The sequence below is a fragment of the Vibrio atlanticus genome (genome assembly GCF_024347315.1).
In the GTDB taxonomy this organism is placed as follows: domain Bacteria; phylum Pseudomonadota; class Gammaproteobacteria; order Enterobacterales; family Vibrionaceae; genus Vibrio; species Vibrio atlanticus.
In genome coordinates this window covers 2,191,519-2,249,189 of the sequence record NZ_AP025460.1, presented here as the reverse complement: position 1 = coordinate 2,249,189, position 57,671 = coordinate 2,191,519, and the positions used below count along the sequence as shown (strand labels likewise).

Annotated in this window: 50 protein-coding genes and 1 other annotated feature (1 of these 51 running past the window's edge); of the genes, 27 read left to right on the top strand and 23 right to left on the bottom strand. The window is 44.7% G+C overall.

Annotated features, from left to right (window positions below; all coding sequences use genetic code 11):
• Positions 1 to 2,181: the 3' portion of a trimethylamine-N-oxide reductase TorA gene (gene torA, locus OCV30_RS09985; protein WP_065678783.1), read on the top strand. The gene continues 282 nt to the left of window position 1, outside the view; only the last 2,181 of its 2,463 coding nucleotides appear in the window; its start codon lies beyond the left edge, outside the window; it ends in the stop codon at positions 2,179 to 2,181.
• A 311-nt stretch (positions 2,182 to 2,492) separates the two neighbouring features.
• Here the strand turns inward: torA and OCV30_RS09980 are convergent, their stop codons facing one another.
• Positions 2,493 to 3,707, bottom strand: a complete 1,215-nt coding sequence (locus OCV30_RS09980; protein WP_065678782.1) for a putative manganese transporter — start codon at positions 3,705 to 3,707, stop codon at positions 2,493 to 2,495.
• Between the two features lie 201 nt (positions 3,708 to 3,908).
• Between OCV30_RS09980 and OCV30_RS09975 the strand changes: the two genes are divergently transcribed.
• Both OCV30_RS09975 and OCV30_RS09970 read left to right on the top strand, forming a co-directional pair.
• Positions 3,909 to 4,814, top strand: coding sequence for a manganese-dependent inorganic pyrophosphatase (locus OCV30_RS09975; protein WP_009848785.1), 906 nt, complete (start codon positions 3,909 to 3,911; stop codon positions 4,812 to 4,814).
• Positions 4,815 to 4,963: 149 nt separating this feature from the next.
• A complete protein-coding gene (locus OCV30_RS09970) occupies positions 4,964 to 5,353 on the top strand; it encodes a DUF2750 domain-containing protein (RefSeq protein ID WP_065678781.1) in 390 nt (129 codons plus the stop codon).
• Between the two features lie 92 nt (positions 5,354 to 5,445).
• Here the strand turns inward: OCV30_RS09970 and OCV30_RS09965 are convergent, their stop codons facing one another.
• The 7 genes from OCV30_RS09965 to pspF all read right to left on the bottom strand — a co-directional run bounded on the left by OCV30_RS09965 (position 5,446) and on the right by pspF (position 12,625).
• On the bottom strand, positions 5,446 to 6,225 hold the full coding sequence (locus tag OCV30_RS09965) for a DUF2927 domain-containing protein (RefSeq protein WP_065678780.1): 780 nt from the start codon (positions 6,223 to 6,225) through the stop codon (positions 5,446 to 5,448).
• Between the two features lie 36 nt (positions 6,226 to 6,261).
• Entirely contained in the window at positions 6,262 to 7,044 is a 783-nt protein-coding gene (locus OCV30_RS09960) for a peptide ABC transporter ATP-binding protein (RefSeq protein WP_009848782.1), read from the bottom strand.
• On the bottom strand, positions 7,041 to 8,042 hold the full coding sequence (locus OCV30_RS09955; RefSeq protein WP_065678779.1) for a peptide ABC transporter ATP-binding protein: 1,002 nt from the start codon (positions 8,040 to 8,042) through the stop codon (positions 7,041 to 7,043). The genes OCV30_RS09960 and OCV30_RS09955 overlap by 4 nt, the downstream gene beginning before the upstream one ends.
• Complete coding sequence (gene sapC, locus OCV30_RS09950; RefSeq protein ID WP_009848780.1) at positions 8,042 to 8,929, bottom strand: putrescine export ABC transporter permease SapC; 888 nt, start codon at positions 8,927 to 8,929, stop codon at positions 8,042 to 8,044. The genes OCV30_RS09955 and sapC overlap by 1 nt, the downstream gene beginning before the upstream one ends.
• Positions 8,916 to 9,878, bottom strand: coding sequence for an ABC transporter permease (locus OCV30_RS09945; RefSeq protein WP_009848779.1), 963 nt, complete (start codon positions 9,876 to 9,878; stop codon positions 8,916 to 8,918). The genes sapC and OCV30_RS09945 overlap by 14 nt, the downstream gene beginning before the upstream one ends.
• A complete protein-coding gene (gene sapA, locus OCV30_RS09940; protein WP_065678778.1) occupies positions 9,878 to 11,500 on the bottom strand; it encodes an ABC transporter substrate-binding protein SapA in 1,623 nt (540 codons plus the stop codon). Before sapA ends, OCV30_RS09945 begins: the two co-directional genes overlap by 1 nt.
• 102 nt (positions 11,501 to 11,602) lie before the next feature.
• The gene (gene pspF, locus OCV30_RS09935; RefSeq protein WP_065678777.1) at positions 11,603 to 12,625 is read right to left on the bottom strand and encodes a phage shock protein operon transcriptional activator; all 1,023 of its coding nucleotides are present in this window, start codon (positions 12,623 to 12,625) and stop codon (positions 11,603 to 11,605) included.
• Between the two features lie 315 nt (positions 12,626 to 12,940).
• Here pspF and pspA point away from each other — a divergent pair, with 315 nt between their 5' ends.
• From pspA to OCV30_RS09885, 10 genes are all read left to right on the top strand, one after another.
• On the top strand, positions 12,941 to 13,612 hold the full coding sequence (pspA, locus tag OCV30_RS09930) for a phage shock protein PspA (protein ID WP_009848776.1): 672 nt from the start codon (positions 12,941 to 12,943) through the stop codon (positions 13,610 to 13,612).
• 15 nt (positions 13,613 to 13,627) lie between these two features.
• Positions 13,628 to 13,861, top strand: coding sequence for an envelope stress response membrane protein PspB (pspB, locus tag OCV30_RS09925; protein ID WP_009848775.1), 234 nt, complete (start codon positions 13,628 to 13,630; stop codon positions 13,859 to 13,861).
• Entirely contained in the window at positions 13,854 to 14,240 is a 387-nt protein-coding gene (gene pspC / locus OCV30_RS09920; RefSeq protein WP_029405178.1) for an envelope stress response membrane protein PspC, read from the top strand. Before pspB ends, pspC begins: the two co-directional genes overlap by 8 nt.
• 157 nt (positions 14,241 to 14,397) lie before the next feature.
• On the top strand, positions 14,398 to 15,432 hold the full coding sequence (locus OCV30_RS09915; RefSeq protein WP_065678776.1) for an efflux RND transporter periplasmic adaptor subunit: 1,035 nt from the start codon (positions 14,398 to 14,400) through the stop codon (positions 15,430 to 15,432).
• A gap of 1 nt (position 15,433) precedes the next feature.
• The gene (locus OCV30_RS09910; protein WP_065678775.1) at positions 15,434 to 16,519 is read left to right on the top strand and encodes an efflux RND transporter periplasmic adaptor subunit; all 1,086 of its coding nucleotides are present in this window, start codon (positions 15,434 to 15,436) and stop codon (positions 16,517 to 16,519) included.
• Positions 16,512 to 19,622: an efflux RND transporter permease subunit gene (locus tag OCV30_RS09905; RefSeq protein ID WP_065678774.1), complete on the top strand. Its 3,111-nt coding sequence runs from the start codon at positions 16,512 to 16,514 to the stop codon at positions 19,620 to 19,622. Before OCV30_RS09910 ends, OCV30_RS09905 begins: the two co-directional genes overlap by 8 nt.
• Before the next feature lie 78 nt (positions 19,623 to 19,700).
• Positions 19,701 to 20,267, top strand: coding sequence for a DNA-3-methyladenine glycosylase I (locus OCV30_RS09900; protein WP_009848770.1), 567 nt, complete (start codon positions 19,701 to 19,703; stop codon positions 20,265 to 20,267).
• A gap of 109 nt (positions 20,268 to 20,376) precedes the next feature.
• The gene (locus OCV30_RS09895) at positions 20,377 to 21,399 is read left to right on the top strand and encodes a winged helix-turn-helix domain-containing protein (RefSeq protein WP_017100082.1); all 1,023 of its coding nucleotides are present in this window, start codon (positions 20,377 to 20,379) and stop codon (positions 21,397 to 21,399) included.
• The gene (locus tag OCV30_RS09890) at positions 21,390 to 21,863 is read left to right on the top strand and encodes a hypothetical protein (RefSeq protein ID WP_083994592.1); all 474 of its coding nucleotides are present in this window, start codon (positions 21,390 to 21,392) and stop codon (positions 21,861 to 21,863) included. The genes OCV30_RS09895 and OCV30_RS09890 overlap by 10 nt, the downstream gene beginning before the upstream one ends.
• Before the next feature lie 156 nt (positions 21,864 to 22,019).
• On the top strand, positions 22,020 to 23,396 hold the full coding sequence (locus OCV30_RS09885; RefSeq protein ID WP_261879029.1) for an IS4 family transposase: 1,377 nt from the start codon (positions 22,020 to 22,022) through the stop codon (positions 23,394 to 23,396).
• A gap of 65 nt (positions 23,397 to 23,461) precedes the next feature.
• Here the strand turns inward: OCV30_RS09885 and OCV30_RS09880 are convergent, their stop codons facing one another.
• A complete protein-coding gene (locus OCV30_RS09880; RefSeq protein WP_017104078.1) occupies positions 23,462 to 24,646 on the bottom strand; it encodes a cystathionine beta-lyase in 1,185 nt (394 codons plus the stop codon).
• Between the two features lie 183 nt (positions 24,647 to 24,829).
• A complete protein-coding gene (gene cls / locus OCV30_RS09875) occupies positions 24,830 to 26,284 on the bottom strand; it encodes a cardiolipin synthase (RefSeq protein WP_012604351.1) in 1,455 nt (484 codons plus the stop codon).
• A gap of 367 nt (positions 26,285 to 26,651) precedes the next feature.
• Here cls and OCV30_RS09870 point away from each other — a divergent pair, with 367 nt between their 5' ends.
• From OCV30_RS09870 to OCV30_RS09855, 4 genes are all read left to right on the top strand, one after another.
• Complete coding sequence (locus OCV30_RS09870) at positions 26,652 to 28,085, top strand: sodium-dependent transporter (RefSeq protein WP_012604350.1); 1,434 nt, start codon at positions 26,652 to 26,654, stop codon at positions 28,083 to 28,085.
• A 189-nt stretch (positions 28,086 to 28,274) separates the two neighbouring features.
• Positions 28,275 to 29,891, top strand: coding sequence for a methyl-accepting chemotaxis protein (locus tag OCV30_RS09865; protein WP_065680237.1), 1,617 nt, complete (start codon positions 28,275 to 28,277; stop codon positions 29,889 to 29,891).
• A gap of 191 nt (positions 29,892 to 30,082) precedes the next feature.
• On the top strand, positions 30,083 to 30,781 hold the full coding sequence (locus OCV30_RS09860; RefSeq protein ID WP_065680238.1) for a TIGR01621 family pseudouridine synthase: 699 nt from the start codon (positions 30,083 to 30,085) through the stop codon (positions 30,779 to 30,781).
• A gap of 8 nt (positions 30,782 to 30,789) precedes the next feature.
• Positions 30,790 to 31,743 carry a class I SAM-dependent methyltransferase gene (locus tag OCV30_RS09855; RefSeq protein ID WP_065680239.1) on the top strand — a complete coding sequence of 318 codons (954 nt, stop codon included), beginning with the start codon at positions 30,790 to 30,792 and terminating at the stop codon, positions 31,741 to 31,743.
• 62 nt (positions 31,744 to 31,805) lie between these two features.
• On the opposite strand, the gene OCV30_RS09850 is transcribed toward OCV30_RS09855, so the two are convergent.
• Complete coding sequence (locus OCV30_RS09850) at positions 31,806 to 33,143, bottom strand: IS4 family transposase (protein WP_065680110.1); 1,338 nt, start codon at positions 33,141 to 33,143, stop codon at positions 31,806 to 31,808.
• Positions 33,144 to 33,280: 137 nt separating this feature from the next.
• Positions 33,281 to 34,600, bottom strand: coding sequence for a dicarboxylate/amino acid:cation symporter (locus tag OCV30_RS09845; RefSeq protein WP_012604345.1), 1,320 nt, complete (start codon positions 34,598 to 34,600; stop codon positions 33,281 to 33,283).
• Between the two features lie 410 nt (positions 34,601 to 35,010).
• Here OCV30_RS09845 and OCV30_RS09840 point away from each other — a divergent pair, with 410 nt between their 5' ends.
• From OCV30_RS09840 to OCV30_RS09830, 3 genes are all read left to right on the top strand, one after another.
• On the top strand, positions 35,011 to 36,417 hold the full coding sequence (locus OCV30_RS09840) for an NfeD family protein (RefSeq protein WP_065680082.1): 1,407 nt from the start codon (positions 35,011 to 35,013) through the stop codon (positions 36,415 to 36,417).
• 82 nt (positions 36,418 to 36,499) lie between these two features.
• Positions 36,500 to 37,297: a slipin family protein gene (locus tag OCV30_RS09835; RefSeq protein ID WP_065680081.1), complete on the top strand. Its 798-nt coding sequence runs from the start codon at positions 36,500 to 36,502 to the stop codon at positions 37,295 to 37,297.
• Positions 37,298 to 37,442: 145 nt separating this feature from the next.
• Positions 37,443 to 38,819, top strand: a complete 1,377-nt coding sequence (locus OCV30_RS09830; RefSeq protein ID WP_102305277.1) for an IS4 family transposase — start codon at positions 37,443 to 37,445, stop codon at positions 38,817 to 38,819.
• Between the two features lie 108 nt (positions 38,820 to 38,927).
• Here the strand turns inward: OCV30_RS09830 and trpA are convergent, their stop codons facing one another.
• From trpA to trpL2, 7 genes are all read right to left on the bottom strand, one after another.
• Positions 38,928 to 39,734, bottom strand: coding sequence for a tryptophan synthase subunit alpha (gene trpA / locus OCV30_RS09825; RefSeq protein WP_004729802.1), 807 nt, complete (start codon positions 39,732 to 39,734; stop codon positions 38,928 to 38,930).
• Positions 39,734 to 40,924, bottom strand: coding sequence for a tryptophan synthase subunit beta (trpB, locus tag OCV30_RS09820; RefSeq protein ID WP_010438034.1), 1,191 nt, complete (start codon positions 40,922 to 40,924; stop codon positions 39,734 to 39,736). Before trpB ends, trpA begins: the two co-directional genes overlap by 1 nt.
• A gap of 131 nt (positions 40,925 to 41,055) precedes the next feature.
• Positions 41,056 to 42,519 (bottom strand): bifunctional indole-3-glycerol-phosphate synthase TrpC/phosphoribosylanthranilate isomerase TrpF, encoded by a 1,464-nt coding sequence (gene trpCF / locus OCV30_RS09815; RefSeq protein ID WP_065680473.1) that lies wholly within the window; start codon positions 42,517 to 42,519, stop codon positions 41,056 to 41,058.
• Between the two features lie 25 nt (positions 42,520 to 42,544).
• Complete coding sequence (gene trpD, locus OCV30_RS09810; RefSeq protein WP_065680472.1) at positions 42,545 to 43,540, bottom strand: anthranilate phosphoribosyltransferase; 996 nt, start codon at positions 43,538 to 43,540, stop codon at positions 42,545 to 42,547.
• A 9-nt stretch (positions 43,541 to 43,549) separates the two neighbouring features.
• A complete protein-coding gene (locus tag OCV30_RS09805; RefSeq protein ID WP_065680471.1) occupies positions 43,550 to 44,194 on the bottom strand; it encodes an aminodeoxychorismate/anthranilate synthase component II in 645 nt (214 codons plus the stop codon).
• Positions 44,195 to 44,196: 2 nt separating this feature from the next.
• On the bottom strand, positions 44,197 to 45,786 hold the full coding sequence (locus OCV30_RS09800) for an anthranilate synthase component 1 (protein WP_065680470.1): 1,590 nt from the start codon (positions 45,784 to 45,786) through the stop codon (positions 44,197 to 44,199).
• Positions 45,787 to 45,911: 125 nt separating this feature from the next.
• Positions 45,912 to 46,026: a sequence feature (Trp leader region), on the bottom strand.
• Positions 45,973 to 46,098 (bottom strand): tryptophan operon leader peptide, encoded by a 126-nt coding sequence (gene trpL2, locus OCV30_RS09795; RefSeq protein ID WP_009848753.1) that lies wholly within the window; start codon positions 46,096 to 46,098, stop codon positions 45,973 to 45,975. It overlaps the preceding feature by 54 nt.
• 120 nt (positions 46,099 to 46,218) lie before the next feature.
• Between trpL2 and rnm the strand changes: the two genes are divergently transcribed.
• The 3 genes from rnm (at position 46,219) to rluB (ending at position 48,944) form a co-directional block, all read left to right on the top strand.
• Positions 46,219 to 47,073, top strand: coding sequence for an RNase RNM (rnm, locus tag OCV30_RS09790; RefSeq protein WP_065680469.1), 855 nt, complete (start codon positions 46,219 to 46,221; stop codon positions 47,071 to 47,073).
• A 62-nt stretch (positions 47,074 to 47,135) separates the two neighbouring features.
• A complete protein-coding gene (locus OCV30_RS09785) occupies positions 47,136 to 47,756 on the top strand; it encodes an L-threonylcarbamoyladenylate synthase (protein ID WP_009848751.1) in 621 nt (206 codons plus the stop codon).
• Between the two features lie 159 nt (positions 47,757 to 47,915).
• A complete protein-coding gene (rluB, locus tag OCV30_RS09780; protein ID WP_017104066.1) occupies positions 47,916 to 48,944 on the top strand; it encodes a 23S rRNA pseudouridine(2605) synthase RluB in 1,029 nt (342 codons plus the stop codon).
• Positions 48,945 to 49,104: 160 nt separating this feature from the next.
• Here rluB and OCV30_RS09775 read toward each other — a convergent pair whose 3' ends face one another.
• From OCV30_RS09775 to efpL, 3 genes are all read right to left on the bottom strand, one after another.
• On the bottom strand, positions 49,105 to 49,596 hold the full coding sequence (locus tag OCV30_RS09775; protein ID WP_004729783.1) for an RNA methyltransferase: 492 nt from the start codon (positions 49,594 to 49,596) through the stop codon (positions 49,105 to 49,107).
• Positions 49,597 to 49,685: 89 nt separating this feature from the next.
• Positions 49,686 to 50,015 (bottom strand): HI1450 family dsDNA-mimic protein, encoded by a 330-nt coding sequence (locus OCV30_RS09770; protein WP_065680468.1) that lies wholly within the window; start codon positions 50,013 to 50,015, stop codon positions 49,686 to 49,688.
• 10 nt (positions 50,016 to 50,025) lie between these two features.
• The gene (gene efpL, locus OCV30_RS09765; protein WP_009848748.1) at positions 50,026 to 50,595 is read right to left on the bottom strand and encodes an elongation factor P-like protein EfpL; all 570 of its coding nucleotides are present in this window, start codon (positions 50,593 to 50,595) and stop codon (positions 50,026 to 50,028) included.
• 137 nt (positions 50,596 to 50,732) lie between these two features.
• Between efpL and OCV30_RS09760 the strand changes: the two genes are divergently transcribed.
• On the top strand, positions 50,733 to 51,500 hold the full coding sequence (locus OCV30_RS09760; protein WP_065680467.1) for a nucleotidyltransferase family protein: 768 nt from the start codon (positions 50,733 to 50,735) through the stop codon (positions 51,498 to 51,500).
• A 133-nt stretch (positions 51,501 to 51,633) separates the two neighbouring features.
• On the opposite strand, the gene OCV30_RS09755 is transcribed toward OCV30_RS09760, so the two are convergent.
• Positions 51,634 to 53,997: a DNA polymerase II gene (locus OCV30_RS09755; protein WP_065680466.1), complete on the bottom strand. Its 2,364-nt coding sequence runs from the start codon at positions 53,995 to 53,997 to the stop codon at positions 51,634 to 51,636.
• Between the two features lie 426 nt (positions 53,998 to 54,423).
• Here OCV30_RS09755 and uvrY point away from each other — a divergent pair, with 426 nt between their 5' ends.
• From uvrY to pgsA, 3 genes are read left to right on the top strand one after another with little or no spacing between them, the layout of a single operon-like run.
• A complete protein-coding gene (gene uvrY / locus OCV30_RS09750) occupies positions 54,424 to 55,068 on the top strand; it encodes a UvrY/SirA/GacA family response regulator transcription factor (protein ID WP_004729778.1) in 645 nt (214 codons plus the stop codon).
• 15 nt (positions 55,069 to 55,083) lie between these two features.
• Positions 55,084 to 56,916: an excinuclease ABC subunit UvrC gene (gene uvrC / locus OCV30_RS09745; protein ID WP_141678316.1), complete on the top strand. Its 1,833-nt coding sequence runs from the start codon at positions 55,084 to 55,086 to the stop codon at positions 56,914 to 56,916.
• Positions 56,917 to 56,962: 46 nt separating this feature from the next.
• Positions 56,963 to 57,520 carry a CDP-diacylglycerol--glycerol-3-phosphate 3-phosphatidyltransferase gene (pgsA, locus tag OCV30_RS09740; RefSeq protein WP_012604331.1) on the top strand — a complete coding sequence of 186 codons (558 nt, stop codon included), beginning with the start codon at positions 56,963 to 56,965 and terminating at the stop codon, positions 57,518 to 57,520.
• Positions 57,521 to 57,671 lie beyond the last annotated feature (151 nt).

Here is a 57,671-nt window from a genome sequence, read left to right as displayed (position 1 = left end):
CTAGATTGGTTGAAGAAGCATAAATACAGCGCTGACACGCGTGGTAACAACCGCTTTATTCGTGTGACTTGGGATGAGGCACTAGACCTTGTTTACCGCGAACTAGAGCGCGTACAGAAAGATTACGGTCCATGGGCGCTTCACACAGGTCAAACTGGTTGGAGACAAACAGGTCAGTTCCACAGCTGTACTAACCACATGCAACGTGCAATGGCACTTCACGGTTACTCTGTGAAGAAAATCGGTGACTACTCAACAGGTGCTGGTCAAACGATCATGCCTTACGTGCTAGGTTCGACAGAAGTTTACGCACAAGGTACATCTTGGGAACTTATCCTAGAAAACAGTGACAACATTGTTCTTTGGGGTAACGATCCAGTTAAAAACCTGCAAGTAGGTTGGACATGTGAGACTCACGAGTCATTTGCATACCTAGAACAGCTGAAAGAGAAAGTTGCTAAGAAAGAGATCAACGTTGTTTCTGTTGACCCTGTTCAAAACAAAACAGGCCGTTACCTAGAAAACGAGCAGATGTACATCAATCCACAAACTGATGTGGCGTTCATGCTTGGTGTTGCTCACGTTCTTTACAACGAAGGCCTATACGACAAGAAGTTCATCGAAACTTACTGTCTAGGTTTTGAAGACTTCATCAAGTACGTTCAAGGTGAAACGAAAGATAAAGTTGAGAAGACACCAGAGTGGGCTTCGGCTATCTGTGGCGCAAGCGCGGACTCTATCCGTGAATTCGCTAAGATGCTGGTTAATGGTCGTACGCAGATTCTTGTCGGTTGGAGTATCCAACGTCAACAACACGGTGAGCAGCCTTACTGGATGTGTGCCGTTATCGCAGCAATGGTTGGTCAAATCGGTTTACCTGGCGGTGGTATCTCTTACGGTCACCATTACTCTGGTATCGGTGTTTCTTCAACTGGCTTCGCTGCTCCGGGTTCATTCCCGTTGAACATCGACCAAGGTCAATCGCCTAAGCACACTAACACTGATTACAACGGTTACAGCCGTGTAATCCCTGTTGCTCGTTGGGTAGATAGCTTGCTAGAGCCAGGTAAGAAGATCAAAGCGAACGGTTCAACGGTTACACTACCGGATATCAAGATGATGGTATTCAGTGGTAATAACCCGTGGCACCACCACCAAGATCGCAACAAGATGCGTAAAGCATTCAAGAGCCTACAAACTGTAGTGGCTGTTGATTTCGCTTGGACTGCAACTTGTCGTCACTCTGATATCGTGCTTCCTGCATGTACTCAGTGGGAACGTAACGATATTGATGGTTACGGCGCGTACTCTGGTCGTGGTTTGATCGCGATGCACAAACTAGTCGATCCTCTGTTCCAGTCTAAAACTGACTTCGAGATTATGTCTAGCCTAACTAAGCGTTGGGGGCGTTACGACGATTACACGCGTGGTATGGACGAAATGCAGTGGGTTAAATCTCTGTATGACGAATGTCGTGCATCAAACGAAGGCAGCTTCGAAATGCCTGAGTTTGCTGAGTTCTGGGAGAAAGGTTTCCTAGACTTCGGTAAAGGTAAGCCATGGACTCGTCACGCTTCATTCCGTGAAGATCCAGAGATCAACGCACTAGGTACGCCTTCTGGTTTCATCGAAATCACAAGCCGTACTGTTGGCAACATGGGTTACGAGCACTGTCAAGAACACCCTATGTGGTTTGAGAAATCTGAACGTTCACACGGTGGTCCAGGCTCTGACAAACATCCGTACTGGCTACAATCTTGTCACCCAGACAAGCGTCTTCACTCTCAGATGTGTGAATCTGAAGAGTGGCGTGCGACTTACGCGGTACAAGGCCGTGAGCCAATCTACATCAACCCAATCGATGCTAAGAAGAAAGGCATCAAAGATGGCGACGTAGTACGTGTGTTCAATGACCGTGGTCAACTACTAGCAGGTGCTGTTCTAATGGATAGCTACGCACCTGGTGTTGTTCGTATCGAAGAAGGCGCTTGGTACGGCCCGATCAACGAGAAAGTGGGGGCGCTAGATACATACGGCGATCCAAACACACTAACTCAAGACATCGGTACGTCTGAACTTGCTCAAGCAACGTCAGCAAACACATGTTTGGTTAACTTCGAGAAGTTCCAAGGCAAACTGCCTCCAGTAACTTCATTCGGTGGTCCAATCGAAGTTTCTTAAGTCTTGTACTTAAGAACCAAGATTAAAGCTTGAATTAAAGCCCCTGTAAGCACTCTTACAGGGGCTTTTTGTTTTTCTAACCTGTGTGTGGGATTTGTAATTAAGTATTGTCATAGCGCCAACAGGGGGCGTTTTTGAGACGGGCTATAACGACGTGCCGTTTGGATAGGCTGTAGAACTATGAACTATGAACAATGAAGCAGGAAGGGAGTGTAAAAAGAATCTGTTGTAAGGACTTAGGCAGACGGAAACAAAAAGGCCGATACAAAGTATCGACCTAATAGAGACCTATGGAATTGAATCAGCTTGAGTTAAATTTCGAACATAAACCAATAACCGTATGCACAGATTAATGCGGGTATGCCTGAATATAATGTGGCTACAAGAGCCGCTTTTGGTGCCATTGCGATAGCAGGGAATAAAGCATCACCATCATTTGAAATTGCGTTACCGACCTGAGCTGAAAGTGGCAGTGCACCCGAAAGGTAAAGGCTAGTGACCAACAATTGCGGACCACACCCCGGCAGTAAACCCATCAACACACCCGCCAGGGGGAGCATCATACCCCAGCTTGAGAATAGCGTCGCAAAATCGACATTTGCAAGCACAGAGCCAAACTCGAAGAAAAGAAAAGCGACCACCACCCATGCAGTGACAAAGTTTGTATCTTGAGCTGTTTTTTGTAGTGGATGAGAACCTATACATTTTTCATCTTCACTTACGGCCGATTTGTAATCCTCAATTTCACGAGTAAGCCCCCACAAAAACATCGAGCTAATCAGCAAAATAGTGCCCGTCCATTCCATAGACATGTCAGGCAGTGTGAGCAACTGGTTTACATCGATTTGAAAAGAGCCAAGCAGGGCAACAGCGGCTCCCGGAATAATAAGCACGGACCATAGGTAACCCTGAAGGTTTATCGCTTTTTTAGAGACAGGGCTTTGATCTTGAGGTTGTGAGGCACAGCTGTTTTCCGCTTCATTTCTCTCTGCCTGTTTCGGGCGTAAAAAGTCGTCTGCGTGAAACAAGTTTATGATTCGTCCTGAGGCGGTACCCACGATTACACCCATCGCCATCATGGCTAAACCTGTTTTGGGTTCGCTAGCAATTAACAGGAAGGCCGCGTCACCCATGGTTGAGACGAGTACAGCCACAACCGCACCAAATCCGAGTTTGCCTGAAATAAATTGTGTGGTGACCACAATCGCTCCCCCACAGCCTGGCAATGCCCCCATTAGCGCGGCGAATACAACTTGGTTTGAACGAGATTGATGGACGAGCTTATTGAAGACGTTATCTTTGTTGATGTATAGACTTAACCAGTGGTAAATCGCTAGGGTTAGCGCAACGTAACATGACACTGCCCAGAAGGCGTCAGACAAGGTAGTGACCGTCAATTCTCGCGTAGCAGGAGCTGCAACTAACGCCGCAAGTGAAATAGGTAAAAGCAGGCGCTTAAAAGACAGTGAAAACTGAGTTGTTTTCGCAGCGCTGCTGCTTGGCAAAAAAGAGATTAGTCGATCCATAAGTGTCACTCAAAATTTGTGTATTAAGATAATCATATACGAATGATAATAATTATCAATTGCATTCGTTGTTTTTTTATCTTTTGTTACCATTGGCCAAACCCAGGAAACATGACCAATCTAAAAAAATGAGGTAAAGTATGCCTAATAAAGAGAGACTCTAAAGGTAGAGTCATAATTGTTAGTGTAATAGGAAGAAACATGATTTTAGTTGTTGGTCACAAAAACCCTGATAGTGACAGTATTTGTAGTGCGTTAGTTGCAACTGAGCTTCTTAAAGCTCGTGGCGAGGAAGCGACACCAATTCGCCAAGGCGAGATCAACCGCGAAACTCAACACATTCTAGAAGTCGCTGGTGCTGAAAAGCCAGAACTTCGTACTTCTGTTGCTGGTGAGAAAATCTGGCTAGTAGACTACTCAGATCTTGCACAAGCACCAGACGATGTAGCTGATGCTGAGATCGTAGGTATTGTCGATCACCACCGTCTAGGTGACGTGATGACAGTTAACCCTATGGAAGCTTGGATCTGGCCTGTTGGCTGTACAAATACAGTACTTTTCAACATGTTTAAGATTGAAGGTCACGCTATCTCTCAACAAATCGCTAAACTGATGATGTCTGCAATTCTTTCAGACACAGTTGGTTTTGCTTCTCCAACATGTACTCAAAAAGACAAAGACGCGGTTGCTGAGCTTGCTGAAATCGCTGGCGTAACAGACGTTGATGCATTTATCAAAGCGCTTCTAATTGCTAAGACAAACATCGAAGGCCTATCTGCTGCACAGTTAGTAGAAAAAGACCTTAAAGGCTACCCATTCAACGGTCGTGATGTTGTTGTTGGTCAAGTTGAGCTTGCGACTCTTGAGCAAGTAGACGGCATGATCGAAGCTCTAGAAGCTGATCTTGAAGCGCGTTGTGAGAAAGATGGTCTAGCGTTCGCGGCAGTAATGCTAACTGACATCACTACTGCGCAAACTCGTCTTCTTTACAAAGGTGAGTGGGCTGATAAGCTGGTTAAATTCGAGAAAGACGGTGTATTGATGATGGAAAATACATTGAGCCGTAAGAAGCAAGGTTGGCCTTGGCTTCAAGGCGAGCTTGTTTAACCAAGTCGCTTAATTATAAACGCCTGCTAATTTAGCAGGCGTTTTTCTTTGAAGTAGGCTTTCTTCTTCATCGATAGTGTTTGAAGTTAAAAACACTCGGCATAAAATAGCTTTAAGAACATAGTTACTGACTAAAGTAGGAAATTGAGATGACTACACAGCTAGACGATAAAAAAATCGCTGAAATCAATAAGTATACGGGTGAGCAACGCCTGAAGTACTGTGTGAAAGAAATCGTAGCGAACCGTGAAGTATGGATCTTAACCGATGAACACGGTTGTGTAATGCTGAACACAGAAGATGAAGACTGTGTTCCTGTATGGCCAAACCAAGAGTTTGCGGAGTCTTGGGCGACGGGTGATTGGTCGGAGTGTAAAGCGGAGTCTATCTCATTAAACAAATGGCATAGCCGTTGGACTAACGGTCTAGAAGACGACGAGCTTGCCGTTGTTGTGTTCCCGAACGAACAGGAAGAAGGTGTTATCTTGTTCCCAGATGAGTTCGACTTCGAGCTGAAGAAGCAGGCTGCTAAAAGCTAATTCTTCGTCAAATTGTAAGCCAGCGTTGTCTTACCTCGGGCAACGCTGTTGTTCTATTCTTCCCTTCTAAGCTACTTTCCAACGTATTTTCGTCAATACCCAATAAGTTGATACAAAGGCGCCTGCTGTGCTGCTTTAGAAGCTTGCTGAAGTACACCTGTTTTGCTGTATCTTTTCAGTATTTTTCGCACAACTGGTTTTGCCTGTTCTTTTGTCATTCCCACTTTCAATTGAGGTTCATACAGTAGCTTTAGCAGCACTACATCTAAGGGGGATAACAAGTCTTCTGGCGTGTGATCATTGAAAATAGAAGGGTAGGCTTTATCTGAATCATTCGGCAGGCCTAGAACCTGTGTGATCTCTTCCACGATACATGCGACCAGCTTTCCTCTTGCTCTCGCTTGATCTACTGGGATCACAATTCCTGCATATACAATCTCCCCTTTGGAATTAGTTCGATAACCTGCAGTACAGATAGCGCTGTTTAGATGCTGTGTCGATTTCAGTTTGAGTACAGTTTTGGCTTCAGCTATCCACTGACTCTGCCTTGTGTATATCCATTTAACGTTTGCATCCGATTCTCGTGTGACGATTTTAATCGGATGTTGGGTGACTTGCGATAGGTGCTGGACGTGCAATTCGGTGAGTTCTTGATGAAGCTCTTCGTCGCCGACTCGGTGATCGATCCATATCTTAATAGGTTGTTTCCATTTAGCGAGGAGCTTGTCGCCTTGTGAATATTCGTGTTGAAGTGCGACGTGATAAAAGGCAGTTTCAACGAAGGTTCTATCTAGCCATGTGAGTGGTGTGCTTGCTGCATTAAAGGGCAGCAGCGCCAACAAGAGGGAAAGCATTGAAGCTCTTGGTAACATATCTTTCCCCTTTGCGGAATATAGCGCGATCACCGATTAATGGCTTGGTGCTTTATAGAAGTGGCTCTCAACTAACCTTTGTGTGATTTGGTGAGTTGGGTTAGTCAGTACTTCATGTGTTTCGCCACTTTCAACCACATTGCCTTCGTGCATGACGATGATCTTATCTGTGATGTGTTTAACAATGCCGATGTGTTGGGAAACATAAACGAACGATACGCCCATCTCTTCTTGAAGTTCTAGGAACAGATTGATGATTTGCGAACGCATCGCCATATCCAAACCATTCAACGCTTCATCAGCAACAATGATGGAAGGCTGAAGTATCAATGCGCGAGCCAAACAAACCCTCTGCTTCTGGCCTGCAGCAAGCATCTGAGGATAGAAGTAAGCATGTTCTGGTAGAAGCCCAACACGTAATAATGTGTCCTTTACGCGGCGCATGCGGGCTTCTGGTGGCATGTTGGTATTTCGCTTCAATGGTCCTTCAAGGATTCGACCAATCTGGATGCGTGGGTTTAGCGAGGTGTTCGGATCTTGGAAGATCATTCGAATCAGTTTACAGCGAGTTGAGTAGTCTTTGTGTTCTAGCTTTTCACCGTTCACTCGGATCTCACCTGCTGTTGGTTCCACCATACCCGCTAGCATTCTAGCTAATGTCGATTTCCCCGACCCATTCTGACCGATAAAACCAATAGTCTGTCCCGCTTCAAGGGAAAAGCTGACTGGCTTCACTGCCTGATGAATCTTTTTACGGAAAAGACCAGAGCGAGTCGTAAAGTCTTTAGATAAATCACTGACCTCTAATAATGCACTCATGATTTCTTTTTCTTCTCCATATTTAGAGGGAAATGACAGTTAAATTTGTGGGTCTTTATACGTTTAGTATACGGGATCTCGACACACTGTCTTTGCGCGTATGGACAACGTGGTCCAAGTCGACAACCAATCGGAAGGTGCTGCAGCGGCGGAATTGACCCGGGTAAAGATTGCAGTTTTTCTTTATGGGGAATCCAGTCGTTAAAATCGGGCATCGCTTTTAGCAGTGCAACGGTGTAAGGATGCTTTGGTACATCCAACAGTTTTGTCGTATCTGCAGACTCAACGGACTGACCGCAGTACATCACGGTTATTCGTGTCGCCCACTGAGTGATGGTCGTTAAATCGTGCCCAATAAGGAGAATTGTCGTGTTATGAAGTTGATTCATTCGGCTCAATAAGCGCAATATTTGAGACTGCGTAATCGGGTCTAAATCGTTGGTTGGCTCATCGGCAATTAGCACTTTTGGCTTGGCAGCGATCGCCATGGCGATCATGACTTTTTGACACTCACCATCGGTCAACTCATAAGAATAGCTGTCCATTAGGTGAGAGTGATTTTTGATCCCCACTTTATGCAGTAACGCTATTGCTTGCTTTTTTCGCCACTTAAACCGTTGCCACCATCGACCTTCAAATGAACGCGAAGGAATCGCCTCTATTAGCTGGCGTCCCACTTTTTCGGAAGGGTCAAGACATGTCGATGGTTCTTGGAAGATCATCGCGATATCGCGAGCGATCACACGGCGTCGTTCTTTGGGCGTCAGTTGTAGCAGGTCGATATTGCCAAGGCGCATTCGGTCGGCAGACACTTTCCAGTTTTCTTTGCAAACACCAACGATCGCTTTTGCAACCAAGCTCTTACCAGAACCTGATTCACCTACTAAGCCACGAATTTCTCCCTCATTGAGGGTAATACTCATTCGATCTACTGCTTTAACCATCCCTTGAGGGGTCTCAATCTCGATGGTTAGATGTCGAATATCAAGTAATGGCATTATTCGATTCCTGCATTTAGCGCTTGGCGAACACCTTCACCGACAAGGTTAATCACGATCACTGTAAACATAATGGCTAAGCCGGGTAGAGTTACTGTCCATGGCGCAAGGTAAATCAGCTCTACAGAGTCACCCAAAATTGAGCCCCATTCGGTACTGGGTGCTTGAGCGCCAAGCCCTAAGAAACCCAAGGCCGTGATATCAAGAATGGCGACTGACAATGCCAGTGTAATTTCAAGTGCCACCACAGTAAGAATATTAGGAAGGATTGAATTCCATAACAGGTAGAAGTCATTCGCACCATCAAGGCGAGAAGCCAAAATATAGTCTTTTTCTACTTCTGCATGCACGGCAATGTATACCGAACGAATAAAGCGTGGAATCAATGCCAAACATAAGGCTAGCAAGATATTAAACTCGCCAAAGCCAAGAAATGCCACGAAGATAATCGCGAGTAGCAGCGACGGAATAGACATTACCGTGTCAAGCAGGTGGTTTAGCGTGCTTGATAGCAACCCACGAGTCATACCTGCAAGTACGCCAATCAGACAACCGATGACTGCCGCGATAAAGGTAATCACGACTGCGGCACCAAATGTCAGCTGAGAGCCAATAATCAGACGGGATAGAATATCTCGCCCTAAATCATCAGTACCTAGAAAATACTCAACTGTTCCAGCAGGATCCCAAGAAGGAGGTGTTAGTAGGTGCCCCGTCTGCTCTTGAGCATCATGCGGTGCTAGCCATGGTGAAGTGATGGTGATCAGAATGATCAAGACCAAACACCATAGTCCAAACATTGCGAGATTATTGCCACGGAAGCTGCGCCAGAAACGCTCGAATTGGGTTGGAATTTGTTCTTCTTGGTAGACGTTATTTGTTAGCATACCATTCCTTCCTTACCAGAGGGTTGACCATCGCGCCCAGTAGATCAGACAGTATATTCGCGGTCAAAACCAAGGTTGCTACCACAATTACACCAGCTTGAATTGAAACGTAATCTTGATTGGATAATGCATCCAGTAACCAGCGGCCAATGCCTGGCCAGTTAAAGATAGACTCGGTGATGATAGCGAGCGTTAACATACTGGAGAGTTGAACGCCGACCTTAGGAATAATCGGTGGTATTGCATTTCTTAATACGTGTTGAGTAACGATCTCTCTTGTTGAAAGACCTTTGATTCGTGCGGCACGGATGTAGTTTTGAGCCATCACTTCAGCCACTGACGCTCTCATTAGTCGGATAACCTGGGTAGTTGGAGCGAGCGCCAAAACAAGACAAGGTAACGCCATATGGTCTATTACGCTCTGTAGGGCGTGTGCTCGATAGTTACCTTCGGCAAAGAACGCATCAATCATCGCAAAGCCAGTCACGTGTTCAATTTCGTAAAGTAGATCGTATCGCCCTCCAACAGGGAACATCTCGAAGTGCAGTGAAAACACCATGATCATTAGCAATGCGACCCAAAATATAGGTGCTGAGTACCCTGCCATTGAAGTAAACGATATGGTGGTATCAACAAACTTACCTTGTCTCATACCGGCAATTGTGCCAAAAGGGATGCCGATAAACAGTGCGAGTAAAAAAGCAAAGAAGCACAATTCTAACGTCGCAGGGAATACCACGACAAGCTCTTCGATGATAGGAACACCGTGTTTGCTCAGGCCGAAATTCAGCGTCGATAATTCGGTGACGTAGCTAAGCCAGCCTGGCCAAAAATCTTGAATTGCCCAAGGTGAGGTTTGGTCTAATCGAAGTAGAGCAAAGCCCACTAAAGTCAGAATTCCAAGTGTAATAATGAATAAGTTTACACGTCTTAATGTATACCAAAACATCAGTTCACCTCCCTTCTGACTTGATCAAAAGGTTGAGCATTAAAAGGACTGCGTTTAAAACCTGTTAGCGAACGATCGTGCACACGGAATTGCACGCCATGAGCGAGAGGTATCACAGGAACTTCTTCATTAAGAATGTTTTGGGCTTGTCGATACAAGTTCACGCGATGCCTTTGTTGATTAATCTCTAATGCCAAGTCGAGAAGGAAATCAAAGTCTGAGTTGCACCACATAGAGACGTTTAATCCCGCGCGTTCCGAATTACATGATAGAAGTGGACGTAAGAAGTTGTCTGGGTCGCCCGTACTGCCAATCCAACCTGTGAGTAACAAATCTGTTGAGGAAATTGAAGACAGTTGTGTTCGGTCAAATCGGTCGTCGGTATAGAGTTTCAATTCAATACCAATATCAGCCAAGTTTGCTTGGATCAGCTCTGCCGTTTTTCTTGGACTTGGATTGTATGCGCGTGGCTCTAGTGGCACCCACATTGAAAGCTCTAACCCTGGTTCTACACCGGCCTCTCTAAGAAGTGCGATCGCGTAGTTTCGATCATAGCGAACTTGAACGCTGTCTTTTTGATAAGCCCAAGAAGTAGGGGGAAGTAACGTGTAGGCTTTTGTACCTGTACCGTAGTACACAGAATCAAGAATGTTCTGACGGTTAATAGCCAAGTTCAATGCTTTACGTACTCGTGAGTCACGCAATGCAGGGTGTTCTGTGTTTAGCGCGATGAAAGAGACATTTACTGCAGGTGTGGCAGAAATCTTCAACTCTTCATGAGCTTGAATAATAGGGATCTGGCTAGAAATCGGTGAGTTCAACACGTCACACTCACTGCGGAGAAGCTTGGCAAGTGTGCCTGTACCACGTTGTGAAGTATCAAATACAACTTGGTCCATTTGTACTTCACCCTTCCAGTAATGCTTGTTCTTTTTCAAGCGTACAAGATCATTAATTTGATATTCATCCAAGTAGAAAGGGCCTGTGCCTACGGGCTTGGAGTCTATTTCATTTTTTTCATCTGTGGTAATCAGCTTGTTGGCATATTCTTTGGAGTGAATGACCGCATAGCTGGTGGCGATATTGTTAAGAAATGAATTATCTGGGCGACTTAACTGGAACTTCACCGTTAGGTTATCCACCGCCGTGATTTCAACTATCAGGTTTTGAAAGTCTATGCCAGCGAACCATGGATATAAACCGCCACCCACATAATGAAATGGATTTGAACTATCAATGATACGTTCAAAACTAAAGACCACATCCTGTGCATTCATGGTGCGGGTTGGGGTAAACCAATCTGTGGTTTGAAACGCAACATTTGGGCGCAGCTTGAAAGTGTACTCTGTACCTGATTTATCGACAGACCAGCTTGTTGCCAAGTTCTGTTTTGGTCGGTAAGTCATAGGATCAAGAGTGAGCAGGGTATCGAAAATTTGAGGGCTCAGCGATTCTGAGGTAATGCCACTATCAACCAATTGTGGATTGAAGGTACTAGGATTACCTTGGCCGCAATAAATGAAGCCTTTTTCACGGATTTGCTCGTGAGTGACACTTTCACCACATCCAGCTAAAAAGCCAAGCGTGCAGATGCTAAGTGATAGTCTTATTAGTGCTTTCATAAAAAGAAATACTTTTCGAAACGAGGCGTTAGAGGAGCCTCAAGATCCCGACAATTTAACATTTTATTTATTCGGCTCCAAATAATAATCAAGTGTGGACAGCTATTTATCGTTCGCTTGTCCTACAATCGCGTACTTCCTCACCATTCCACGTAATTGGTTGTAGGTTAACCCAAGTAATTCTGCTGCTTGTTTCTGGTTGTACTTGCTCTGTTTTAGAGCTTGATTGAGTAATTTAATGTCTTGCTGTTCTTGCCATGCTTTGTAATCAAGCGGCAAAGAAAATGAGTGCTCTAATGGAGTATGGCTGTTGGACGGATCATTGCCAGTTTCGTGCGTGGAATCTTGATCTATTTTCCATGTTGGCTTAAAGGGGTTAAATACCAAAGATTCAATAGGATATGGATCTTTACCGTGCTGGTAGATAGCTCGTTCAACGACGTTTTTGAGTTCTCTCACATTTCCCGGCCAAGAATAATCCAATAGTGCCTCAACAGCAGATGGCGCAAAACCGACAAACAGCTCCAATTCTAATTCTCGACACATCTTAATGGCGTAGTATTCTGCTAGCAGCGTGATGTCTTCTTTTCGTTCGCGAAGAGGTGGGATAGTAATGACATCAAACGCCAGTCTATCTAGCAAATCGGGTCTGAATTCGCCTTTTAACGCCATGTCTGGTAAGTCAGCATTGGTCGCACACACCAGTCTTACATTGGCACTTAGCGCCTTTTGTCCGCCGACACGCTCATATTGCCCGTATTCAATAACACGCAATAGCTTCTCTTGAACGGCAAGGGGGGTGGTCGCTAGTTCATCTAAGAACAGAGTGCCACCTTCAGCCCTTTCAAAACGACCTTGATGACGACCTTTTGAACCGGTAAAAGAACCTGATTCATGACCAAATAACTCTGAATCAATCAACCCTTCGCTAAGGGTTGAGCAGTTCAGTGAGATCAATGGCTGGTCCCAGCGCCTTGAAAGGTAATGCAGCCTTTGAGCGATTAATTCTTTACCTGTACCACGCTCCCCGATGATCAGAATCGGTCTTTCGATTGGTGCGAGTTGAGACACTTTATCCAAAACAGAGAGAAAACTAGGGGATTCACCAATGAGATTCTGCTGCATAATGGGTCCTTGTATGGTCTGATTTCCAATGGGCATGATATAGAGAGCTTTATTTACATCACTTGATGTAAATAGCATTAGTCACAAAGCTGTAGTGGTGAAAAATACCAATACTTGGCTAAATTCATCATAGCATGGTTCGGGTTAATCACCATTTTATTGTAAGTGTTTGATAAACAATGGCTTAAAAGTTGGCACGCTACTTGGATTACTTATGGTAGGTTTAACAACAGACGTAGATTTTTGAGCAAGTGGATTGAGAAATCGAAAACGATTTAAAACCTATTTGCCATTATTGCAATTAAGGAGTTTCTTATGGGTATTTTTTCTCGCTTTGCAGACATTGTAAATTCAAACATCAGTGCACTATTAGATAAGGCTGAAGATCCTGAAAAGATGATTCGCCTCATTATTCAAGAAATGGAAGACACGCTGGTTGAGGTTCGTACTAACTCAGCAAAAGCTATTGCAGACAAGAAAGAGCTAGCACGTAAAGTTGAAGCTATCGAAACTCAGATTCTAGATTGGCAGAATAAAGCGACACTAGCCCTGACTAAACAACGTGAAGATCTGGCTAGAGCGGCACTCATCGAAAAGCAAAAACTTGAAGATATCATCAAGGGCCTTCATACCGAGCAAACTTTGGTTCATGAAACCATCGAAAAGCTAACCAGTGAGATCGGCAAGCTTGAAACTAAAATTGCAGAAACTCGCGCAAAGCAACAAGCATTAATGATTCGTAATAATGCGGCGAGCAATCGTCGTGATGTTCAAAAACATCTGCATTCAAGCAAAACCAACGAAGCAATGGCGAAGTTTGAGCAATTCTCACGTAAAGTGGATGAATTAGAAGCTGAAGCTGACGTTTACGCAAAAACCGGTAACGCAAAATCTTTAGACCAAGAGTTTGCAGAGCTACAAGCTCAAGATGAGATTGAAAAAGAGCTGGCGAAACTGAAGCAACAAGTTGAAAACCGCGATAAATAATTTTAGGAGTTGTCTATGTCAACATTTCTAATTGCAGGTCCACTGATTGTATTTTTGATCTTCGTGGCTCCGCTATGGTTATTCTTACACTACCGCAGCAAGAAGAAATCCAGCAATGGTCTTTCAGAAACGGATCTTCAGCGTCTGCATAAGCTTTCTGAGCAAGCTGAGTCGATGCAAGACCGAGTGAAAACGTTAGAAAAAATACTGGATGCGGAGTCACCTAACTGGAGACGAAACTATGAGTAGAGAACTGTATCGCGATCCGATTAACGGTAAATTGTCTGGCGTGTGTGCCGGATTAGCGAACTATTTTGGCCTTGAAGTTTGGTTGGTTCGTATCTTAGTGATCTCAGCCGCACTACTAGGTGGTAGCTTTTTGGTGTTATTAGCGTATTTAGCTTTGACATTTATGCTGGAAAAACAACCACCTCAATATGTCGATCAGATGAAAGCAAAACAAGAGCACACACTCAAGCAAAAACCCTGGGAAAAAGGGCAAACAGCAGAGTCTTTGTTGGGCACTTTAGAGGGTGATTTCCAGAAGTTAGAGACCAGTGTACGCAATATGGAAGCTTATGTGACTTCGGACACTTTTAAAGTCGACCGTGCATTTAAGAACATGTAGTGGTCAAGCCTCAAAAAGATTAGATAACGGTTTAGGAAAATTTATCCCAAGCCGTTATTTTTTTTAATAATTTTGTCTAAATAAATCTTACGATAACTGGTAAGTTACATGTGATTAATCTATGTTAATAAAATATTTATAGATATGGATGATCGCAATGTACAAAGCCTCCCTAGTCCTATTGGTGACCTTATCCGGGTTATCTGGGTGTGGTAAAGAGCTCCCTCCGGTTCCAGAACCCGAATCACGACCAGCCAAACTCTTCACCGTCTCGGTCGGTAACAATGCCTTCGAACGAAATTTTCCTGCGACTACTGAAGCGGGCGATAAAGCCGTATTGGCATTTCGAGTCCCCGGTTTACTAAAAACGATCGATGTCACTGCGGGGCAACAGGTCTCCAAAGGTGATGCATTGGCAACGCTTAATCCTGATGAGTATCAGTTGCTAGAAAAGCAGGCAAGAGCTAACTTCAAACTTGCCGATGTGCAATACCAACGTTCCATCAAGCTACGTAAGGATAGAGTGGTTTCTGAGCAAGATTTTGACCAAGCGAAAGCAAATCATAACTCTGCAAGAGCGGTTTTAAATCAAGCAAAAGCTAATCTTCGCTACACCACACTCGTTGCGCCTTATGATGGTACTATTTCTATTATTCCTGCTGAAAACCACGAATACATCGCGGCTAAGCAAGGTGTAATGAATATCCAAACGAATCAGATCCTCAAAGTTGTCTTCTTATTGCCTGATCAATTAATTGCACGCTTTTCTGCAGGGTTTGAGACAGACGCAACTATGGTATTCGATGCCTTCCCTGAACATTCTTATGTCCTCACCTTTCAAGAAGTCGATACCGAAGCCGATCCAAAAACCGGTTCATATAAGGTCACCATGGTAATGGAGAGACCGACTGATATTGGCATCCTGCCGGGTATGTCTGGCACGGTTAACCTTGTTTCTTCACAAGCAGCGGCGACAAAAATTCCAACCTCAGCAATGATGACCAATGGAGATGATGTCTCAGTATGGCGCGTAAACAGTGATGGTATCGTCGAAGAAGTCGCGATAGTCATTGATGAAAAACGTCATATTATTTCGGGTCTTAACGACGGAGATCGCGTTGTGACCTCGGGCGTTAATGGATTAGAAACTGGCGTCAAAGTTCGTGAGTGGATCAAGGAAAGGGGGCTCTAACATGAAGACAATATCAAAAGCCATTGGCCTATCATGTTTGGCGTTGTTGACAGCCTGTAAAGACAAAGGTGTCACTGAAGTCGAAAAGCTTCCTCTTGTTAAAGCCATTGAAATCTCCGTCTTAGACTTTAACGATAAACTCTATTTTCCAGCAGTGGCTAATGCAGCTGAGAAAGCGCACCTAAGTTTCCGTGTCGCTGGTGAGATTTTTAAACTTGATGTGAAAGAAGGTGAACGTGTTTCCAAAGGGAACATCATTGCCGAGCTTGACCCAACCGATTATCAATTGGATGTGGACAATGCTCAAGCGCGTTACACGGTAATTAACAGTCAATACCGACGTTCGAGTCCGCTAGTGAAAAAAGGCTTATTGGCTAAGTCGCAATTCGATGAAATTGCCGCTCAACGCCAGATTGCTTATGCCGAGTTAGAATTGGCAAAACTGCGTTTGTCATTTACTAAGCTTCGCGCACCGGTTGATGGAATTATCTCTCGTGTCAGTGTTGATCAATACGAAAATATTCAGGTTGGCCAACAGATTGTGAATATTCACAGTGTTGAGGATGTTGAAGTTGTTATCCAATTGCCTGACCAAATCTATGTAAATCAACCAAATGAAGCGACTATCTCGAATATTGAGGCAGTAGTTAGAGTTCCAAGTGGGAATGAATACAGTGCGGGGATAAAAGAGTTTACGACTGAACCCGATCCAAACACAGGTACATTTACCGTCACGCTTGCTTTGCCTATGCCAGAAGGTGATTTGATTCTTGACGGTATGGCCGTTGAGGTCACGTCAAATGGGCGTGATATCGGGTTGAAATTAAAAGCCGGTGTACTTATTCCTATTGAGGCTGTGTTCAATGCCGATGGGGATGAGTTAACTCGTCAAAACTCTTACGTGTGGATTCTTAATGGCGACAATACAGTATCTAAACAGCAAGTCGTATTAGGCAAAGCGAATCAGAAAACATTGCAGATAATTAAAGGATTAGAAATGGGGCAGCATGTCGTTGTTGCAGGCGTATCGCGATTGCGAGATGGGATGACAGTGGAAGTATTGTCTCAGGAGACGAACAATGAGTGAAGTCAATAACAAGCCCCAAAGTGACGATCAACAGGGTGATGAGCAAATCACTGGAGTGGCGGCTTATTTTATACGAAATAAGGTCATTAGCTGGATGCTATCACTGATCTTTCTTATTGGTGGTGTGTCTGCATTCTTTGGTTTGGGCCGTTTAGAAGATCCTGCCTTTACCATCAAAGATGCCATGGTAGTAACCTCTTATCCGGGAGCGACGCCTCAGCAAGTGGAAGAGGAAGTGACTTACCCATTAGAGAAAGCGATTCAACAGCTTACCTATGTTGATGAAGTTAACTCTATCTCTAGTCGTGGCCTGTCTCAGGTTACGGTAACGATGAAGAATAATTACGGGCCTGATGATCTTCCACAAATTTGGGATGAACTTCGTCGAAAAGTGAATGATTTGAAAGGTCAACTGCCACCTGGGGTAAATGCCCCTCAAGTCATAGACGACTTTGGTGATGTTTACGGTATTTTGCTTGCTGTTACTGGCGATGGCTACAGTTATAAAGAACTATTGGATTACATTGACTATTTAAGGCGAGAGCTAGAACTTGTTGATGGGGTCAGTAAAGTCTCGGTATCCGGCCAACAGCAAGAGCAAGTGTTCATTGAGATATCGATGAAACGGATCAGCTCTCTGGGTTTGTCTCCAAATACTGTATTTAACCTTTTATCCACTCAGAATATTGTTTCAAGTGCAGGTGCTGTCAGGATTGGTGATGAGTACATTCGAATCCATCCAACCGGAGAGTTCCAGAATGTTGAACAGCTCGGTGATTTGATTCTTACGGAAGGTGGTGCTCAAGGGCTTATCTATCTAAAAGATGTGGCGAATGTAACTCGTGGTTATGTTGAAGTGCCTACTAACATCATTGGCTATAACGGGAAGCTCGCACTTAACCTTGGTGTTTCTTTTGCACAAGGCGTGAACGTGGTCGCAGTGGGTGAAGCCTTTGACCGAAGGCTCGCCGAGCTGAAATACCAACAGCCCGTAGGTATTGACATATCTGAGGTTTATAACCAACCCAAAGAAGTTGATAAGTCGGTAAGCGGGTTCGTGGTGAGTTTAGGGCAGGCAGTTGCGATCGTAATCGTAGTGTTACTGTTCTTTATGGGGCTACGCTCTGGCCTGTTGATTGGTTTGATACTGCTGTTGACCGTATTCGGTACCTTCATTTTCATGCAGTACTTCAAGATCGACCTTCAACGTATTTCATTGGGCGCGTTGGTTATCGCTCTGGGGATGCTGGTGGATAATGCCATTGTGGTGGTGGAAGGGATATTGATCGGCACGCAGAAGGGGCGAACCCGAATGCAGGCCGCTACAGATATTGTGACCCAAACCAAATGGCCACTGCTTGGTGCAACGGTTATTGCGGTCACCGCTTTTGCCCCAATCGGTTTGTCTGAAGACTCAACGGGCGAATATTGTGGCACCTTGTTCACGGTTCTACTTATCTCCTTGATGCTGAGTTGGTTTACGGCCATCTCACTCACGCCATTCTTTGCCGATATGTTCTTCAAAGGCCAGAAAGTCGATCCAGATAGTGAAGGTAAAGACCCATACAACGGGATGGTTTTTGTTATCTATAAAAACTTCCTTGAGTTCTGTATGAAGCGTGCGTGGCTCACGATGTTCGTTCTGATTATTGGTTTGGGTGCGAGTGTTTACGGCTTTGGTTTTGTAAAACAAGCCTTCTTCCCATCTTCGACTACGCCAATGTTCCAAGTGGATGTTTGGATGCCGGAAGGTACCGATATTCGTGCGACCAACACTAAGCTTAAAGTGCTTGAAGGTTGGTTAGCAGAGCAGGACGAAGTTGAGCACATCACGACAACGGCAGGTAAAGGCCTACAACGTTTCATGCTGACTTATGCGCCAGAGAAAAGTTATAGCGCATACGGTGAGATAACGGTTCGTGTGAAGAGTTATGAAGTACTTGAAGGTTTGATGTTGCGCTTTCGTGAGCATGTAAACGGCCAGTTCCCTGAAATTAATTACAAACTTAAGCAGATCGAATTAGGTCCTGGTGGCGGTGCTAAAATTGAAGCGCGAATTGTGGGTTCTGATCCAACGGTTTTACGTTCAATCGCAGCTCAAGTTATGGACATCATGCGTGCTGACAATGGGTCGTTTAACGTTCGTCACGATTGGCGTGAAAGAACTAAGGTACTGGAACCTCAGTTCAACGAAAGCCAAGCGCGTCGTTATGGTATTACCAAATCTGACGTTGATGATTTCCTAGCGATGTCTTTCTCTGGTAAGTCGATTGGTGTGTATCGTGATGGTACTACGCTGATGCCTATTGTGGCTCGTTTACCTGAAGATGAGCGAATTGATATTCGCAACATCGAAGGTATGAAGATTTGGAGCCCGGCATTAAGTGAATACATCCCACTACAACAAGTAACACTAGGCTACGAATTGGAATGGGAAGATCCACTGATCATCCGTAAGAACCGTAAGCGTATGCTGACGGTAATGGCGGATCCTGACCTACTGGGTGAAGAGACAGCATCAACTTTACAGAAACGCTTACAGCCACAAATAGAAGCGATTGAGATGCCACCGGGTTATTCATTGGAATGGGGTGGTGAATACGAGTCGTCAGCTGACGCTCAAGCGTCACTGTTCACAACTATGCCGTTAGGCTACTTGTTCATGTTCTTAATCACGGTGTTCTTGTTTAATTCGGTGAAAGAGCCTCTGATTGTTTGGTTAACGGTACCACTCGCCTTGATAGGGGTAACGACAGGCTTGCTAGCCTTGAATACACCGTTCGGTTTTATGGCGCTTCTGGGCTTCTTGAGTTTGTCTGGAATGCTTCTGAAGAACGGTATCGTATTGCTTGATCAAATTGAGATTGAGATGAAGTCAGGTAAAGACCCATATATAGCGGTTGTTGATGCGGCATTGAGTCGTGTACGTCCTGTATGTATGGCGGCTATCACAACGATTCTCGGTATGATTCCATTGTTACCGGATATCTTCTTCAAGCCAATGGCGGTAACCATCATGTTTGGTTTAGGCTTCGCCACCGTACTGACGCTAATCGTGGTACCTGTGCTGTATCGTCTATTCCATAAAATTGAAGTCTCGTAAGACGAGTGAGTCTTTGAATTAATGCCCCTGTTTAGGGGCATTATCATTTCTGAGTGATTTAAAATAGGTAGCAATAACATGGAAACAAACACTGAAGGTAGAACGTGTGCATGGGCACTGAAGCACGAACTGGAAAGGGAGTACCACGACGCAGAGTGGGGCGTACCGGTTTATGATGACCAAGTTTTGTTTGAGTTCATTACCTTAGAAGGGGCACAAGCAGGCCTTAGCTGGATTACGATCCTTAAAAAGCGCGAAGGCTATCGTGCTGCCTTTGATAATTACGATCTAAACAAGTTAGCCGAATTGAATGAAGACAATGTGCCACACGTCATAGAGAACTTTGATGTGGTTAAGCATAAAGGCAAGATTGCCTCTGTGTATAACAACGCTCGAGCAACGCTTGAACTGCAGAAAGAGTTTGGTTCTCTTTCAAACGCCTTATGGCAATTTGTCGATAACAAGGTGATCGAAAACCACTGGATTGAGATGACTCAAGTTCCCGCTTCTACCGAGCAATCCAAAGCGATGAGTAAGTTTTTGAAGAAGAGAGGCTTTAAGTTTGTTGGGGAAACAATCTGTTACGCGTTAATGCAAGCGACAGGTATGGTTAATGACCATTTAGAAGGTTGCCCACATAAATAAAGGTGTTATTTCTCGACGCGAAATAATTGTGTGTAAATTGAAAAATTCACTGGTCATTTATAAACTTTTCAATATTATATGCGACCAAATTCAAATGTAGACAACGATAGTGAATCAACAAAACTACCAAATATGTGATGCTAACTATGATCCCTTGCTTAGGCAGTTTATGCGTGAGGATGGCCACGTAGAAACTATCGCGCCGCTAGAAGGTAAAGTGTTCCTATTCTTGCTTGAAAATACAGGCGAATGCATTGAGCGAGGCCTGATCTTTGATAGATGTTGGGGGGATGTGATTGTCTCTGAGCAAGCGTTGACCAACGTGATATCTAAGCTTAGAAAAACACTGAACAGAGTGACTTGTGGTTGCGCCACGATTCGTACCGTCAGTAAAATGGGGTATTCTCTGGAGATAGAGGAATCATCTCAACCTCAAAATACAGAGCCTAAAGCGACAGTCCCTGAGGCGGATTTAGTATCAGAGTCTCCTCAAACGATAGGATTATCGCAAGCCGAACTTAACCCATCATCAATAACGACAAATCAAACACAAACCTCAGGAGAGTCACCTGAGAAAAAGCCGCAAGATGAGCAGGCTCATGTTATGCCTGCATCAGTAACACAAAGCGTTGAAGGCGACATGGAAATGCCATTGTCCACAGTTAGCCCGAGAGGTTCAGTCAACGCGGTACCACCTAGCTTTAAGCTTTTTGTTCATCGTCATTTAGCCTGCGTGGGCTACTTTTTAGCCTTTACCTGTGTGTTGATCTCTTTGTTTAATATATTTCAGGCTTACTATCAGCCATTGCCATACTTTGTTGATAAAAATGAGTATCACGACAGCTTCGTAGATGAAACTAATCACTACTTTTTCCATATTGTTCGCAATGAAGCCTACTCGTTGCCTGCGATCACTGAGAGACTGATACAAGTTATACCTAGCCACTGTAATGTTGATGTTTTTGTTCGCATTTATCCATCTGTCAACCAACCTGAAAATGATGCTTTGTATATGCTAATTGAGAGAAAGGATGGCGAAGCTCTTAATTACTTGTCATCTATTTTTGAAGTTGAGTCATCTTTTGATTCGTTTGTGAATTACATGGCTCAAAGGAGTTACTTTTGCGAATAATTGGTTTGCTATTGGTATTAGCACTCACAGCTGCAAGTTTCATGATTGATAGAAACGTATTAGCGGGCACTCGTTGGCACTGTAAAACCATCAAAACAGGCTTTATGACGCAGGCATTTCAATCTTATCAATCGTTGTATGAACGTATGACTTTTACCTTCCAATCAGACAATACGTTTATGATTACAGAGGCGGTAAAGATTGAAAGGAAGGATGGTCAGGTGAGTAAATTGGAGCACCACTCCTCAGGTCGTTATTCGTTAGAAGATGGCGAGTTGTCTATCTCTATCATTGATTATTCGCCGACAACTGAAACTGATGATCCTGTTATTAATCGAGAGTATAGCTCGTATAAGGGGCTGAATATTGATTACTCAGTTGTTGTCACCGATGACTCACTCTATTTATTTAATAAGAATCGTTTCGAAATTTTTAATTGGGTATGTTTTAAGGTCCAGAAGTAGTTATATAACTTCTACACCAAGAGCTTACCGAACTAAAAAAGGCAGGTTGTCCCCTGTCTCTTATACACAAATCCCTAAGCCACGCTTGGGGATTTTTTTTGAACTATTTTTAGGTTTCATGATCTGATCATCTAAGCAATGACAAGGATGATTATCATGACCTATATAGAGCCAACCCTTTGGGCACAAAAACAGTTCGGTCAAGCCCACCTTAATGACCCTAGACGCACTCAAAGACTCGTTGCTCTCGCAGCCTCACTGGCCGAGCAACCTGGCGTACCCGTCTCGAAACTCATTATCTCCCCTGCTGAAATGGAAGGGGCTTATCGCTTCATCCGTAATGAGCAAATCAAAGCAGAAGATATCGCAGAGGCGGGTTTTTATGTCACTGCACAAGAAGCATTAGAGCAACAGACACTTCTTGCCTTAGAAGACACCACTTCTCTCAGTTACTCCCATCGCAGCATTCGAGATGAACTCGGGCACTCCAATCAAGGCAATCGACATCGCGCCATGTTCGTACACTCAACCTTACTTTTTGCTCCCGACACTCAATCTGTTATTGGTTTAATTGAACAACAGCGCTGGACTCGTGATATAGAAAAGCGAGGTCAAAGGCACCAGCATGCGACTCGACCATACAAAGAGAAAGAAAGTTATAAGTGGGAACAAGCCTCTCGCCATGTCGCTGAGCGACTTGGCGATAAAATTTCGGATGTCATTTCTGTGTGCGATAGAGAAGCCGACCTATTTGAATACCTCACTTACAAGCGAGAGCAACAACAAAGGTTCCTCGTTCGCTCAATGCAAAGCCGCTGTATTGAAGAGCATGATAATCGTCTTTATAGCTATGCCTCTACCCTGTTATCAGCCGGAGAGAAAGTGCTCGAAATACCGCAAAAAGGCGGTCGTAAAGCTCGCAAGGCTCATTTAGATATCAAATATGCCCCCGTGACACTCAAGTCTCCTGCTAACAAGAAAGAGTTCGATAACATTCCGCTTTACTACGTGGGATGTATAGAACAAGGAGAGAGTGGTAATAAGCTCGCATGGCACTTACTGACTTCAGAGCCGATAACGAGCAAGGAAGAGGCACTCAAAATCGTCAGTTATTATGAGCGGCGCTGGCTAATAGAAGATTTTCATAAAGTCTGGAAAAGTGAAGGGACTGAAGTTGAGCAACTGAGAATGCAAAGTAAGGATAACTTAGAAAGGCTCAGCGTCGTTTTGGCTTTTATCGCGACTCGGTTACTCCAATTGAGGTTTATGAATGAATCAGACGAGTTATCTAAGACCAGTTGTGAGCAGGTATTAAAAGGCAAAGCGTGGAAGTTAATGTGGCTCAAGTTGGAGAGCAAAAAACTACCGAAAGAAGCGCCTAATATATCATGGGCTTACAACGGTATTGCTCGGTTAGGTGGCTGGAAGAATACCAAGCGAACAGGTCGCGCTTCTATAAAGGCGTTATGGCAAGGATGGCTTAGGTTACAAACCATCCTTGAAGGGTATGAACTCGCTAAGTCTCTTGATTAACCAGACTTGTGATCAAGAGACAGGGTTGTCCCTGCCTTTTTGTGGAAACTTGTTTATTGTTTTACTTAAACCAGAGCGTTGTAACGATCTAGTCCAGCTTCTAGATCCGCAATCAGGTCATCGACGTCTTCTAAGCCGATATGAACGCGTATCAAGGTTCCTTCGAAGTTAGGGTTCGCTACCGTTCTCAAGCTATTAAAGCTGCTCGGTTCGTTCGCTAGAATCAAACTTTCAAATCCACCCCATGAGTAACCCATACTAAAGTGCGTCATACCATCAAGCAGAGCAGTCGTTGCTTTTGTGTTTGAGTTCTTAAGAACGAAAGAGAACAAACCATTACCGCCAGTGAAGTCTCGTTTGAAGAATTCATGACCGGGACAAGACTCAAGGGCAGGGTGACGAACATGGTCAACCTCAGGGCGTGTTTCTAACCACTTTGCTACTTTTAGGCTGCTTTCAGCATGTTGGCGAAGTCGAACGTCAAGAGTGCGAATACCGCGAAGACCAAGATAAGCGTCATCTGGAGATACGCACTGTCCCATCAAGTAACTCTGCTCTCTCAGTTGATCCCAACATTTTTCGTTGGCTACCGCCGTTCCTAGCATCACATCAGAGTGACCAACAATGTATTTAGTCGCCGCTTGAATTGAGATGTCGACGCCAAAATCGAACGGTGAGAAGTTAACACCAGCCGCCCACGTGTTATCGAGCATTACAATGATGTCATGTTCATGGGCAATACGTGCGAGTGTTGGGATGTCTTGAACTTCCATGGTGACTGAACCCGGAGATTCAGTAAATAGAACCTTAGTATTTGGCTTAATAAGGTCTTGGATACCTTCACCGATCGTTGGCTCGTAGTAAGTGGTCTCTACACCCATCTTTTTCATTATGGTGTCACAGAAATCACGAGTGGGTTCATAACAGGTATCGACCATCAGAATATGGTCACCTGTTTCAACAAAAGAGAGGATGGCATTAGAGATGGCTGCCGTACCACAAGGGTAAAGTGCGCAACCTGCACCACCTTCAACTTCAACCATTGCATCTTGAAATGCGAAATGAGTCGTGGTGCCACGGCGTCCGTAGAAAAGTGTCTTGTTAGCGCGGTTAATGGTCGCTTTGCGTTTCTCTTCTACTGTGTTGAACACGACAGTTGAAGCGCGTTGTACTGGTGGGTTAACGACACCATTAGTCCACTTCTTATCACGACCTGCAGTGATCAGTTTAGTGGTTTTGTTCTCGGACATGCTGTGAATTCCTTATCAATCGGTTATGTCCTATTTAAAACATGCCAATAGCCTTCAAAGCAAGAGCAGAGCGGGAGTTTTTGCGCTTTTCTTTCGCTTTTTAACCTTCCACGTCGTTTATCGTGAAAGGTTTAAAATCCGATAGTCGGCGAGTGATGAGCCGCGGTGGACGCATTGATGGAATTAAAGCAGCGGGTTGAATAAGTAAAACAACCTTTCGAAGAAGCGGTTGCGTAGGTTTCTCTGCTCCCATTGCTCCAATTCCACTGGATGAGATGATTCAATATAGGATTGCTGCAAATCAAACAGTTGCTTGGTGAAGTGCACATCATCAACGGCTAGCGTTACTTCGAAGTTAAGCCATAGGCTGCGCATGTCGATATTGACCGTTCCGATTAAGCAAAACTCTTCATCAATCACTACCGATTTGGTGTGAAGAAGCCCGCCGTAAAACTCATATATCTTCACTCCGGCTTCAAGCAGTTCGGTATAGAAGGCGCGAGAAGCCCATTTAACCATTAATGAATCGTTGTTATGTGGAATGATTAATTCTACGCTGACACCACGTTGTGCCGTCATTTTGAGTGTTTCTAATAAGTCGGCACTCGGTACAAAGTAGGGTGTTGTAATACGAACTGAATGGTTTGCTTGATTAATCGCAATAGTAAGAACTTGCAGAATCAAATACTCCGGCATGCCCGGCCCAGATGGCACTACTTGAACTGGATGATGCGTCATTATTTCTTCAACCGGGCACTCTGGTAAATCAGGAAGAATGCGTTCACCGGTTTCCACTTCCCAATCCCAACCATGAATTGCTGACAACACGTTAACGGTTGGCCCAGTGACGCGAACCATGACATCAATCCATTGGCCGACCCCTGAGCTCTGTTTGAAATGAGCTGGATCTACCATATTCATTGACCCGGTATAGGCGATGGACTCATCAATCACGATGATCTTCCGGTGCTGCCTTAGATCTAAACGGCGTAAGAAAATACGCCAAGGACTAACCTCTAATGCTTGGACAACGTGAACGCCAGCGTCTTTCATCATTGAACGCCAGTGACTTTTGAAAAAACGCGGGCTACCTGCAGAATCGAGTAAAACTTTAACATCGACACCACGTTTTGCAGCTCGAATAAGTGCGGAAGCAACGGAATCAGTTAAGCCGCCGGGGTGCCAAATATAGAAAACCATTTTGATACTAGTCTGGGCGTTTTCTATATCTTCGATAATTGCGTGTAGGATTTCATTAGGAGAAGCTTGCAGTGAAAGTGTGTTTCCGCTGAGAGCTGGAATGCCCATCCGATTGTTACAAAGCTCATCAATTTTGTGGATAGGAGAGCCGACTTTACCTGGAAGGTGGACTTGGCAATCATTTAATTGGCGGAACCAATCACCAAAAGGCGTAAACATGCGATGTGCACGCTCAGCCCTCTTTCTACCGAGATTTAGCTCTCCGAAAAGGAAGTAACAAGCGACGCCAACAATAGGGATAATGTAGATAACCATCAACCATGCGAGAGAAACGCTGACAGAGCGTCGTTTTAGTACGACACGAAAAGTCACACCGGCGACAAGGACCCAGTATAAAGCGACAGAAGCTAAAGTTAAAAAATGGTAGAGCTTTTCCACATTGAATACTCGAAAAAAGAGACACTTAGATAGTAATGCTATTTTACGGATATGGGAATTTAAGGAATCAACTATTTACAAAATAGAGCAAAAGCTGTAAACAGGTTAAAGTTGTTAAGTTTTAGTTAACTTAAGACGAATGCAATTGTTTTGTATGAAAAATCGGCATTTAACCATAAAGATTTACATTGATAACGAAATATATACGGTTCGGGCTTCCAATTGTATTCTTAAACTGGTTTACTTGCTAGATAACGAGCGTCAATCAAATCTTTTAATGGTGTAAATTATTGTATACACCTTATCTTTTAATGACGCCACACAAAGCAAAATACAACATCACATAACACAAAAGTTTGGAGTAAACGTGGCTACTAGTAATACAACCACTACACCCCGCGATACCTGGGGTTCGAAATTAGGATTCGTAATGGCTGCAGCAGGTTCTGCTGTTGGCTTAGGTAACATCTGGAAATTCCCATACACAGCAGGTGAAAGTGGCGGCGGTGCATTCGTTGCAATTTATCTGTTTTTTGTAATCTTCATCGGTTTCAGTGTGATGCTGACTGAATTTGCGATTGGCCGTCATACGCAAAAATCAGCAGTGGGTGCATTTAAATCAACTGACCGTCGCTGGACGTTCGCTGGTGTTATTGGCGTAGTCAGTGGTTTACTTATCATGGGTTTCTACCCTGTAGTAGGTGGCTGGTCTATCGCATACATCGGTAAAATTGCTGGTGGTCTACTAGATGCACCTGAAGCAATTGGCGACAGCTTTGGTGGCTTTATCTCAAACCCAGTTCAGCCACTAATGTGGATGGGCCTATACTTACTACTTAACGTTGTCATCGTTATGAAGGGTATTTCTGGCGGTATTGAGAAAGCGGGTAAGATTCTGATGCCGCTTCTTTTCATCATCCTTATCGTGGTATCAATCAAAGGCCTAATGCTTCCGGGCGCGATGGCTGGTCTTGAATTCCTATTCAGCCCTGACTTCTCTAAAGTAGACAGCGGTGTAATCCTAGCTGCACTGGGTCAAGCATTCTTCTCACTATCTCTTGGTATGGGTTGTATGTTGACTTACGGTTCTTACCTTAAGAAGAAAGAGAACCTAGTTCAAACTACAGCTATGGTTACGGCGATGGATACAGGCGTTGCTATCCTAGCTGGTGTTGCAATGTTCCCTGCAATGTTCGCATTCGGTATGGAACCTGCAGCAGGTCCTGGTCTAGTATTCGTTGTTGTTCCTCAGCTATTCGCTGAAATGGGCGGCGTAGTTGGTCTTCTATTTGCTCTTATGTTCTTCGTTGGTCTAAGTGTTGCGGCACTGACTTCTTCAGTATCTCTACTTGAAGTTGTTGTTTCGTACCTAATCGATGAGAAAGGCATGAAGCGTGTAACAGCTGTACTGTCTGCAAGTGTCGTAATGGCGATTCTATGTATCTTCGCTTCTCTATCTCTTGGTGGCTTTGGTCCAACACTGTTTGGTACTGGTGCATTCGATATCTTCGACCTACTAACGGATAAGATCTTCCTAGCAGTTGGCGGTATGTTGGTATGTATCTTCGCTGGTTGGAGACTAAACCGTGCTGACCTAGAGAAAGAAATCACTAACGACGGTGAAGTATCTTTCCCTCTATTCGGTCTATGGTACACACTCGTTAAGTACATCATCCCAGTAGCTATCGCTATCGTAGCGTTCATGGGCATCTCTTCTGGCTTCGACAGCGGTAAAGGTGCAATCATGCTACTAGGTATTGGTATCATTGCCGGCTCTGCGCTTATTTCTAAGAAGCTATAATTCTTAGAAACTCTAATCGCAAACTAAAGTTAATTGATAAGCGGGAGCCATTGGCTCCCGTTTTTTATTCGACGTACTTATTATTTTTCGAGAAATAAAAACATCGTCCCCTAAAGTTATCCGTGTGGTGGCCGATATATCTTTCGGTTAGGCTATATCGGCCTGTATTTATTTTTAGGTAGGTGTTCTGTGAAATTGTCAGTGAGAAAAAAACTATATTTGGGTTTTGGATCTATATTGGCGGTGCTTGTCACGTTGGTAGGGGTTGTATCGATAGAAGTGATTGGGGCTCACGAGAGCTCTGATGAAATTAGACTGGATGATGTTCCAGGAACTGTTACCTACCTTATATTGATCGATGAAGCTGGTGATGTTTACCGTGATGCTTTGGGCGCGGTTGTTCAGGGCGGTAATGCGCTCAATGATTATCGAGCTAACAAGACTCAATTTTCTCAAGCAATTGAAGAAGCAAAGCGTTTAGAGAGTAAAGGCTCAGAGGACCATCGTCGTGTTCAGCGAATTGAAGAGCTAATGGGGCGCTTTACTCAAGAGTTTGAGTCGAAGCTCGTACCTATGCTTAATGACGAAACTGCATTGTTATCAAATATCCAGCAGCTTCGCTCTTTGTATGAGAATAATCTTATCCCGATTGAAAATTTGCTTGATCAAGCATCTGAAAGTGAGATTGCTGATACAGAGCGAGCTCTGCTAACACTAACGGATTCGTTTATTACAATCGAACGCACGATTATGGTGTTGACTGCGGTTGCGATTGTGTTTGGTTGCGTAATTGCGTTTGTATTGTCTAGCTCTATTACTAATCGCTTAACTCGTGTAGAGCAAGTTGCACGACGCGTAGCAAATGGTGATCTAACGGCAGGTGACATTGTTGATGATTCTGGTGATGAGTTGGCTGACCTTGCTCAATCGATCAACCAGATGCAAAAGTCATTGGTCGATCTCCTCGGTTCTATCTCATCAGTGACTACCCAAGTTCAATCCGTTACTGGTGAGCTATCATCAATCAGCCACGACATCGTATCTGGCGCCTCTGCTCAAGCAGATAAAGCGACATTGATTGCGACTGCGGCAGAAGAACTAAGCTTAACCATTTCTGAAGTAGCGCAACAAGGTACTTCTACTTATGAAGAAGCGCGCCGCTCAGAAACGTCTGCAGAAGACGGTCGTAAAGTGATCGTGGAGATGGTTGCGAGCATCCAACAAGTGTCTACTCAAATGAGCGACATGTCGTTACAAATGAACACGCTGGGTTCACATGGCGAGCAGATTGGCAGTGTTATCAAGGTAATCGAAGATATCGCAGAACAAACCAACCTCTTGGCTCTGAACGCGGCTATTGAAGCTGCGCGTGCTGGTGAGTTCGGTCGTGGTTTTGCCGTGGTAGCTGATGAAGTACGAGCGCTAGCGGAGAGAACGACTAAAGCAACACAAGAAGTGTCTGGTATCATCCAATCTATTCAATCTGGCACTCAAGAAGCGGTGACTTACACTCAAGACAACTGTCGTTTAGTTGAAATTGGTGTAGAGCAAAGTACTGGGGCGGTATCGGCTCTAGAAGCAATTGTTAGCGGTGCGGGCAACGTACAAAGCATGGTTAACTCAATTGCGACTGCGGCAGAAGAACAGACAGCGGTGACAAAAGAAATCGCAGCGGATATTACGGCAATCAGTGATATCTCTGAACAGTCATTACAGTTAGCGACTCGCAGCTCTGAGAACACATCAGGTTTGAATGCTAAAGTTGCCGAACTTGAAGGCTTAGTAGGTAAGTTCAAACTTGCTTAGAGCTTAGAGCTGGATCATAAGTCTAGAACATAAGCTTAGAGCGAATTGATTAAAGACTTCCCAGTGAAAGTTGCCTATTGAAACATAAGCCCAACGATTCAATGTTTATTGAACTCGTTGGGCTTTTTCGTAGCTGGAATCTGGATTCAGACACGGTATACTCCACGTTCTACAATGGAGCTAGCCTTTACATGTTCGACATTCTTCTGAATCACTCTGATTTTTTACTTATAAACAAACATCCAGGCGTCAGCGTCCATAAAGACGATGGTGATACGATGTTATTGCAAGAAGTTGCTAAGGCAATCAATGAGCCGAAGCTATATTTAGTCCATCGTCTCGATAAAATGACGTCAGGAATTCTACTGCTGGCAAAAAATACCCCGGCAGCGAGTGAGCTTTCACAGTTGTTTGCAAAGCGTGAAGTAGAGAAGTACTACCTTGCGATAGGCTCCAAGAAGCCGAAGAAAAAGCAGGGGCTGATCTCAGGAGATATGGAGCGTTCACGACGCTCAAGCTGGAAGCTGCTGACAACCAAAGAAAACCCAGCGATTACCCAATTTTTATCTGCAACGGCTGAACCCGGTGAGCGTCTACTTTTATGTAAACCCTATACGGGGCGAACTCATCAGATCCGTGTCGCGATGAAGTCCATTGGCTCGGCTATTGTTGGTGATCCTATTTACAATCCATCGAACGAGGCTGACAGAGGCTATCTGCATGCCTTCGCGATTCGATTTACCTATCAATCACAAGCCTACGAATATGTCTGCGATCCAAGAAACCTCGACTCTTTGGGTGAGAAATGGCATCAAGAGATCGTGTCTAATGGTTTAGACAGTTGGCTTGAACCTTGGTCATTAACGTGGCCAAAGCTAAACACTAAGTGAGTGAAATAATGGAAGCATCAGCTTTACCTCTGTTTTTTAGTCATATTGAACAGCAATTGAATGAAGTGCCGAATGAACTACGTCGTATTTTTCACGGGCGTGGCAAGTTTTGGCCCGGCCTAGATCAACTCACTTGTGATTGGGTTGATGGACAGTTATTGGTTAACGTGTTTAAAGAAGTGGACCAAGCGTTCTTATCATCTCTTAAAGCTGGATTGGTTAACCTGACCACGAAAGATATCTGGCAAGCAAAACAGGGCACAAGCATTGTGCTGCAACACCGTTATGCTGATGGCGCGCCCTCTGAAGTGTTGTGGGGTGAATTGAACGACTCACCAGTCGTGGTTGAACATGGGCTTAAGTACCAACTAGACATTGGCCGTAATCAGAACTTCGGTCTGTTCCTAGACATGCGTAATGGTCGTCAGTGGGTACAAGATAATGCTAAGGATAAGAACGTTCTTAACTTGTTCGCATACACTTGTGGCTTCTCTGTCGCGGCGATTGCGGGTGGCGCTCGACAATGCATGAACGTAGACATGTCACGCGGATCACTGAATAAAGGCCGTGATAACCACCGCTTGAATGAGCATGACATGCGCTCGGTGAACTTCCTTGGCTACGACATCTTTAAGTCGTGGGGAAAAATCAAGAAGGGTGGCCCATACGAGCTGGTTATTATCGATCCGCCTTCGTTTCAAAAAGGCAGCTTTGCACTGACTAAAGACTACAAAAAGATCTTACGTCGTTTGCCTGAGCTTCTAACCGAAGGTGGTGAAGTGATTGCTTGTGTTAACTCACCAGCAGTGTCACCAAACTTCTTGATTGAGACGATGGCAGAAGAAGCACCAAGTGTTGAGTTTATTGAGCGTTTAGATAATCCACCTGAGTTTGTCGATGTCGACCTCGATTCAAGTTTGAAAGTCCTGAGATTTAAAATTAACGTTTCTGAAGACGCTTAATTTAGAGTAAACAAATATCAACGTTTGAAAGTAAAAAAGCCACTCAAATGAGTCAACACCTATCATTTAAGGTGTTTAGATCGCACAGTGTAGCGAGTCTTACTAAAACGAACGGTCCTATCTTTGGGCCGTTTTTGTTTTTCGGGCAAAATATAACGTTTCACTCGCTCTCTCATAGCTCGCAGCTTTTTGGGAACCGAACCTGGGGAGGCGATAGCACACCACATTAGCTCATCTTGAATATCTCGAAGTGCCATCGTAAAGCTTATCCTAAGTGGTGAGACTTCAGCCTCTTTTGCTATTCGGCTAATCTCCAGGCGGATTAAGTTATACGCGATAAGGATACCCCATATCTCTTGCTCTACACCCTCTACAGATTGACTGCGGAGCAGAATTTCATCGTCAAGCATGTCATGCTTAATCTCGCCATAACTATTCTCGATTTCCCACCTTTCGAAGTACACATCTAATAATGATTTTAAACTGTATTTTCTATCTGTTAGAGAAGTCAGCAGCCCTTGTATATGATTGGGTTGTTGTTCACCATCATCGGGGTATAGAGCCAGCCTAGCTTTCCACGTTTCCGGGAGGCTCGGGTCTTGCTTTCTAGCTTGTGGAGAGACTTTCATCTCTACAATCAGATCTCGCCCATCATCATCGAGTTGCTCGATGGTTTCATATTTCACATTCGACTTTATTGGCGTCATCCAGTGACTTGTCCCATGCTCTTGTTGCCAGTTAAGCATAAGTTCTGCGCTCAAGTAGCAACGGTCAAAAATGGTCAATGAATTCGGGACTGCTGATGAAATTAAATCTTTTGCATAGCTGATTTCACCTTTAGAACTTTCCCCAAAAGCCACATCATGAATAAGTCGACTCCGTAGTGATGTGAGTGCGCACATTCGAACGATTGGATATTCAGTGTGCCTGTCTTTTCGGTAGTAAACATATTGATAATGCTCAGCTAAGCTTGGATTGTCGTGAGTTCTAAACTGTGTGCCATCGATTGAAAATAGGCTCAAACCATTCCATTTATCACCCGCATCTTCCGACTGTGTCCAGTGCTTTGCTGTGATTGAGAATAATGACTTTAAAGGCTTAGCGGTGAGGCGTTTTCTTGCCTGAGGAATTGCACTAGGTGCAATTGTTTCACCCAATGAATTAGACAATTTGAGGTCGAGTTTATCGAGTACATCAGTAATCGGTCTATCTCGATATAGACCAATACCAACGACTAACCATACAACAAGTTCGGCAGGTAACTTTCTACGGCGCATGCTCGCTTTGTTCGTTTCAGATAAAGCTTGGTTTATCCAATCTAGCGGAAGGTCTTTTTGGAACAAAGAAAGAGATTCTGGATTAGCAAAATCGTCAACATCGATTAACCAGTGTGACAGCATAAAAAAATACCCTTAAACAAAAGTGCTTAAGGGTATTGTTAACCATCTGTAGGATCGTTCAACTGATCAGGAAAATGCTTAAATGATCAGTGTTAACTCAAATGAGTGGCTTTTTGGTCTTTAGGTTTCTAAGAAGTTTAAGCTTGTTGTTTCTCTAGCTCAGCTTCTTTCACTTCGTCTTTGATTAGAGAATCAACGATTACCGCACATGCTGCATCACCAGTGATGTTAAGGGCAGTACGGATCATGTCGAAGATACGGTCTAGAGCGAACAGCAGAGGTAGACCTTCGATAGGGATACCAGCTGCTAGAAGAACCGCAACCACTAGGAAAGAAGGACCTGGAACACCAGCTTGACCAACTGCGCCTAGCGTAGACGTTACGATGATAGCAACGTAAGCACCCATAGATAGGTCGATGTTGAACAGCTGTGCGAAGAAGATAGCAACTAGGCCGTAGTAAATTGCGTTACCAGACATGTTGATCGTCGCACCAAGTGGCAGAACGAATGAAGCCGTAGAGTTGCGAACGCCAAGTTCTTTCTCTACCGTTTCCATTGTTACTGGTAGTGTCGCCATTGAAGATGCTGTTGATAGTGCAACCGCTTGAGGCTTCTTCATTGCCACTAGGAACTTCTTAGCTGAAGTCTTAGTGAAGATTTGAATCATCAGTGGGTAAGCAACAAAGCCGAAGATAAGAATCGCAGCGATGTAAACAATGAACAGCTTGAACACGACCATAAGCGCGCCAAAACCAAACGTACCTACTGCTTCAGCCATTAGGCCGAATACGCCAAGTGGTGCAATGATCATAACTTTGTTGATCATCCATACCATAGCGTCAACGATAGCATTTACACCGTTGATGATAGGGTCACGTTTCTCTTTTGCTTGTTTAGAAATCGCAATACCAAAGAATAAGCAGAAAACGAGAATTTGCAGAATGTTTGCTTCATTCAGTGATTGGAAAACGTTGGTAGGGATCATGCCAGTGATGGTTGCCCAGAACGTTGGAAGTTCGCCTTTCGCAGCGTATTCTGAAGAGAACATTCCCTCAACGCCAGACACATCGATACCACGACCCGGTTCGAACACTTCACCCATTACAAGCGCGAGTGCTACAGCAAGTGCAGACGTTAGTGCAAAGTAACCCAGTGTTGTTACACCGACTTTACCAGCCGATGAACTATTACCTAGACCAGCAGCACCTGAAATTAGGGCAACTGCGACTAGAGGAATAACCAGCATCTTGATCAAATTGATGAAGATAGCACCCAGTGGAGCGAACATTGTTGCGCTGTCACCCATCATCGCGCCGACTGCGGTACCGATGATCATTGCAATAACGACTTGAATGCCAATATTGCTTAGTAAACTCTTTTCTTTTAACACTTCCATAACCTCTGTGCTACTAAATATAAAAATCCCAGAATTACTCACCAATGAACGATGCGCCATTGGATAAATATTTCGCGAAGAGTTTTACACGTATCCTTTACATTTATCAATATGAGCAGAGGTGAAAGTCTCTTAAAAACAGCAGGTGAATCGCTATTAGATGTTTTTTTACACCAAGGCAAACGTTTGCTTTGGTTTTTCGTTGTTCGGTTATTTGTAGGATTTATAAAAGTGTTTTTATTGATCGCTTTGTGAATAGATTGTGCTTCGCGTCGCTTGCTTACTTTTGTTAACATTTAATCCATATCTTTGCGTTTTTTCTATACAGATTAATCTGGCTGAAAATGATAAAGCTTGTTGTGGGAAATTTAGCCTGAACTATGCTTAAGGTATCTATCTATTACCAAGATGTTACCTCTGCGCTTTAAATAAAACGTCTATCTAGCATCTCAGTTGTAAGGAGAGGGGCTATGACTTTTATATTAAAGTACTTGTTTGCGTTTCTTCTGTTGTTCAGCTCTGTGTTCGCTCAGGCCGATGATGTCTGGGTGATTGAGGTGAACGGAGGGATAGGTCCGGCGACCAGTGATTACCTCACTAGAGAAATAGAACAAGCTCACGACGAGCAAGCAAAACTCATCATTTTGAAAATGAACACGCCTGGCGGGTTAGATTCGTCGATGCGTGATATTATTCGATCCATCACCACCTCACCGATCCCAGTCGCTACTTGGGTTGGGCCTGCGGGTTCACGAGCAGCGAGCGCCGGAACCTATATTCTACTCGCTAGCCACATCGCTTCTATGGCGCCCGGAACTAATCTAGGTGCAGCAACTCCTGTGTCTCTTGGCGGTGGCAAAGCGCCGACTAATCCTTTGTCGCCTCAAGACGATACCAATAAAGACGACAGCACTTCTGCGAGTGAGCAAGACGCAACGAAACAAGAGAACTCAGACCAAGTAAAAGCCACCACTGCGATGGAGAAGAAAGTCATCAATGATGCAGCGGCTTACATTGTCAGTTTGGCCAAGTTACACAACCGTAATGAAGAATGGGCAGAAAAAGCGGTGCGAGAGGCCGCAAGTTTGGATTCTAAGAATGCACTCTCGCTTAACGTGATTGATTTTATTGCCAGCGACCTTCAGCAATTGGTTGAACTGAGCAACGGACGCGTCATCACCATCAACGGTGTCAGTCAGGAAGTTCAACTGAGTGATGTGGCTTTTGTCGAGCGAGAACAAGACTGGCGCTTTAGTCTGCTTTCGGTGATCACTAATCCAAATGTTGCTTACATTCTGATGCTAATCGGTATCTATGGTTTGTTGCTTGAGTTCTATAACCCTGGCGTCGGCTTACCGGGTGTATTGGGCGGTATCTGTCTGTTATTGGCAATGTACTCCTTACAAATGCTGCCGGTGAGTTACGCAGGCCTTGCGTTGATTCTGCTTGGAATTGCCTTAATGGTGGCTGAGGCCTTTAGCCCGAGCTTTGGTATCTTCGGTTTGGGTGGCGTCGCCGCATTCACATTGGGCTCGGTCATGCTGATGGATACTGAGGTGCCGGGTTATCAAATCGCATTGCCACTAATTATCGGGATCAGTTTGTTCTCTGTCGCCTTTATCGTCGTCACTATATCCATGTTAGTTCGAGTGAGAAACAAGCCGGTGACTACGGGGATGGAAGCGGTTGTCGGCGACACTGGGAAAGTGGTAAGCGGCTTCCCCGGTGCGGGTCGAGTATTGGTTGAAGGTGAGATCTGGCAAGCCAAATGCGCGAGTGAATTGCAAGCGGGGCAGCTTATTAGAGTGACCAAACTGACTGGGTTGTTGTTGGATGTGGAGGCGCTGCCCGATGATACATCATCGAAATCTAGCTAGCGCGGACTGTTAGCGTGGAATGCTAGTACAAACGTTATTGAATTATTAATTGCTTATCCATCGTTACCATTAGGGGGCGGTTATGTTTATACACACTATAGGTATTGTCATCGTGCTCGTTATCTTGTTGATAGCCAGCATGTTCAGAGTGCTGCGTGAATACGAGCGTGCAGTGGTGTTCTTCCTCGGGCGCTTTTACGGCGTCAAAGGACCGGGGTTGATTATCATCATTCCTTTTATCCAACAAATTGTGCGAGTGGATCTACGAACTATCGTTTTGGATGTTCCAACACAAGATTTGATCACACGCGATAACGTGTCGGTTAAGGTGAATGCCGTGGTGTACTTCCGAGTGCTGGATCCGAAGATGGCGATCAACAACGTTGAGAATTACCTTGAAGCGACTAGCCAACTTTCACAAACAACGCTGCGTTCGGTGCTCGGTCAGCATGAGTTGGATGAGCTGCTGTCTGAGCGTGAAGAGCTCAATAGAGATTTACAAGCGATACTGGACCAACACACCGATAACTGGGGGATCAAGATTGCCAATGTCGAGATTAAGCATGTCGACCTTGATGACAGTATGGTGCGTGCTCTTGCTAAACAAGCCGAGGCGGAACGTTCTCGTCGAGCCAAGGTGATACATGCGACGGGTGAGTTAGAAGCATCGACTAAATTACGTGAAGCGGCCGAAGTGCTAAATCAAGCGCCCAACGCCATTCAATTGCGATATATGCAAACGTTAACCGAGGTGGCTAACGAAAGAACCTCCACCATCATCTTCCCAATGCCCATCGATTTAGTGGAGAAGATAACGGACCCGATCAAAGCAACACTCAATGAGGCTGCAATCAAGAAAGCGATGAAAGCCGATGAGTGATTGTCTCAAATGAAAAGTAATAAAAAAGGCTCCACAGTTGTGGCTGTCTCTTATACACAAATCCCTAAGCCACGCTTGGGGATTTTTTTGAACTATTTTTAGGTTTCATGATCTGATCATCTAAGCAATGACAAGGATGATTATCATGACCTATATAGAGCCAACCCTTTGGGCACAAAAACAGTTCGGTCAAGCCCACCTTAATGACCCTAGACGCACTCAAAGACTCGTTGCTCTCGCAGCCTCACTGGCCGAGCAACCTGGCGTACCCGTCTCGAAACTCATTATCTCCCCTGCTGAAATGGAAGGGGCTTATCGCTTCATCCGTAATGAGCAAATCAAAGCAGAAGATATCGCAGAGGCGGGTTTTTATGTCACTGCACAAGAAGCATTAGAGCAACAGACACTTCTTGCCTTAGAAGACACCACTTCTCTCAGTTACTCCCATCGCAGCATTCGAGATGAACTCGGGCACTCCAATCAAGGCAATCGACATCGCGCCATGTTCGTACACTCAACCTTACTTTTTGCTCCCGACACTCAATCTGTTATTGGTTTAATTGAACAACAGCGCTGGACTCGTGATATAGAAAAGCGAGGTCAAAGGCACCAGCATGCGACTCGACCATACAAAGAGAAAGAAAGTTATAAGTGGGAACAAGCCTCTCGCCATGTCGCTGAGCGACTTGGCGATAAAATTTCGGATGTCATTTCTGTGTGCGATAGAGAAGCCGACCTATTTGAATACCTCACTTACAAGCGAGAGCAACAACAAAGGTTCCTCGTTCGCTCAATGCAAAGCCGCTGTATTGAAGAGCATGATAATCGTCTTTATAGCTATGCCTCTACCCTGTTATCAGCCGGAGAGAAAGTGCTCGAAATACCGCAAAAAGGCGGTCGTAAAGCTCGCAAGGCTCATTTAGATATCAAATATGCCCCCGTGACACTCAAGTCTCCTGCTAACAAGAAAGAGTTCGATAACATTCCGCTTTACTACGTGGGATGTATAGAACAAGGAGAGAGTGGTAATAAGCTCGCATGGCACTTACTGACTTCAGAGCCGATAACGAGCAAGGAAGAGGCACTCAAAATCGTCAGTTATTATGAGCGGCGCTGGCTAATAGAAGATTTTCATAAAGTCTGGAAAAGTGAAGGGACTGAAGTTGAGCAACTGAGAATGCAAAGTAAGGATAACTTAGAAAGGCTCAGCGTCGTTTTGGCTTTTATCGCGACTCGGTTACTCCAATTGAGGTTTATGAATGAATCAGACGAGTTATCTAAGACCAGTTGTGAGCAGGTATTAAAAGGCAAAGCGTGGAAGTTAATGTGGCTCAAGTTGGAGAGCAAAAAACTACCGAAAGAAGCGCCTAATATATCATGGGCTTACAACGGTATTGCTCGGTTAGGTGGTTGGAAGAATACCAAGCGAACAGGTCGTGCTTCTATAAAGACGTTATGGCAAGGATGGTTTAGGTTACAAACCATCCTTGAAGGGTATGAACTCGCTAAGTCTCTTGATTAACCAGACTTGTGATCAAGAGACAGCCACAGTTGTGGAGCCTTTTAGTATTTGAATCGCTGGTTTTATTTAACGACCATTGATTACGAACGTCTATTTAATGACCGTCGATTATTTCTGCGTTGCCGCTTTCATTGGCGTAACAAACTCCGCAAGTGCTTTAAGCATTGCTTCTGGTTGTTCAACGTTGTTTTCAATGATTTTCACAACCGCTGAGCCAGAGATCGCACCTGCAGCGCCAGCTACAATCGCTTCTTTCACTTGTTCAGGAGCCGAGATACCGAAACCAAGCAGTGCTGGTGGCGCATCGAACTTGTTCAAGCGATCAAGCAGTGCCGTTACTGGCATGTTTGCTTTTGTTTCTGCGCCCGTTACGCCTGAGCGAGAAAGTAGGTAAGTGTAGCCGCCACCTAGCTCAGACACAGATTGAAGCGTTTCATCGCTTGCTGTTGGTGGAGCAATAAAGATTGGGTGAACGCCAAACTTTTCAGCTGCAGCAACAAATTCACCGCTTTCATTGGTAGGTACATCAGCAATCAATACTGAATCGATACCTGCTTTTGCGCAGCGTTCGTAAAAATTTTCTATACCACGTGCGTAAACCAGGTTTGCGTACATCAGTAGGCCGATTGGTAGCTCTGGGTATTTAGCACGAATTTGACCGATAAGATCGAAGCACACATCTGGCGTTACTTTTGAATCTAACGCGCGAATGTTTGCGCCTTGGATTGTCGGGCCATCTGCAAGCGGATCTGAGAATGGAATACCAAGCTCAAGTGCGTCAGCACCCGCCTCAACTAGCGTTTCCATGATCTTAAGAGACTGCTCAGGGTTAGGATCGCCAACCGTTACGAATGGTACGAATGCGCCCTGATTCTTTTCAGCTAAGCGAGTGAAGAGTGATTGATAGCGATCCATTATAATGCTCCTTTCTCTTTAAGAATGTCGTGTACAGAGAAAATGTCTTTGTCACCACGACCAGATAAGTTAACGACTAATAGCTGTTCTTTCTCTGGGTCGTCGTGAGCCATTTTGACAGCGTGAGCGACAGCATGAGATGACTCTAGCGCTGCGATAATACCTTCTTTGCGTGCAATCAATTGGAACGCTTCTAGCGCTTCATCATCGGTTACGTTGTCGTATTCAGCACGGCCAATAGCATTTAGGTGCGCGTGTTGAGGACCAACTGATGGGAAATCTAGGCCCGCAGAAACCGAATAAGACTCTTCTACTTGGCCGTTCTCATCTTGCATCAGTGGTGCTTTCATACCGAAGAAGATACCCGTTTTGCCATGCTTAAGCGGCGCGCCGTGTTGGTCGGTATCAATACCTTTACCAGCAGGCTCTACACCGATCAGGCGAACAGACTCTTCTTCAATGAAGTCAGCGAACATACCGATAGCGTTTGAACCACCGCCGACGCAAGCAATAACCGCATCAGGAAGGCGACCTTCACGAGCTAGAATTTGGTTTTTCGTTTCTTCGCCAATCATGCGTTGGAAATCGCGAACAATCGTTGGGAATGGGTGAGGGCCAGCCGCAGTACCCAATAGGTAGTGCGCGTCTTCATAAGTTGCAGACCAGTCACGTAGTGCTTCGTTACATGCATCTTTTAGCGTTGAAGAGCCAGAATGAACAGGGATAACCTCTGCGCCCATTAGCTTCATACGGAACACGTTCGGGCTTTGACGTTCAACGTCTTTTGCACCCATGTAAACACGACACTTAAGGCCCAATAGAGCACAAGCTAGAGCCGTTGCAACACCATGTTGGCCTGCGCCAGTTTCAGCGATGATTTCCTGTTTACCCATACGTTTTGCTAGCAATGCTTGACCAAGAACTTGGTTTGTCTTGTGAGCACCACCGTGAAGGAGATCTTCACGCTTTAGGTACAGTTTGGTTTTTGTACCTTTGGTCAGGTTACGCGTTAGCGTTAGTGCCGTTGGACGACCTGCGTACTCTTGTAGAAGCGTCATGAATTCACTGCGGAACTCAGGATCTGCTTGTGCATCGATAAATGCTTGTTCCAGTTGGTCTAGTGCTGGCACTAGGATCTGCGGTACGTATTGACCACCGTATTCACCAAAGTAGGCATCGAGTTTAGCCATTGTGTTATTCCTTCAATTCTATCGATGTGTATTCACACCAAGTCATTTAATCTTGCTTGAGCTTCGCAAAAGGCAAAGCTCACAAATATGTTTTTAGTTTCTGCTTTCTAATTTCTAGCACCGAGCTTGGACTAGTAATTACGAATCGCTGCAAAAGCGCGTTGCAGTTTGTCTGCGTCTTTTTTACCTGGAGCTGATTCAACGCCTGAGTTTAGGTCTAGCCCTAAGCAGCCTAGTTTCGCTGCTTGGTTAGCATTGTCTGGGTTTAGGCCACCCGCCAACATGATTGCGCTTTGGTTGTTGATTAGGCTCCAATCGAACGCTTGACCTGTACCACCCGTTTGAGAACCTACTTTAGTATCTAGCAGGTGACGAGTCACGTTGCTTTTCAGTAATTCTGGTAGCGCGCTTTTAGCGCCGTTTTCAGCGCCGTTTTCAGCACTGCAAGCAACACCGTAAGCTTTCCAAATCTCAACGCTTTCAGGCAGTGATTGTTTCAACTCATCGACAAATGCTTGAGACTCATCACCGTGCAGTTGCACAGCGAATAGGCCTAGCTCAGATACCGTTTTTTCAACGTCTACTACGCTGTGGTTTTGGAACACACCCACGTAGTTCAGCGGTGCGCCACTCATGGTTAAACGAGCCGCTTCGATATCCACATGACGCTTAGACGCTTCAACGAAAATCAAACCACCGAACACCGCACCAGCTTGATAAGCCTTCGCGGCATCGTCAGAGTGAGTTAAACCACACACCTTGTTTTCACCGAGTGTTACTTTACGCACTGCAAGCTCTAGGTTCTTTTCAGCCATCAGAGAGCTGCCGATTAAGAAACCATCTGCAAACGTTGAAAGGTCTCGAACTTGTTGATGTGTGTAGATGCCAGACTCTGAAATCACGACTGCGTTTGGAGCCAGTTCGCGAACCAGCGGAGCCAACTCTTTAGTACGGTTCAAATCCGTCGAAAGGTCACGCAGGTTACGGTTATTAATACCGATCACTTTTGCTTTTAAAGCGACTGCGCGGTGAAGCTCTTCTTCGTTACTGACTTCGGTTAGTACACCCATGTTGAGCGAGTGAGCAACTTCCGCCAGTGCTTGGTACTCTTCGTCATCTAATACCGATAGCATCAACAAGATAGCATCTGCAGAGTAGTGACGAGCTAAGTAAACTTGGTAGGTATCAACCATGAAGTCTTTACACAGGATAGGCTGCTTAGCAATGCTGCGAACCTTAGGTAAAAACTCAAAGTCACCTTGGAAGTATTTCTCGTCTGTCAGCACTGAAATCGCGTTGGCGTGGTTGTTGTAAACCGATGCAATGTAGTCCAAATCAAACTCGTCACGGATTAAACCTTTAGACGGAGATGCCTTCTTACATTCAGTGATGAAAACGGTTTGTTCACCGCTCAGAGCATCATAAAAGCTGCGGTCTGTTGCGGTTAACGCCGCTTTAAACTCGTCCAGTGGTTGGGTCTGCTTACGCGCTTCAACCCATTGGTATTTGTCACGAACGATTTTTGCTAGTACTTCCGCCATTTCAGCTTCTTTGACTGAAACGTGGGTCGACAGTTTATCGGTAGTCTGTGTCATGTTCTTTGTCTCAATTCGTCGTTCGTTAGGCGTGCGCAGCAAGCTTTTGTACAAGCTCGTACGCTTTGCCAGAGTTCATCGCGTCAATCGCTTGCTGTGCGTTGGCTTTTAGATCTTCGTGACCAAATAGACGCATCAATAGAGCAACGTTGACGGCCACTGCGCCAACTTGAGCATCAGTGCCTTTACCCGTAAGGATATCGGTTGTGATGGCTTTGTTCTCTTCTGGCTCGCCACCCTTGATTGCTTCAAGAGGGTGAGTGTTCAAACCAAAGTCAGCCGGTGTCACGGTGTACTCGTGAATTTCGCCATCTTTAATTTCAGCAACGATGGTTTCGCCGTGAATAGCTACTTCATCAAGGCCGCTACCGTGAACAACTGCCGCGCGCTTCATACCCATTTGCAGCATGGTTTCCGCGATAGGGCGTACTAGCTCTTTGCTGTAAACACCCATTAACTCGATGTTAGGGCGAGCAGGGTTAATCAGTGGGCCAAGGATGTTGAAGATAGTACGTGTTTTCATAGTTTGACGAACAGGCATCGCGTGACGCACGCCACCGTGGTATTGCGGAGCAAATAGGAATGCTACGCCAAGCTCATCGACAGCCGTACGAGTGTCTTCCGCGGTCATCGCTAGGTTGATGCCAAACGAATCCAGTAGGTCAGAAGAGCCTGATTTGCTCGATACACTGCGATTACCGTGCTTCGCGACTTTTAAGCCACACGCTGCTGCTACAAATGCAGAAGTTGTAGAAATGTTGATGGTGTTGTGACCGTCGCCACCTGTACCTACGATGTCAGCGAAATCGTAATCAGGGCGTGGGAACGGGTTTGCATTGGCAAGCAGTGCTTTCGCCGCGCCAGCGATCTCATCAGGCGTTTCGCCTTTGATTTTCAATGCAGTCAGAGCAGAAGCCATCAAGATTGGGTCAAGTTCACCCTTGATGATCACATCAAATAACTGTTGGCTTTCTTCTTGAGTAAGAGACTGCTGTTCGTAAAGTTTATTAATCTGTTCCATGATCGTTTCCTAGTTAGTCTTTTGGTCAAGAGTCGCTGTCTTCTCAAGGGGAGAGCTTTTCTCTAAATGAATAGGTTTCTCAAGAGCCCATTCGATAGCGTTCGCAAGAAGCGTTGCACCGTAGGTCGTCATAATTGATTCAGGGTGGAATTGGAATCCACAAACCTTGTCTTGTTCTTGAACCACAGACATTACCAAATCATCGACTTCAGCGGTCACCGTTAGGCTATCAGATACATGCGTTGCTACTAAAGAGTGGTAGCGAGCGATAGCCAGCGGCGAAGGTAAGCCTTGGTAAGTCGCATGATTTTGGTGTTCCATCATCGACACCTTACCATGAATGATTTCGCCAGCGCCTGCAACGGTGCCACCGTAGGCTTCAACAATCGCTTGGTGGCCTAAGCAAATACCAATCATTGGCACTTTGCCTTTTAGTAGCTGAATCAGCTCAGGCATGCAGCCCGCATCAGCCGGAGCGCCTGGGCCTGGCGAAAGCAGTGCAACAGGGTTGTCTAGTTTGTTGATCGCCGCTTCAACAACCTTTGCCGGAATGTTGTTACGGTAAATTTTCACGCTGTGACCCAGTGAACGAAACTGGTCTACAAGGTTGTAAGTGAACGAGTCGAAGTTATCGATGAATACAATATCAGCCATGATTACGACTCCTTATTACTTGTTAGGTTTTTAGTATGAGCTGCTTGAATCGCAGAGATGACCGCTTGAGCTTTGCCGCGAGTTTCATCTGCTTCTGCTTGTGGGTCAGAGTCGAACACCACGCCCGCGCCCGCTTGCACTTGTGCTACGCCATCTTCAACGTAAGCAGAGCGAATTACGATACAAGTATCTAAAGTGCCTTCACCGGTTAGGTAACCGACTGCACCACCGTAGCTACCACGACGCGTTTTTTCTACGTCACGGATAAGCTGCATTGCGCGGATTTTTGGTGCGCCCGTTAGAGTCCCCATGTTCATACAAGCTTGGTAAGCGTGCAGAGCATCTAAGTCTTCACGGAGCTGACCAACAACACGAGAAACCAAGTGCATTACGTGGCTGTAGCGGTCAACTTGCAGTAGGTCTGCTACGTGGCGAGTGCCAGCTTCAGCAATACGTGCCACATCGTTACGCGCTAGGTCGACTAGCATCATGTGCTCCGCGTTTTCTTTCTTGTCGGTACGCAGTTCAAGTTCGATACGGCTATCTAGGTCGAAATCGATTTGACCGTCTGGGCGTTTACCGCGACGACGAGTACCTGCAATTGGGTAAATTTCGATTTGGTTGGTTTCAGTTTCGTACTTCAGTGCACTTTCTGGAGAAGCACCAAACAGAGTAAACAGCTCGTCTTGCATGTAGAACATGTAAGGGCTTGGATTACTTTGCTTGAGTTCTTTGTAAGCCGCCAGTGGAGCAGGGCAAGGTAGCGTAAAGCGACGTGAAGGTACCACTTGGAATACATCGCCTTTAACGACGTATTCTTTTAAATCACGAACCGTTTGGCAGAAGTCTTCATCTGAAACACTCGGTATAGCGTCAACGTTGTCGAGTGGCGTAACTTCGGTGATGGCTTTCAATGACTGACACTGTGTTTGAATGTCGGCTAGGCGCTCAGTTAATTGCGCTTTGATGCTTTCATCTTGAGCAAACAAGCTCGCATGAAGTAGGCCTTCGTTCTCTTGGTGGTCGAAACGCAACAGTGTTTCTGCAACGTAGAATACAAAGTCAGGACAATTGTTGGTTGCTTCAGCATCACCGAGTGGTTCAAAGTTTGCCACGATGTCGTAAGCGAATAGGCCCGCCATGAATAACGCGTGTTTATTATCCGCGTCTTGCTCAAAGCTGTGCTGAACTAAACGCAGTGCGTCGAATGAAGAGGCTTCTCTTAAACGTGAGTCTTCATCTAATTCATTGCTTGGCTCGACAAAAGTGAGCGTCAAAACGTTATCAGTCAGGTCAGATTTAATGTCTGCTTTAACGTTTTGAGTAAGGTGTTCAATTAGCGCTTGACCGTTTTCAGTCAATGCTTGAAAAGTTACTTCATGTCCGCGACATACGATGCGAACAGCAGAGTCGATAAGGAGTAGGCTTGTCAGGTTCTGTTTAGATTCAATCTCAGCCGATTCCAACAGCAAACTGTCTGTTTTGTTTTCACACAAAGTATGAAATACGCTGGTTGGATCTTGCGAGTAAGGAACGGATGAATTGATGACCTCAATAGTTCCCAGCTTTTTGATTTCAATGGCCTTGTTCACAAGACCTCCTTTATGATTCTTTAAATTCCCTGCCGTACATAGTCGCATAAAGATACCTTTCACCCAATCTAGAATATGGTCAATTCGATGATTTGTTAGTCAGTTGAATGTGAGATGTTCGACAAATTAAAAAGCCCGCTATGAAAGCGGGCTTAGTGATAACTTTTTTATAAACAAACTGTTTAACTAGAAGTACACGTTAGCCCACCAAGAACTTGTCCAAGTGCGCCACCAATTAAGCTCTGAACTTGCTTCTACTGAAGAAAGTTCTAAAACTTTATCTTTATGGTTTTGGTTAAATTCTTGTAACATGGTGAACCTATCAAATGTGATACTTCGTATTTGTGTACTAGTTAACTAGTTTTTCGCTTGCGGGTCAAGTGTGTTGACACAAATATAACGATAAAAATTGAAAACAATGAAAAAGAATATATGAGAATTGATCTACATAGTCATACAACAGCCTCAGATGGCCGACTTACTCCACCTGAGCTAATTGACCGAGCGCTTGGCTTTAACATCGAAGCGCTAGCGATTACAGATCATGATACGACTGATGGGCTTGCTGAAGCACGCAGCTATATTGCTGATAACAACCTTCCGATTCAGTTGATCAACGGCATTGAGATTTCGACTGTTTGGCAAAACAAAGATATCCATATTGTTGGGTTAAACGTTGATCCTGAGTCACCAGAACTCAAAGCGCTCATTGAACAACAGAAGCAACACCGTATTGGGCGTGCTGAGATGATCGCTCACCGTCTTGAGAAAGCGACTCGTGAAGGGGTGTTAGAAGAAGTTAAATTGATTGCAGGTGATGCACCAATTACTCGAGCACACTTTGCGAAATGGTTAGTCGACAATGGCTACGCGAAAACCATGCAGCAGGTGTTTAAAAAGTTTCTTACGCGCAATAACCCAGGTTATGTGCCGCCAACATGGTGCTCAATGAGTGATGCTGTCACGGCTATTCATGCGGCTGGTGGTCAAGCAGTATTAGCTCACCCTGCGCGATATGGCCTTACCGCCAAGTGGGTTAAACGCCTTCTCGCTGCATTTGTTGAAGCAAATGGTGACGCTATGGAAGTGGCTCAACCTCAGCAAGCGCAACAAGAAAGACGCACACTTGCGGATTATGCTATACAATACAAACTATTAGCCTCCCAAGGCAGCGACTTCCATTACCCATCCCCATGGATGGAACTTGGACGTAATCTCTGGCTACCTTCTGGGGTCGAAGAAGTATGGAAAGATTGGGAGTTTCAAACGGTTTCACCATCTGAATAGTCTTTAGGTGAACCAGCTCCTTCTGATGATAGAGTCGAGAGATTCGATAACGAGGATCAACAATGAGCCAGTTTTTTTATGTACACCCAGATAACCCACAAGCGCGCTTAATTACTCAAGCGGTTGCGATTATTCGCAATGGCGGCGTTGTGGTTTATCCAACAGATTCAGGTTATGCACTGGGTTGTCAGCTTGAAAATAAACAAGCACTCGAACGCATCTGTAAAATTCGTCGAATCGATGATAAGCACAATTTCACTTTGTTATGCCGTGACCTTTCTGAGTTGTCACTGTATGCACGAGTAGATAACGTGGCTTTCCGTCTGCTTAAGGCGCACACGCCAGGTGCTTACACGTTTATTTTTAAAGCAACAAAAGAAGTGCCAAAGCGTTTGATGAACGCTAAGCGTAAAACGATCGGTATTCGTGTACCGGACAACAAAATTGCCCTAGACCTTCTAGAAGCAATGGGCGAGCCATTGATGTCGACGTCTCTGATTCTTCCGGGTAACGAGACCACTGAATCGGATCCTGAAGAAATTCGTGACAGCTTAGAGCATGCGGTTGATGTCATTTTGAATGGCGGCTACTTAGGTGAACAACCTACTACGGTTATTGACTTCAGTGACGATGACGCCGTTGTTTTACGTCGTGGTGCCGGTGATCCAGCGCCGTTTGAATAATAGCGTTACTGATTAACAGTCTGTAACGAAACAGCAAACCTGCCAGAGTAAATAACAAGTGCTTTTTGGCAGGTTATTTGCGATAATACGCGACCGCGATTTGGTCGCGAAAAATTCATTCGACGTCTGTGAAGACGACAATTAGGTAGAAAAGAGTAAATGAGCGAAAAATTACAGAAGGTTTTAGCGCGAGCTGGTCACGGTTCTCGTCGTGAACTAGAAGGTTTAATCAAATCTGGTCGTGTAAGTGTTAACGGTCAAGTTGCGAAATTGGGTGAGCGTCTTGAAGACGAGAACTCAGTGATCCGTATCGATGGCCACACTATTACAGGCAAAGCCTCTGAAGAAGTGGTTTGTCGTGTACTTGCTTACTACAAACCTGAAGGTGAGCTTTGTACTCGTCACGATCCTGAAGGTCGCCGTACTGTTTTCGATCGTCTACCTAAGATCCGTGGTTCTCGTTGGATTTCAGTTGGTCGTCTTGATGCAAACACATCAGGCCTACTGTTATTCACAACCGATGGTGAACTAGCAAACCGCCTAATGCACCCAAGCCGTCAGGTTGAGCGTGAGTACCTAGTGCGTGTATTTGGTGAAGTAACTGAGCAAAAAGTTAAGAACGTGACTCGTGGCGTTCAACTTGAAGATGGTATGGCTCGTTTCGAAGATGTGGTTTACGCTGGCGGTGAAGGTATGAACCATACTTTCTACGTAGCAATTAACGAAGGTCGTAACCGTGAGGTTCGTCGTCTTTGGGAATCACAAGAAACAACAGTAAGCCGTCTTAAACGTGTACGTTACGGTGATATCTACCTTGATAAGAAACTGCCTCGTGGCGGTTGGAAAGAGCTAGATCTTCAAGAAGTAAACTACTTGCGTGAGCTTGTTGAACTTCAACCAGAAAAAGAGACACTGTTGGATCTTGATCCTGCAAACACTTCTCGTAAGCGTGAGCGTTCTCGTAGCCAGAAAATTCGTCGTGCTGTTAAGCGTCACGAAGAGCGCGCAAATGCTCCTAAAGGCCGTAGCAACCAGACTAAGCGTAAGAAGCCTGCAACTCGCGGTACTACAACACCTGATTCAGGTCGTAGTGCTCCAGCGACCAATGGTAAACCTCAGTCTACCAAAAAGCCTAAACTGAACAACGGACGCCCGGCTAAACCGGCTAAGCCAAGATCACGTAAGTAATTACGTGGATTCTGAAGCTTAATCCAACGTTTCGAATACAAAAAAACCTGCTAACTTAGCAGGTTTTTTATGTCTTGAATATGGCGCAGTTCAAATCATGTGGAAGTGCTTGATCAGGTAGAAGTGCTTAGCCAGCTCGGCTGACTTGCTACGATTGATATTAGGTCACTTTCAAATGATTAGAAAAATTATCACCCTTCGCCATGCGGTCATACAAAATAACATTGACCGCGGCAGCAAGGTTCATGCAGCCATTTGTCGGAACGTAGATGGTTTCACGACAGAAGTCTGTGATCTCTTTTTTCAGAGTCCCATCTTCAGGGCCGAAGATATAAAAAGCACGAGGTGGGTGCTTATAATCAGGCAGAGGCTTCGCGCCTTCTATCAAATCAACCGCGATGGGCACGCAGCCAACAGGAATAATATCTTTAAGATCTTCAACACCAATCAATGGCAACTCAAGATGCTTTTCTTTGGTGTCGGTATGAAATTGTCGAGCGTGGTCATAACGGGTACCAGTATAAAATACAGAGTTTGCTCCGTAGCAACCAGCTGCTCGCATTACTGAGCCAACATTTTCAGGGGTTTTGGGATTTACTAATCCAACACAGGCATAGCCTTTGGATAGGGTATCTGTCTTTGCTTTGGTCATAATTTTGTAGAGTTGCAGTTTGGTAAAGTGATGAGGCTATGAAGTCGTAAGAAAACCAGCTCAGTACTCTGAGCTGGTTTAAGAAGAGCCTAGTCGCGTTTCCACAACATGTGACAGAACTTGTGTTCAGGGTCACGGCTGATCAGCAGACGAGCGAATACGTCATCTAAGATATCATCAGCTTCATTTACAAGACCAATGCGTACTTCAGCGTAGATCTCTTTGTCGACTTCAAAGCCAACATGTTCAACCCAATCGTCACCAGTTTCAACAAGTTCTGCAGCGCCACGATCTTCAAACTGAGCCGTGAATAAGATCACGTCTGCAGGTTCAAGGTTGTCAGCAGCCATCTCTAGAAAGATGTCGTATGCAGTGTCAATTGCGTCGTCGTAAGACATTAGGTCGTTAGCTTCGGTCATAATCAGTATCTTAGCTTGCGCGGTTCATGTATTTACGTTCAGCTGTGTTCACAACAACTTTGTCGCCAGTTGCAATGTACTCAGGAACTTGAACAGTAAGGCCTGTAGACAGACGAGCTGGTTTAGTACGAGCTGAAGCAGAAGCACCTTTGATTGAAGGGTCTGTCTCTTCGATTACTAGCTCAACTGAAGTTGGTAGCTCAAGAGTCGCCGCAGTACCGTCGATAAGAATCGCGTACATACCTTGCGTATCTTCGTTGATGAACAGCAGTTCGTCTTCGATCATTTCACCGTTGAAGATGAATTGTGTGTAATCTTCGTTATCCATGAAGATGTACTCGTTGCCATCAACGTAAGAGAACATCACTGCACGCTTAGTTACGTCGATCGTTTCAACGATTTCGTCAGCCTTGTGACGAACTTCTGTTTTAACGCCAGTTGCTACATCGTGACCACGGAAGCGGTAAATCTTTTGACCGCCACGGCCACCTGGTGTTGTTACTTCGATATCTTTAACTAGTACTGTTTTGCCATCAACATTGATCGCAAAACCTTTTTTAATCTCACTTGCTCTAGGCATTTTGTGTTTGTCCTTATTGGGTCTATCCGGTGATTATATCTCGTAGACGCTATAAATAGGAATAGCTTGAATCATAAAGTCACCTAAGCGATCATAGAGAGACAGTTAAATCATTATTTTATTTACCGAAACGACCTATGCAGCTACCTGTTATTGACCCAACACAGCCATTTCAACCTGAATTTCAACCTGTGGTTAACGATCTGATTACCTTTCTAAAAGGTGGGCTAGGTTCTAATCTGCACAGTGTCTATGTTTATGGCAGTGTGGCACGCAAGCAAGCCGTTGTCGGTCGCTCGAATCTAGATGTGGTTGTGGTTACCCATCGTTCTTTCCCAGATCAACGAACCACGCTGCTGAATACCATTAAATGGCGCTTCCAAAAGAGCTTCCCTCAGGTCACTCAAGTGGCGATCAAAACTACCTTGGTGAGCGAGATAGTTGATTTCGACAATATCTTTACGTGGGGCTTCATGCTCAAGCATTTAGCCGTGTGTGTGCATGGTGAAGACTTATCAGATTGCTATGGTGATTTCGAAACGAGTTGGGAAATTGCCAAACATTGGAATATGGACACGGAAAATTGGTTAGCGGTTTATCGTAATAAGATTGCCCGAGCAACAACGCCAGAGCAGCAAGTCGCAGCGCAGGTGATTATTGCCAAGAAGCTTCTGCGAGCCAGTTACTCTTTGGTAATGTACCGAGACAAGAATTGGTTCGATGCACCTTTGGAGTGCGGTCAACAGTTCTTGAAATATCATCCAGAGAAAGAAGTTGAGATTCAAAGGTTGGGTATTCTGCTGTCTGGGCGTGCGATTCCCAAACGTTCAGTGATAGGGATTCTTGATGGTTTTGGTGAATGGTTGGTTAAGCAGTATCAGAAAACTGAGTTTCGAATCGGGTAGAGCTTCGTAAGCTATCCATTGATATGAAAAAGCAGAGCGAGTTAAGCACTCCTCTGCTTTTTTCGTTTTAATGTCTGGCTCGAGTTTTAATAGATATCTCGAGTCTAATGTCGCGTCGAAAAGAGAATTAAATCTAGAACAGGCCTAGTTGCTGCCCGCTGACTCTTTCAAAATCTAAACCAATGAAGGGCAAAATCGCTTCTGCGACCGGTTTAATCTGCTTGTCGATGTAATGTTGATAATCGATGCCACTCTTTAAGTACTCCTTGGGCTCAGGGCCACTCAGCGTAATCAAATATTCAATACGTCCTTTGTTTTGGTATTGAAGTGGGCGACCAAGCTGGGCATTGATCTCATCGGCTAATCTTGCTGCGCGAACCTGTGGCGGAATGTTCTTCTGGTATTCATGCAATTTACGGCGCAAGCGCTTTTGATAAACCAGTAGGTCATCGTGTTTGCCTGCGGATGTTTCATCGACAAACTGTCTAACATAATCACTTGGATTTTGGTCGTGAAAGACCATCTCATACAAGGTTTGTTGGAACTGTTGTGCGAGGGGCGTCCAATCGGTTCGGGCGCTTTCAAGGCCTTTAAAAATGATCTTCTCTTGGTCATCTTGATTGATTAGACCTGCATAACGTTTCTTCGATCCTGTCTCAGAGCCTCGAATGGTCGGCATTAGAAACTTGCGGTAATGGGTCTCGTATTCCAATTCAAGTATCGAGGTGAGGTTGTAGACCTCTTTCAGGTGATTCGTCCACCAGTCGTTGATGTAAGCCACAAGGGAGTGACCAATCTCGTCTGCTTGTTCTTGCTCAAAACTGCCATTAAGAGACACGAAAGTTGAATCGGTATCTCCGTAAATTACTTGATACCCTTTATCTTCTATCAGAACCTTGGTTTGCTTCATGATCTCATGCCCACGCATGGTGATAGAGGATGCTAAGCGAGTATCAAAGAAACGACAACCAGAAGAACCCAGCACGCCATAGAAAGAGTTCATGATGATCTTAATCGCTTGAGAAAAAGCTTTCTCGTTGTTTTTCTTTGCGACATCACGCGCTGCCCAGAGGTTTTCGATCATCTCTGGTAGAAAGTGCTTAGAACGGTGGAATTGACCGCCACGGAACCCAGCTACTGCTTGGTCTTCTTCAGAGCCTAACTCTAACTTTAGCCCTTCAATTAACCCCATAGGATCAATCAAGAAAGATCGAATTATCGATGGGTACAGGCTTTTAAAGTCGAGTACCAAAACCGAGTCATAAAGGTTGGGAATCGAATCCATCACATAGCCACCGGGGCTAGCGATCCAGTTCTCGGGTTCTAAGTTCGGCGCGACATAACCCGCTCGGTGTATCTGAGGCATGTATAAGTTAGTAAAAGCCGCGACAGAGCCGCCAACGCGATCAAGTTCAACACCAGTTAAGCGAGAACGTTCAATAGCAAAATCGAGTAGGTGAGTGTGTTCGAAGATTCGGTTTACGAGCACACAGTCTTGAAGGTTGTACTTGGCAAGTGAAGGTTTATCGAACTTAAACATTCGATTGATTTCATCCATGCGGTCATGAACATTATGAATGTCTTTGCCTTCGCCCAGCAACTCTTGTGAGACGGACTCAAGAGACCAAGAACGGAAATGGTAGGTCGCTGTCTTGAGCATGTCGATGCCATCTAAAACCACGCGACCAGGAATGGTAATGAAGCCCTGCTGGTTTTGTGCAGAACTACGGAAAAAGCTTGGTTGATTGTCTCTACCGATACTGAGTTTCACTTCGTTCCATTCCGAACGCTTGTGCAGCAGCCTAAAGTCGAAATCAATGACATTCCAACCGATGATGATGTCCGGGTCAAACTCGGAGAACCACGCAATCATAGCTTCAAGCAGCGCTTTCTCGTTGGTAACCCATTGGATATTGGTGTCTGCTTCTTGTAGATCGCCAATCATTATCACTCGGCTATCCATTGGACTGTCTAGGCCGATGGAATAAAGCACACCTTTTTCCGAACACTCAATATCAAGCGAAACCACAGACAAGTTTGGCAAGTAATCGCCAGCTCGACATTTTGCGTTCGATACTCTGCGATGCTGTCTTTTTGGGGTGATAGTCCCTGTGAATTCGATACTGCCTTTAATAAAGCGTTCCATTAAGAATCGATCGGCGAGTCGAATATCGCTTTCAAAGGTTTGGATTTCTTCACCGTTAAAGGCTTGAGCTAACCCGAAGCTGCTTCTCGATAAGGAAGTGTAACAAGCGGCTAAAGGGGTTTGGTCAAATGTCGCCAACTCTAAAGGCTTAAACTGACAATCTATGGCCTCTTTATCGGCAATAGATTGGCACGTTTCGATATCAGATTGAGCAACAAAAAAGACAGGCTTTTCATTTTGAATTGTCAGTAGAGTAGGGCCTTGAGGGGTGCTTAACCACAAGTCGATTTGTGTGCGCCCTGAAAAGTCTCTTGCTTGTCTTGTGAGTACAAAGCCTTGCTGAATATCCAATGTAGTAACCTATTGAAATTGGGAATCGAATACTACCACCTAGCGACCCTCAGCGCATAACCGGCAGCAAAAATACTAACTAAATTCTAGTTAACAGAGGCAAATAACGGGACTCTATAAGCAAATAAGTGAAATTGTCGCGAATGGCTATTCAATGGTATTGAAAATATCTTTATCTTGTGTAATTTTATTGGGTGTTGTTTTAACTGGTTGATTTTTAGAAAAAGCTTGTTGTTTTAGTTGGCTTGTTTGTTAATAAGTACTTGCTAAAGTTCGTGTTTCAGCACATATTCAACAGAGCTTTTTTTTAGTAATTAAGTTAAGATATACTCAATGCTGCGATTCACTGTTCCTTTGTTCAATTGTTTCAAACAGATGAAACGATACAGTGATTGCAGAGCCAATTAATAGTGTGGAGATACAAGTTTGATAAATGTTTTCCTTGTAGATGATCACGAGCTGGTTCGCACAGGGATACGACGTATTATTGAAGACGTCCGTGGAATGAACGTAGCAGGGGAAGCTGAAAGCGGTGAAGATGCTGCAAAATGGTGTCGTACTAACAATACTGACGTTATTTTGATGGATATGAATATGCCTGGTATTGGTGGCTTAGAAGCAACCAAGAAAATCTTGCGTTTCAACCCTGATGTTAAAATCATCGTTTTAACTGTTCATACGGAAAATCCGTTTCCAACTAAAGTGATGCAAGCTGGAGCTGCTGGTTACCTTACTAAAGGGGCAGGTCCGGATGAAATGGTAAATGCAATTCGAGTGGTTAATAGTGGCCAACGATACATTTCACCAGAAATTGCGCAGCAGATGGCTTTGAGCCAATTCTCGCCTGCGTCTGAAAATCCATTCGCAGACTTATCTGAACGTGAACTTCAAATCATGATGATGATTACCAAAGGTCAGAAAGTGACGGATATTTCAGAACAACTCAATCTAAGTCCTAAAACAGTCAACAGTTACCGCTACCGCTTGTTCAGTAAGCTGGATATCAGTGGCGATGTAGAGCTGACGCATTTAGCGATTAGACATGGAATGTTAGACACTGAGACCCTTTAACACTGAGATCGTATAGTGACCAACTTGTTTGACTCAGTCTCATTCCTCAAGACAGTAACAGAGCAGCCCGGCGTTTATCGAATGTATAACGCCGAGGCTGTTGTTATTTACGTCGGTAAAGCTAAGAACCTCAAAAAACGCCTTTCCAGTTATTTCCGTAAAAAAGTCGACAGTGAAAAAACACGCGCTTTAGTCAGCAATATTGACAAGATCGATGTCACTGTAACGCACACGGAAACAGAAGCGCTCATCCTTGAGCATAACTACATCAAGCAGTACTTGCCTAAATACAACGTACTTTTGCGTGATGATAAGTCGTACCCTTATATTTTTATTAGCGGTCACAAGCATCCTCGTTTGTCGATGCATCGTGGTGCTAAAAAGAAAAAGGGCGAATACTTTGGTCCTTACCCTGATTCCGGCGCTGTGCGTGAGACGTTGCACCTACTACAAAAAATCTTTCCTGCTCGCCAGTGTGAAGATACGGTTTATGCCAACAGAACACGCCCGTGTTTGATGTATCAGATTGGCCGTTGTGCTGCGCCATGTGTCAGCTCAATCATCTCTGATGAAGAGTACAGTGAACTTATCGACTACGTTCGTCTGTTCTTGCAAGGGAAGGACAAGTTAGTCCTTGAGACGCTCATCGAAAAGATGGACACAGCAAGCCGAGAGCTTCGCTTTGAGCAAGCTGCCGCGTTCCGTGACCAAATCCAAGCGATTCGACGCGTGCAAGAACAACAATATGTATCCGACGATTCAATGGAAGATATGGACGTGTTGGGCTTTGCTCAAGAGAATGGCGTAGCGTGTATTCATATCTTGATGATTCGCCAAGGCAAGGTTTTAGGCAGTAGAAGCCATTTCCCGAAAATCCCCAACAATACGGTGCGAGAAGAGGTTTTTTCGAGCTTTTTAAGCCAATACTATCTTGCGCATAATGAAGCGAGAACCATCCCAACTCGTTTGATTCTCAATGCCGATTTGATGGAAGATATCACACCGATTCAAGAAGCCTTGTGTGAAGTGGCGGGTCGTAAGATTCACTTTAATACCAACCCTTCAGGTACTCGAGGTCGTTACCTTAAACTGTCGAATACCAATGCATTGACGGCTATTACCACCAAGATTAATCACAAGATGACCATCAACCAGCGCTTTAAAGAGCTTCAAGAAGTGTTGTCGATGGATGCGATTAAACGAATGGAATGTTTCGATATCAGTCATACCATGGGTGAAAGCACAATTGCGTCTTGTGTGGTGTTCAATCAAGAAGGGCCGGTTAAACCCGAATACCGTCGTTACAACATCACCGGGATTACTGGTGGTGATGACTATGCGGCCATGGCTCAGGCTCTTGAGAGGCGTTACTCGAAGCAACTTGATGTCGATAAAATTCCAGACATCATCTTCATTGATGGTGGTAAGGGGCAACTGAATCGCGCTCACGAGATTGTTTCTCAATATTGGGGTGATTGGCCATTTCGACCAAGAATGATGGGTATCGCGAAAGGTGTGACCCGTAAGCCGGGTTTAGAAACCTTAGTTACTCTTGAAGGTGAGGAATTTAACTTGCCAAGCGATGCACCAGCGTTGCACCTTATCCAGCACATCCGTGATGAAAGTCATAATCATGCGATAGCAGGGCACAGAGCGAAACGAGGTAAAACTCGCCGAACCAGTGCTTTGGAAGGAATCGAAGGGGTAGGGCCGAAACGTCGTCAATCTTTGTTGAAATATATGGGTGGCTTACAAGAACTTAAGCGTGCAACTGTTGAAGAAATAGCCAAAGTGCCGGGCATTAGTCATTCTTTGGCAGAAAACATTTATCAAGCATTGAAACAATAGTAAAAATCCCGCACCATTAAAGCGCAATTGATAAGAGCCTAATAATATGCGTTTGAATATACCTAACATTTTGTCCTTACTGAGACTATTTTTAATCCCAGTATTCGTTGTTGTTTTTTACCTACCTTATGAATGGGCTCCTTTTGCTGCTGCAATGGTGTTTTGGGTAGCGGGTTTTACTGACTGGCTAGATGGCATGCTGGCTCGTAAACTCGGGCAAACGTCTCGCTTTGGTGCCTTTATTGACCCTGTGGCGGATAAAGTGCTCGTTGCTACTGCTCTTATCTTAGTTACCGAGCACTATCATTCGATCTGGGTGACTATCCCTGCGGTGACCATGATTGGTCGTGAAATTATCATCTCGGCGCTTCGTGAATGGATGGCTGAAATCGGTAAACGTGCAAGCGTTGCGGTATCTTGGGTTGGTAAAGTGAAAACCGTTTCTCAGATGTTTGCTCTTTGGGTACTTATCTGGCGATACGATGACTGGATGGTTTGGGTGGGTTACATTGCACTCTATGTTGCAACGGTTCTTACTTACTGGTCAATGGCGCAATACTTGATGGCCGCCAAAGATGATTTGTTAGACGAAAAACACCATTGATGAAGAAGCGAGCTGAGGCTCGCTTTTTTGATCTTTAACCTAGGGTTAAATTATCAATAGTGGATATCTAATGTGATATAGATCTCCTTTGAATAGCCTGTCCACAAAGTGCTTTGCACACAAAGTCAGCTATTTAGCCTGTTTCGTATAA

Bases quoted from the DNA above. Each gene is read 5' to 3' on its own strand.
- OCV30_RS09980 (WP_065678782.1), bottom strand. From the start codon at position 3,707: ATGGATCGACTAATCTCTTTTTTGCCAAGCAGCAGCGCTGCGAAAACA.
- OCV30_RS09975 (WP_009848785.1), top strand. From the start codon at position 3,909: ATGATTTTAGTTGTTGGTCACAAAAACCCTGATAGTGACAGTATTTGT.
- OCV30_RS09970 (WP_065678781.1), top strand. From the start codon at position 4,964: ATGACTACACAGCTAGACGATAAAAAAATCGCTGAAATCAATAAGTAT.
- OCV30_RS09965 (WP_065678780.1), bottom strand. From the start codon at position 6,225: ATGTTACCAAGAGCTTCAATGCTTTCCCTCTTGTTGGCGCTGCTGCCC.
- OCV30_RS09960 (WP_009848782.1), bottom strand. From the start codon at position 7,044: ATGAGTGCATTATTAGAGGTCAGTGATTTATCTAAAGACTTTACGACT.
- OCV30_RS09955 (WP_065678779.1), bottom strand. From the start codon at position 8,042: ATGCCATTACTTGATATTCGACATCTAACCATCGAGATTGAGACCCCT.
- sapC (WP_009848780.1), bottom strand. From the start codon at position 8,929: ATGCTAACAAATAACGTCTACCAAGAAGAACAAATTCCAACCCAATTC.
- OCV30_RS09945 (WP_009848779.1), bottom strand. From the start codon at position 9,878: ATGTTTTGGTATACATTAAGACGTGTAAACTTATTCATTATTACACTT.
- sapA (WP_065678778.1), bottom strand. From the start codon at position 11,500: ATGAAAGCACTAATAAGACTATCACTTAGCATCTGCACGCTTGGCTTT.
- pspF (WP_065678777.1), bottom strand. From the start codon at position 12,625: ATGCAGCAGAATCTCATTGGTGAATCCCCTAGTTTTCTCTCTGTTTTG.
- pspA (WP_009848776.1), top strand. From the start codon at position 12,941: ATGGGTATTTTTTCTCGCTTTGCAGACATTGTAAATTCAAACATCAGT.
- pspB (WP_009848775.1), top strand. From the start codon at position 13,628: ATGTCAACATTTCTAATTGCAGGTCCACTGATTGTATTTTTGATCTTC.
- pspC (WP_029405178.1), top strand. From the start codon at position 13,854: ATGAGTAGAGAACTGTATCGCGATCCGATTAACGGTAAATTGTCTGGC.
- OCV30_RS09915 (WP_065678776.1), top strand. From the start codon at position 14,398: ATGTACAAAGCCTCCCTAGTCCTATTGGTGACCTTATCCGGGTTATCT.
- OCV30_RS09910 (WP_065678775.1), top strand. From the start codon at position 15,434: ATGAAGACAATATCAAAAGCCATTGGCCTATCATGTTTGGCGTTGTTG.
- OCV30_RS09905 (WP_065678774.1), top strand. From the start codon at position 16,512: ATGAGTGAAGTCAATAACAAGCCCCAAAGTGACGATCAACAGGGTGAT.
- OCV30_RS09900 (WP_009848770.1), top strand. From the start codon at position 19,701: ATGGAAACAAACACTGAAGGTAGAACGTGTGCATGGGCACTGAAGCAC.
- OCV30_RS09885 (WP_261879029.1), top strand. From the start codon at position 22,020: ATGACCTATATAGAGCCAACCCTTTGGGCACAAAAACAGTTCGGTCAA.
- OCV30_RS09880 (WP_017104078.1), bottom strand. From the start codon at position 24,646: ATGTCCGAGAACAAAACCACTAAACTGATCACTGCAGGTCGTGATAAG.
- OCV30_RS09860 (WP_065680238.1), top strand. From the start codon at position 30,083: ATGTTCGACATTCTTCTGAATCACTCTGATTTTTTACTTATAAACAAA.
- OCV30_RS09855 (WP_065680239.1), top strand. From the start codon at position 30,790: ATGGAAGCATCAGCTTTACCTCTGTTTTTTAGTCATATTGAACAGCAA.
- OCV30_RS09850 (WP_065680110.1), bottom strand. From the start codon at position 33,143: ATGCTGTCACACTGGTTAATCGATGTTGACGATTTTGCTAATCCAGAA.
- OCV30_RS09845 (WP_012604345.1), bottom strand. From the start codon at position 34,600: ATGGCGCATCGTTCATTGGTGAGTAATTCTGGGATTTTTATATTTAGT.
- OCV30_RS09840 (WP_065680082.1), top strand. From the start codon at position 35,011: ATGACTTTTATATTAAAGTACTTGTTTGCGTTTCTTCTGTTGTTCAGC.
- OCV30_RS09835 (WP_065680081.1), top strand. From the start codon at position 36,500: ATGTTTATACACACTATAGGTATTGTCATCGTGCTCGTTATCTTGTTG.
- OCV30_RS09830 (WP_102305277.1), top strand. From the start codon at position 37,443: ATGACCTATATAGAGCCAACCCTTTGGGCACAAAAACAGTTCGGTCAA.
- trpA (WP_004729802.1), bottom strand. From the start codon at position 39,734: ATGGATCGCTATCAATCACTCTTCACTCGCTTAGCTGAAAAGAATCAG.
- trpB (WP_010438034.1), bottom strand. From the start codon at position 40,924: ATGGCTAAACTCGATGCCTACTTTGGTGAATACGGTGGTCAATACGTA.
- trpCF (WP_065680473.1), bottom strand. From the start codon at position 42,519: ATGACACAGACTACCGATAAACTGTCGACCCACGTTTCAGTCAAAGAA.
- trpD (WP_065680472.1), bottom strand. From the start codon at position 43,540: ATGGAACAGATTAATAAACTTTACGAACAGCAGTCTCTTACTCAAGAA.
- OCV30_RS09805 (WP_065680471.1), bottom strand. From the start codon at position 44,194: ATGGCTGATATTGTATTCATCGATAACTTCGACTCGTTCACTTACAAC.
- trpL2 (WP_009848753.1), bottom strand. From the start codon at position 46,098: ATGTTACAAGAATTTAACCAAAACCATAAAGATAAAGTTTTAGAACTT.
- rnm (WP_065680469.1), top strand. From the start codon at position 46,219: ATGAGAATTGATCTACATAGTCATACAACAGCCTCAGATGGCCGACTT.
- OCV30_RS09785 (WP_009848751.1), top strand. From the start codon at position 47,136: ATGAGCCAGTTTTTTTATGTACACCCAGATAACCCACAAGCGCGCTTA.
- rluB (WP_017104066.1), top strand. From the start codon at position 47,916: ATGAGCGAAAAATTACAGAAGGTTTTAGCGCGAGCTGGTCACGGTTCT.
- OCV30_RS09775 (WP_004729783.1), bottom strand. From the start codon at position 49,596: ATGACCAAAGCAAAGACAGATACCCTATCCAAAGGCTATGCCTGTGTT.
- OCV30_RS09770 (WP_065680468.1), bottom strand. From the start codon at position 50,015: ATGACCGAAGCTAACGACCTAATGTCTTACGACGACGCAATTGACACT.
- efpL (WP_009848748.1), bottom strand. From the start codon at position 50,595: ATGCCTAGAGCAAGTGAGATTAAAAAAGGTTTTGCGATCAATGTTGAT.
- OCV30_RS09760 (WP_065680467.1), top strand. From the start codon at position 50,733: ATGCAGCTACCTGTTATTGACCCAACACAGCCATTTCAACCTGAATTT.
- pgsA (WP_012604331.1), top strand. From the start codon at position 56,963: ATGCGTTTGAATATACCTAACATTTTGTCCTTACTGAGACTATTTTTA.